Here is a 57,671-nt window from a genome sequence, read left to right on the forward strand (position 1 = left end):
GTATTTTCGGTCATGCGCGCAACGGGGTAGAAGGGAATTTCCGCGCAAGTCTATCAGTTTGGGGCGCTGATTGGAGGAACTAGCTTTCGCCCTGCTGGCGCAACCAGTCCTCAAGAAAGATCCGCGCGGCAATGGAATCCACCGGCTGGTTGGCGTAGTCGCCGCGGTGGCCCCGCTCGCGCGCCTCGTCTTTTGCCGCGCGGGTGCTCAGGCGCTCATCGGCGTAGGCCACCGGCAGCCCAAGGCGGCCGTGCAGGCGCTGGCCGAACTTGCGCGCACGGGCGCCGAACTCACTCTCGCTGCCGTCCATATTCAGCGGCAGCCCTACCAGCAACACCTGCGGGCGCCATTCGTTGACGACCTTTTGCACTCGATCCCAGTCGGGCTTGCCGTCTTTGGCGGGCAGCGGGTCCAGTTCGCGGGCGCTGCCGGTGAGGCTCTGGCCGTAGGCGAGGCCGATGGAGCGGGTGCCGAAATCGAAGGCGAGGGCGGTTACAGGTTTGCTCATGCTTTTTGCTCAGGCGTGACCGGACTGGGTGCCTATCCCACTCAGGTCGATACCGTGGCGAGAGGCGGCGGTGTGCCAGCGTTTGTCCCACGGTGTGGCGAACAGGATTTCCGGCTCCGCCGGCAGGGTCAGCCAGGCGTTCTCGGCGATTTCCTGCTCCAGTTGCCCGGGCCCCCAGCCGGCATAACCCAGCGCAAGCAGCACGTCGTCCGGGCCGCGTCCGCAGGCGAGGGATTCGATAATGTCTTTGGAGGCGGTCAGGCTGATATCGTCAGAGACCTCCACGGTGGAGGCGAATTGCATGCCGCGCCCGTGCAGCACAAAACCCTGCTCCTGGGCCACCGGACCACCGACCAGCACCGGCTCGTCGCCGCGCAGGCTGGTGTCATCCAGGGATAACTGTGAAAACACCTCTTTCCAGGTCACCTTGCTGGGCGAATTGATCACGATCCCCATGGTGCCCTCCTTGCCGTGTTCACACACGAAGGCCACCGCCTGGTGAAAGCGCGGGTCTTCCATGCCGGGCATGGCAATCAGGAACTGGCCCCGCAGGCTGTTGTGGGTGAGGTCGCTATCGATACTGGATGGCTGCATGGGACACGTGAGGTTGGCGCATGAACGTTAAGTTTAGTGCGGTTGAGGGCGATGCGCGCTCAACCGCGGCTCGGGGCTTTACTGGCGGCGGTGGAAAACCCGGTCATTTCAAATCGCCAGGTGCGAATGATTTCCAGGCGATCGGCCTCTTTGCGGATCTCTGGCGGGAAGGGGGCGAAGGGGGCCGCCAGACGCACGATCTGCTGGGCGGCGTCATCGAGCACGCGCTCGCCGGAGGACTCCAGGATGACCACTTCTTCCACGGCGCCGCTCGGCAGCAACCGCACCATCATGCGCAGGTCGCCGGTGATCTGGCGGGCCAGGGCTTCTTCGGGGAAATTATCGTTGCCAATGGCTTCCACTTTCTGGCGCCAGTCGTGCAGATAGGCTGCGTCAGACGCGGCCTTGGTGGCTACCGACGTGAGGCGACGTACTCGCGGGCGCTGCGCGATGGTCTGGCGAATCTTGTCCAGGCGTGCCTGCAGGCTGGCAATTTCCGGGTTGCTGGGAGGCAGGTCTGTGGGTGCATCGCCGCGTTTTTCTTCCGAGCGCTTGTCTTCTGCGGGTAGCTCCGGCGCTTGTTGCGGGCTGTCACCAATGGTGGTGACCAGCTGGCGCAACTGATCGGCAGGGCGCGCTGCCTGTTGCTGGGGCAGCGGGTTGACCTGGCGGATGCTGGTATCGGCGATTTCCGCGCGGCGATCGGTGGAGAGTTCTTTGGGGGTTTCCGCGGTGCCGCTGGCCTGCTGGTTGTGTTGCGCCAGGTAGTCGGCGTCGTCCGGTGCGTCGACGGAGCGATGCTGGGCGAGGGTCACTTCCAGGGTGGGCGGTGCTTCCTTGGCTTCGGGAGTGGTAAATGCGACGCCGAAGATCAGCAGCGCGTGCAGCGCACAGGCCAGGAACAGGGCAAACGTAAATCGGTCCCCCTGGGACGGCGGTGTCGCCTGGGGTTGATCCAATGTGGCGCGCGTGGCGCTGGGTTGGCTGGCTGCTGCGGTCATTTTGGTTATTGCTTTTACTACTGCCGTGAAACCGCCGGCGCCCGGCAGAGCGACTTGATTCGCTCAATTCGGGCCCCGGCAGGAGTCGGACAGTTTACCCTTTTTGCGCCATTCGGTCTGTGATCGCGCGCATCAATAATCCGCCGATGTCGGTGCCGTAGGCGTTGTCGATTTCTCGTACACAGGTGGGGCTGGTGACATTGACTTCGGTGAGGTAGTCGCCGATCACGTCCAGGCCGACAAACAGCAGGCCTTTTTCCTTGAGGGTTGGGCCCACCTTGCGCGCAATCCACAGGTCGCGTTCCGAAAGCGGGCGCGCTTCGCCGCGGCCGCCGGCGGCGAGGTTGCCACGGGTTTCCCCGGCCTGGGGGATGCGCGCGAGACAGTAGGGCACCGGCTCGCCATCCACCATCAGGATGCGTTTATCGCCGTCTTTGATTTCCGGAATATAGCGCTGTCCCATGATCTGACGTTTGCCGTTATCGGTGAGGGTTTCCAGGATTGCGCCCATGTTGCTGCCGTCGGGTTTGACGTGAAAGATCCCGGTGCCGCCCATACCGTCCAGGGGCTTGAAGATCACATCCTTGTGTTCGGCGTGGAAGGCGCGCAACTGGGCGATATCGCGGCTGACAATCAGCGGCGGGCAGCAGCCGTCAAAATGGGTGGCGAAGATTTTTTCATTGCAGTCGCGCAGGGACTGGGGCTTGTTGGCCACCAGGGTGCCGGCGCGCTCGGCGGCTTCGAGTATGTAGGTGGAATAGATGTACTCGTTGTCGAAAGGCGGATCCACACGCATCAGCAGGACGTCGAGATCCCCCAGGTGCACAGGCTTGCGCTCGCCGAGCTTGAACCAGTTTTTCGGATCCTCGAAAACCTCCAGTGGGGAGCCGTTACCCATGGGTTTGCCGCCATCCAGGTAAAGGTCCGACTGCAGGAAGTACTGCAGCTTGAATCCTGCGCGCTGGGCGGCGAGCAAAAGGGCGAGGGTTGTGTCTTTCTTGTAAGCGATGTTGGCGATGGGGTCCATGACCACGCCGAGCGTGTGGCTCATACCGGTATCCGTCTTTCTGAAGGTGATCTGGGCGGGGTGCCGGCCGCGACAGCCGTTGTGCACGTATCGGCACGGGCTGGGGTCGCGATCCGCAATCCGGGTAAGGTAAGAGTAGTGGGCGCGCCGTGCAAGCCGCACACTCCTGTGAGCGGTGCACAGAAATGCGGCATTGCTCACAAACTGACCATGACTCGCTCGCGGGCTTCGCCGTCGCTAGATTCACTCTGGTATCTGTGATAAAAGTTTCATCCTGATCTGCGCCCGCTGGCCGGTGGCCAATGACTGCGACGATCGGACCCCGTAATGAGGTTGCACGAAGGGCGTCGCATCGGTTTCCACAACCGGCGCCTGAAAAATAAGTAAAGGGGATTCAGGAACACTATGGAACTCAACTGGGAAAGTCTCACCGTGATGGTGATTGACGACAGTAAAACCATTCGTCGCACCGCGGAAACGCTGCTGCAAAAAGCGGGTTGTGCGGTTGTGACTGCTACCGATGGTTTCGATGCGCTGGCGAAAATCGCCGATTCGCGCCCGGATATCATCTTTGTGGATATCATGATGCCCCGCCTGGATGGATATCAGACCTGTGCGCTGATCAAGAACAACAGCGAATTCCGCAGTACGCCGGTGGTGATGCTGTCCAGTAAGGACGGACTGTTCGACAAGGCCAAGGGGCGCGTGGTGGGCTGCGATCAGTACCTCACCAAGCCGTTCAGCAAGAGCGAACTGTTGGGCGCAATTTCCGCACATGCCAAGCCGCATCACGCCGCCTGAGAACGGCTTCACTCTCAGAGCGTGAAATATTCGGCATAAATGGCGTAGACTATGGCGACTTGCTGCTGTTGAGTCGCTCAATGCGTCAGAAAATGCATGAGATTCACGAAAGTCAGCAATAAATAACGAAGCGTGTGGCGGTCCAGCCTTTTTTGGGCGGCCGGTACCAACAACGATCCGCCCGATAAAAGAGTAATGATCGGCGCGGAAACACTATCTCGGGGGAAAAATGGCCAAGGTGCTTATCGTCGATGATTCGCCGACCGAAACTCACAAGCTGACCACCATTCTGGAAAAGAACGGTCACGCAGTGCTCACCGCTACCAATGGTGAAAACGGCGTCGACGTTGCTCGCGAACAGCGTCCCGACGTGATCCTGATGGATATCGTCATGCCGGGCCTGAACGGTTTCCAGGCGACCCGCCAGCTCAGCAAGGGCGACCAGACCAGCGGTATTCCTATTGTCATCGTGACTACCAAGGATCAGGACACCGATCGCGTGTGGGGCATGCGCCAGGGCGCTCGCGCCTACCTGACCAAGCCGGTAGACGAAGGCAAGCTGCTGGGCACGATCGAGGAGGTGTTGGCCTGAGGCCAGCGTTGAGTCTCCGTGCAACCAACTCTTACCCCTTATCTCGCGCTGGTTGATATCGCCAATCGCGCAAAGGCGCAGGCGCAGGGGCTGCCTGCCCGCCAGGAAATAAAACCCTACTGGACGGGCATCGGATTTTCTCTGCTGGGACAGCGGTTTGTGTCCGCCATGGAAGACGTGGTGGAACTGCTGGAAGTGCCCCAGTACACCTTCGTGCCCGGGGTGCAGCCCTGGGTGCGCGGCGTGGCTAATGTGCGTGGCCGCCTGCTGCCACTGTTCGACCTGGCCGCCTTCTTTGGTGGCCACCTGACCAGTTCTCGCCAGCGCCGTCGGGTGCTGGTGCTGGAGCATGAGAAAATCTACGTGGGACTGATCGTCGATGAACTGCACGGGATGCAGCATTTGGCGCTCGAGTACGGCAAGCTGCCACCCTCTGATTTGGCGGAACCCTTCGCGCCAATGGTGAGCGGCCAGTTCCAGCTACAACAGGGGCGCTGGTTGGTATTCGACCTGCAGGCCCTGCTTAATGATTTTCAGTTTGCAGACGCCGCGGCCCATTGAGCCGCGGTTTTCTGTTTTGTGCGTCCGCTCGTTCGGGCGCGCCACCTGTACTCGGGGTGGCTGAGGTTTAACCGGCTACGTGCGTTAAACCTTATTGAGGGAGCGGGTTTTACCCGTTGCCGCAGAATCCGTAACTGGCGTATGTCGGTTTGGGGGTGCTCACTTAGGTGGGTAGCGAAAAGGGGATGTGGAGCCACCCGGCTTCAAAAGTGGTGATAACAAGAATTGGCCTGGATCACAGGTCCGCCAGGAGTAAATTATGAAAACAGGCTCCCAGAGTTCATTTTCCGCGTTGCGCAGTAACCCTGCGGCGCTGTTTATGGGTTTGCTGGTACTCGCCACACTGGCGGGGCTGATCGTCAGCATCTACTTGGTGCAGACCCGTGCCGACCAGGACCAGGAATACCTGGAAGACGTGGCCGAACTGCGCGCCCTGTCTTACCAGCTGGTGTCCTACGCACCGGCGGCGACCGCGGGTGACGAACAGGCGTTCGCGGACCTGGAACAGACCGTCAATCAGATGGCTGCCACCTGGAACGAACTGCAGGGCATGGACGCCGCCAGCAAGCAGGCGCTGGACCAGGAACTGGCCTCCTACGGTCAGGTATGGCGCCAGCTGCGCGAGCAGGCCGACACCATTATCGGCAACAAGGATTCGATCATCTTCCTGAACGACGTGGCGAGCACCCTGAACGACTCGCTGCCGGAACTGCAGGCAGAGCACAACAACATCGTGGAAATCCTGCTGGCCAACAACGCCCCGGCCAACCAGGTAGAGCAGGCCCAGTTGCAGGTATGGCGCGCCGAGCGTATCGGCCGGAACATCGACAAGATGCTGCAGGGTGGTGACGACGCCGAATCTGCCGCCGACCAGTTCAATACCGACGCGAGCCTGTTCGGTAAAGTGGTTGAAGGCATGAAGAGCGGCGACGTGGTGATGGGTATTTCCCGCGTAACCGACACTGAGGCCCGTGAGTCCCTGGAAGAAATTACCGAGCTGTTCGAGTTCGTAAGTTCTTCCGTGCGGGAAATCTTTGAAGCGACTCCGGCACTGTTCGCCACCCGCCAGGCGGCGGATGGTATTGCGGCCTCCTCTCCGCAACTGCTGGAAGCACTGTCTACCCTGAACGACCGTATCGTGAGCCTGTCTGGCGAGCGTCAGCCGAACAACCAGACCATCGCGATCATCGCCGGTGTATTCGTACTGTTGATCTTCGGCATGATGATCACCGCATTCTCCGGTACCCGCCGTACCCTGAAAGAAGAGACCGAAACCAACGAGCGTAACCAGCAGGCGATTATGCAGCTGCTGGACGAGCTGGCCGACCTTGCAGACGGTGACTTGACCACCTCCGCCACGGTAACCGAGGCCTTCACCGGTGCGATTGCGGACTCCATCAACTACACCATCGACCAGCTGCGTGTACTAGTATCGCGAATCAACGGCGCGGCGCAGGAAGTATCTTCCCTGTCCCAGGAAACCCAGCAGACTGCACTGCACCTGGCCGAGGCCTCTGAGCACCAGGCCCAGGAAATTGCCGGGGCATCCGCGGCGGTGAACGAAATGGCCGTTACCATTGACCAGGTATCTGCGAACGCCGCGGAATCTGCCCAGGTAGCGGAACGCTCGGTACAGATCGCAAGTAACGGTGCCAAGGTGGTACAGAACACCATCAAGGGCATGGACACGATCCGCGAGCAGATTCAGGACACCTCCAAGCGAATCAAGCGACTGGGTGAATCTTCCCAGGAGATTGGTGACATCGTAAGCCTGATTAACGACATTGCCGATCAGACCAACATTCTTGCACTTAACGCTGCGATCCAGGCCTCTATGGCCGGTGATGCAGGTCGAGGCTTCGCGGTGGTTGCGGACGAGGTACAGCGCCTCGCAGAACGTTCCGCAGCGGCAACCAAGCAGATTGAAGGCCTGGTAAAAGCGATTCAGTCCGACACCAACGAAGCGGTTGTGTCGATGGAATCCACCACCACCGAGGTGGTGCGCGGTGCCCGTCTGGCACAGGACGCGGGTGTTGCCCTGGAAGAGATCGAAACGGTATCTACCAACCTCGCATCCTTGATTCAGAACATCTCCAACGCGGCACGCCAGCAGGCCTCGTCCGCGGGTCACATCTCCAACACGATGAACGTGATTCAGGAAATTACCTCGCAGACTTCTGCCGGTACCCAGGCTACCGCACAGTCCATTGGTAACCTGGCCCAGACCGCATCCGCACTGCGCGACTCCGTTGCCGGCTTCAAGCTGCCCAACGAAGACGAAGTGGACGGCGAAAGCGATCTGTACGATGGCGATCTGGCCGAACTCTCCGAAGAGTTCCCGATGCTTGAAGAAGATACCGCCGAAGGCGTGGCCGCTGAAGAAGACGGCCTCGCGGGTCTCTCTTCTGAGCGTTCCGATACAGAGCGGGCCATGGCCTGAACCACCGCATATACCGATAACGACAATGCGGACACTGCCGGGGCTCGCGGCCCCGGGGGTGTAAAGCAGCAGACAGGTGGCGCCAGCGGTTAACCGCCGCCTGTCAGCGAGCAACTTGAATTACCGAGGACTTGGCGTGAATCGCGACAATCCCAATTTTGTGGCCTTGGATTGGCTGATAGGCGAAATCAACGAGACGCTGGCCCAGGCGCGCCAGCAACTGGAAACATTTGCCTCCGATTCCTCCTCTTCCAGCCCCTCCGCAGACAGCGACTCCAGCGACGCCTCCGGACTGTTGAAAAACTGCCTCGACCTGATTCACCAGGTACACGGCAGCCTGCACATGGCGGAGCTCACCGGCGCCGCCATGCTCGCCGAAGAGATGGAGCAGCTGGTACACGCCCTGGCCAGCGGTGAAGTCGAAAACAGCGACGAGACCCGCGAATTCCTCATGCGCGCGCTGCTTGAGCTGCCGCTCTACCTGGAAAAAATTGCCTTCCAGCGCCGCGATAATGCGGTGCTTCTGTTGCCGTTATTGAACGACCTGCGCGCGGTGCGTCGCGAGCGTCTGATCACCGAGGGTGCACTGTTCGCACCGGACCTGAGCCCGCTGGACGAAGCCCACGGAAATCGCCAGCCGCTGCTCGCCAATCCCGACAAGTTGCAGGAACTGGTCGCCAAGCTGCGCAAGATGTACCACGTGGCTGCGGCTTCCCTGATTCGCGATGTGAACAGCGGCGAGAGCCTCGCCTACCTGAACAAGGTCAGCGAAAAAATGGCGCTGCTGTACAGCGGCAGCCAGCGTCAGCACCTGTGGGTAGTCCTGCAGGGATTGCTGGAAGGCATCGCCGATCATCGTGTCAACGTACTGCCGGCATTGCGCCAGCTGCTGCGCCGTATCGATGTGGAATTCCGTCTGCTCTCCGGGCACGGGGCGAAGGTGCTGGACCTGCGTCCGGACCGCGACCTGACCCGCAACCTGCTGTTCTACGTTTACCTGTGTGGTCCCAACGGGCCGCGCACCGAGGCGCTGTACAAGAAGTTTGCTCTCGACAAAGCGGTTCCCGGCACACCGCGCCCGGACACCGAAGACGCGCTCGCCATGGGCCCTGAAGCCATGGGTACGGCGGTGGCGGCGCTGCGCGAGGAGCTGGCTGGAGTGCGCGAGGCCCTCGACCCGAGTGTCGCCAACAGCGAGCGCCCGCCACTTGCGGACACTGCCATGGTGGCCAAGCGTATTGCCGACACCCTCGGCGTACTGGGGCTGGAAAACCAGCGCACCCGCGCGCGTAGCATTTACGAATACCTGCGGGATGCGTCCCGCGTAGCGTCACCGGACGACCTGCTGATGCAGGCCGCCTCGGAACTGGTGCAGCTGGATTCCGGGCTTGCCGCCGCGGCCGAGCGCGACAGGAAAATTGATAGCGACTCCCCGCTGATGGGGGAGGCTACGGATCAGGTGCTGCGCGAGGCGCGTATCGGTCTGGAGACCGTCAAAGAGGCGGTTGTCGAATACATTGCCAGCCACTGGGATGCGGGCCATTTGTCCCACGTGCCTCGCCGTTTGCAGGAAGTCTGCGGTGGCCTGGATATGGTGGGCTACCGGCGCGCCGCCGAAATCGTCGGTGCCTGTAAAAGTTATATTGAAGAGCGCCTGATCAGCGCCGGCGACCAGCCCGACTGGAAGCTGCTGGATACTCTTGCGGATGCGGTTACCAGCGTCGAGTACTACCTTGAGCGCCGCGCCGACGGTATCGAAGATGCCGACATGCTGCTGGCCCTGGCGGAAGACAGCGTCGCCACTCTCGGCTACTCGGTGGTCGATGACGGCCGTGAAGCCACTGAAGTAGAGCATGTCACCAACTCGGACATGCCCGTTGCGGAAGACGCTGCAGAGCAGTCTGCCGCTGATAGTGATATTGCCGAAGTTGAAGGCTTCGAAGTCGAGGCTCAGGCCGAGCAGCCCGCACAAGCCGAGCAGAGCGCGCTGGATAGTTTCGAATTCAACCCAGTAGCGGAATCTGCGGATAACGCCGCTGTGCAGGACGAGCCCTCGGAGAGCGACGACCCGCTGGCGGGTCTGTCTATGGGTGTGATCGATGAGCCTGCAGAAGTTGCCGAGGAGCGGCCCGCGCCCGAAATTTCAGCGGACGAGCCCTCACTGATCGAAGAGAGCTGGTTTGCCGGCGATGCTGCTGACAGCGAAGAGTCGGCGGTTGAAGGTGAACCTCAGTTCGTCGAGACCACCCGTGAACCGCAGGCCGGTACTGCGGCGCAGGCGCCGACCCTGGAGGAGGATGACGATACCAGCATCATCGACGATGAAATCGTGGAAATTTTCCTCGAGGAAGCCGGTGAGGTGCTGGACACCATTGGGCAATATTTCCCGCTGTGGGCGGAAAACTTCGGCAACCGCGATGCACTGGTGGAGTTCCGCCGTGGCTTCCATACCCTGAAAGGCTCCGGCCGTATGGTCGAAGCCCACGAGGTGGGTGAGCTGGCCTGGGCCGTGGAAAACATGCTGAACCGCGTGCTCGACGAAACTATTTCTCCTGCGCGGGCGCATGTGTTGCTGATCGAGCAGGTAGTGGCCAAGCTGCCGTCCATGGTGGATGCATTCCGCACCCGTACCGGTGATCCGGATCCCGCGCGCACTGCGGAACTGGAGGGCTGGGCGAAACAGCTGTCCCACGGCGAGGTGCCCGAAGCACTGCTGCAAAGCAGCGCCAATGACGCGGTGGCGGCAAGCCCCGTCGGTGAGATCGATAGTGACGTCGACTACGACACCGACGAGCAGACGCAGCTGTGGGAAATTTTTGCCCAGGAAGCGGAAACCCATCTCGTTACGGTGACGGAATTCCTCAACGAAATGGAACGCGCCGCACCGGTATACGGCGTGCCCTCCGATCCCCTGCATCGTGCGCTGCATACACTGAAGGGCTCCGCGCATATGGCGGACGTCACCCAGGTGGCGGAGTTGATGGCGCCGCTCGAGCGCTTCGCCAAGGAGCTGCGTACTTACCAGGTCGCGATCGACAGCGATATTTTCGAGCTGCTCAGTGACGCCCGCAGCTATGTACAGGGCGTACTCAACCAGATTTATCGCGGTGAACCTCTGTATGTGGAGCGCAGCGACCAATTTATTGCCCGTGTGGCTGAGCTGCAGGAGCGCGCGGTAGGGCATCTGATCCGCGAGCGTGAGGCCAATGAGCCGAAAGCAGTGGACCCGCAACTGCTGGCGGTGATCATGGCCGACGGCATGAAGGTGCTGCTGGACGCAGACCAGATGCTGAATCACTGGCGCGAACACCCGGGCGAAAATTCGATCCTGTTGCCAGTAGCGGAAGAGCTGGACGTACTCCAGCAGGCTGCCGGGCAGGCACAGTTGCCTGCTCTTCAGGAGTTGTCACTGTTGCTGCTGGCGGTTTACCGCCAGGTTATCGACGGGCATCTTGAAGAAGAGCCCGCTCTGTGGGCGACCCTTGAGCAGGGTCACAATGAGCTGCTGGATCTGGTGGATGCGGTTGCCGCCTCTACGGATCTGCCGCCGGTCAGTGAAGCGGTCGGCGAAGCCCTGCGTTACCTCGCCCAGGGCGACGACGGCGTCGACGACGAAGATATCGATCTGTCCGAGTACGGCATCGACAGCAGTGAATTTGGTTTTGTCGAAGACGAGCCCGCTGCGGTCGAGGAAAGCTCTGCTGTCGAAGTGCCGAATGACAGCGACGAAGAAGCATTCAGTTTCGACGATCTGGTCGCAGAAGAAATTGCAGCGGACGTGCCGTCGGTTGAAGGCGCGCAGGACGCTGCGGATTCTGCTGATTCTGCTGATTCTGCTGATCCGACGATATCCGATGCAGAAACCATTTTCGAACAGGAGCCGGTGGACGGTCTGGTCGAAGTGATTGCGGAAAGCGATGAGCCGGAGCTGACGGTCGAATGGCTCGAATCTGAGCTGTCATCGGCCGAGGAGCAATCCGAGGAGTTCCTGGAAGCAACGCCGGTGGTTGACGCCCCTGAGTTTGTCGCAGCGTCCCCAGCGGACGAACCAGAGCTGTCGCAAGATCTCGAATTTATCGAAGAGCCGGAAACTGCGCCCGAGCCAGTCGCCCCGGCGGCGGAGTTTGTCGAAGTTGCACCGCAGTCGGCAGCCGATGATTCCGCCGGCGGCTTGAGTGACGTCCAGCGTGCGCTGCTGGCGGATATCGATCCGGATGTAGTCGAGGTATTCCTCGAGGAAGCCAGTGACCTGGTTGACGAGCTCGAGGAGCTGATCCAGAACTGGGAGCAGGCACCGGAAGATGCCCAGTATCCGGAAGCGCTCAAGCGTGTGCTGCACACCTTCAAGGGTGGTGCGCGTATGGCCGCGCTGATGGGCCTCGGCGAAGTGGCGCACCGATTTGAAACCGTTATCGAAAACATGCAGAGCGGTAGCTCACCCTCGGCAGAGTTCTTTGCCGATGCCCACGGCATCTACGACCGCCTGGCTGCCGGTGTGGAAACCGCGCGCGCCTGGATGGCTGGAGAAGAACTTGAACCCTTCTGTGCCCTGCTTGAGACTCGCTGGGCCGACGAGCGGGTTTCCGAACACGTAAGTCCGGTCGATTACGGCATGGAGTCGGATCAGCCGCTGCCGGTTGCCGAGGAAACGCCGGAGGTGCAGGCCGAGGAGCCCGCGCCGGAAGATCGGGATGAGGTTTCGGCGAGCGATCCGCAGCCGCCTGCCGTGGAAATCATTGAAAAGAGTGCACCTGGGCAACCGACGGCCCCCGCCAGCAATGTACTGCCATTTGTGCGCAAGTCGCAGACAGTCGGCGAGCGCGACGGCGGTCAGCCGCGCAACCAGCCCCAGGAAATGGTGCGGGTCGCATCCGAGCTGCTGGAGGAACTGGTTAACCTCGCCGGTGAAACCTCCATCTCGCGGGGACGTCTTGAAGAGCAGGTGGGCGAATTCGGTCTCGCGCTGGACGAGATGGACTCGACCCTGTCCCGTCTCAACGAGCAGTTGCGTCGACTGGATAAGGAAACCGAAGCGCAGATCCAGTTCCGACAGGAACAGCTGGCCGAGCAGGACGTAGATTTTGACCCGCTGGAAATGGACCGCTACTCGTCCATTCAGCAGCTTTCCCGCTCCCTGCTGGAATCCACCTCGGACTTGCTGGATCTGAAGCAGACCCTGGGACACAAGGCGCGGGACACTGAAACCCTGTTGTTGCAGCAATCGCGGGTAAATACCGAACTGCAGGAAGGCCTGATGCGCAGTCGCATGGTGCCCTTCTCGCGGCTGGTGCCGCGCCTGCGCCGGATCGTGCGTCAGGTCAGTGCGGAGCTGGGCAAGCAGGTGGATCTGGTGTTCTCCAACGTCGAGGGTGAGCTGGACCGCTCCATGCTCGAGCGAATGGTGGCACCGCTGGAACATATGCTGCGCAACGCGGTGGACCACGGTATCGAATCCCCGGAAAAACGCCGCGAGGCGGGCAAGGCCGAGCGCGGACGCATTTCCGTAGCGCTGGCCCGGGAAGGTAGTGAAGTGGTGCTGACCATCAGTGATGATGGTGCCGGTATCAACCTGATGCGCGTGCGCGAAAAGGCCATTGAAAGCGGGCTGATGCGTCCCGATGCCGAGCTGTCGAACAACGAGATCATGCAGTTCATCCTGCACGCCGGTTTCAGTACTGCCGACAAGGTGACCCAGATTTCCGGGCGCGGTGTGGGTATGGACGTGGTGTCCGCCGAGATCAAGCAGATTGGCGGCGCTGTGAGTATCGCGTCCCAGGCGGGCAACGGCACTGAATTTGTGGTGCGACTGCCATTTACGGTGTCGGTCAACCGCGCGCTGATGGTGAAGGTTGGCGAGGACTTGTTTGCCCTGCCGCTGAACACGATTGAAGGTATCGTGCGCCTGAGCCCGTTCGAGCTCGAGCACTATTACCGCACCCCGGAAGCGCGATTCGAATACGCCGGTGAGCCCTATCAGGTGAATTATTTTGGCAGCCTGCTGCAGTCCAGCGCTCAACCGCGCCTGGCAGTGGAAGATATGCAGATGCCGGTACTGCTGGTACGTACGGAAAACTCGGCTATGGCGCTGCAGGTAGATGCCATCATGGGCAGCCGCGAAATCGTGGTGAAAAGCCTCGGTCCCCAGTTTGCATCCGTGCAGGGGGTTTCCGGTGCAACCGTGACCGGTGACGGTACCGTGGTGGTGATTCTCGATGCACACGCGCTGTTGCGTAAGCACGCCGCATTGCTGGCGCGTCCGGAGACGCCGTTGCTACAGGACTTGTCCGAACCCGTTAGCGGGCGTGAAGCGCCGATACAGCAGAAGCTGGTGATGGTAGTGGATGACTCGGTAACCGTGCGCAAGGTAACCACCCGTTTCCTCGAGCGTGAGGGCTACCGTGTAATCACCGCCAAAGACGGCCAGGATGCGATTATCCAGCTGCAGGATGTGATCCCGGATGTGATGCTGCTGGATATCGAAATGCCCCGTATGGATGGCTTCGAAGTAGCGCGCAATATTCGCGGTAGCCACCGTCTGCGGGATATCCCGATCATCATGATTACGTCCCGTACCGGTAAGAAGCACCGCGATCACGCGCTGTCTCTGGGGGTTAACCACTATTTGGGTAAGCCCTACCAGGAAGAGGTGCTGCTGAACGCCATTCGCGATTACAGCGACGTGGAGGCAGAGGCCTGATGCACAGCGTGACCGAGATTAACGAACGAACTGAAGCCGGAGCCTGCGGCGGAGAGTGCACACCATGAGCGGAGTAGACGCCCTGCCCACCACCGAAATACCCCAGGAGTTGAGCAGCCTGTTGCTGCCGCTGTCGGATGGCCAGCTGCTGGTGCCGGTAGATACATTGTCAGAAATCATCGCCCTGCAGAGCCCGGTGTCGGCATTTGACGCACCGGACTGGTACATGGGAGAGCTGCACTGGCGCGAGTTGCGCCTGCCGCTGGTATCCTTTGAGGTAATGCGCGGTAATCCGATGCCGACCCTGCGTAGTAACTGCCGTATTGCGGTGCTCAGCAGTGGGAATAGTGAGGGCGATCTGCCGTTCTTTGCTGTGGTGCTGCAGGGCACGCCGCGACTGGTGCGGGTCACGCCCGATGAGCTGGCCGGCCGTGAAGGAGAGTGTGCGCTCGGTGAGCTGATGCATGTGGCGCTCTCGGGAGAGGCAGCGGTCATTCCCGATCTGACCGCTCTGGAAGAGGCTTGCCTGGCGTACCGCAAGCGCCGTTGATTTTGCGCATTAATCGCCACCAATAAAAAAGCCGCTCAATTGAGCGGCTTTTTTATTGGTGGTGTCCCGAGCCCGGATCAGAACAGCTCTTCCGGCAGCTGTTCCTGAGTCTGTTCGCTGCCACTTTCCTGAGAGCCCGGTCCGTCGGAATAGATCGACGGGTAGTTGCCGTAAGTCTCGCGTCCCGGCACCCGGTCGGCGCGGAAAATCTCGAAGATGCCACCGCGGGAAGTGCGCAGCCCGGTGCGCGGATTGATTCGCATGGTGACGATATCGTCCGGTTGCGGCAGGTGTCGCTCGGGCAGACCGTCCAGTGCCGCGGACATGAAATCGATCCAGATGGGCAGGGCGGCGGAGCCACCGTATTCGTTGCGACCGATGGGTGTATTGTCGTCAAAACCCACCCAGGTGCTGGTTGCGAGATAGGGGCTGTAACCGGAGAACCAGGCATCGCGCGGACCGTTCGTGGTACCGGTCTTGCCGGCGATATCGCCGCGCTTCATGACCAGGGCCTTGCGGCCGGTACCGCGCTTGATCACGTCCTTGAGGATCGAGTCCATGATATAGGCGGTTTCCGCGGACATCGCACGGGGGGCACGCGGACGCGCTTGCTCATCGGCATACAGTGGCGCCACCGGCAGGGTGCGCAGTTCCAGCGGTTCATCTTCTTCCGCGGTCAGTGCTGCTTCCTGCTGGGCCGCCTGCAGGTCGATGGGTTCCGCCGTCGGATCGCGCTCCTCGCCGATCTCAGGGCAGTCGCGGCAAACAGTCAGTGGCAGGGCCTGATAAACCGCATCGCCGTGCACGTCCAGTACCTGGTCTACCAGGTAGGGCTCTACCCGGAATCCACCATTGGCGAAGGCCGCGTAGCCGCGCACCATTTCCAGCGGGGTCAGCGCCGAGCTACCGAGGGCGATGGACAGGTTGCGCGCGAGCTTGTTGCGCTCGAAGCCAAAGCCCTCCGCAAAGGTGAGCGCGCGCTCCAGTCCCAGAGCCTGCAGCAGGCGGATGGAGACCATGTTGCGCGAAAGATACAGCGCCTTGCGCAGGCGTGTCGGGCCGAGGAAGGTGCCGCCGTCGTTCTCGGGGCGCCACACATCTTCCAGATTGGTCTGTTCAAAGATGATCGGTGCATCGTTGATGATGCTGGCAGCGGTGTAACCGTTCTCCAGTGCCGCTGAATAGATAAACGGCTTGAAGCTGGAGCCGGGCTGTCGTGCCGCCTGGACTACTCGGTTGAAGTGGCTCTGACGGAAGTCATAACCGCCCACGAGAGCGCGGATGGCGCCATCCTCGGGCTCAAGAGATACGAGTGCGCCTTGGGCTTCCGGGATCTGGGTCAGATGCCATTCCTCTCGGGCCTGGGGCAGCTCATCCTCGGATTGCTGTTCCAGCCCCTCGGGGGCCGCGAACGGATCGTCGGTGATGTCGGTATCTGCCAGCGCTTCGGCGGCAGATTCCTTGGCTTGGTCCTCGGCCTTGCGCTGCTCCTGGGCGACTTCCTCTGCGGAGATGACTACGCGACGCAGCCGGATCACGTCGCCAGCGGCGAACATTTCCTCGGCAGAACTGAGGCGGGCGCCGCGGGCGTTCTCGGAAATGTACGGGCGGATATTACTTAGGCCATGCTCCCACGGGATCTCGATCACGCGGCGGTCGCGCAGCTGTACGCGCAGGCTCTGCGGCGCAACCTCGGTGACCACGGCGGGCTCGAGGCCGCCCAGCACCGGGATTTCCTTCAGCAGGTCCACCAGCTGGTCGTTATCCGCCAACAATTCCGGATCCAGGCGCTGTTCCGGGCCGCGGTATCCGTGGCGGCCGTCATAGGTTTCCAGTCCGTGCTGCAGGGCGTTGCGTGCGGCGTCCTGCAGGCGACTGTCGACGGTGGTAATCACCTGATAGCCATCGGTATAGGCGGCGTCACCGAACAGATCCACGGCTTCCTTGCGCGCCATTTCCGCCACATAGGGGGCGCTCAGGTCCAGATCGCGGCCGTGATAGCGGGCGGTGACCGGCGCGGTGATGGAATTCTTGTACTGGTCCTGGTCGATATAACCGAGGTCCAGCATGCGCTTGAGGATCCAGTTGCGGCGCACCAGCGCGCGGGAAGGGTTGGCGATCGGGTTGTAGGTCGAAGGCGCTTTCGGCAGGCCGGCCATCATTGCCCACTGGGCCAGGTTCAGCTCGTTGATATCCTGGCCGTAATACACGTGTGCCGCGGCCTGGAAGCCGTATGCACGGTTCCCCAGAAAGATCTTGTTGATGTAGAGGGCGAGAATTTCGTCCTTACTGAGTTCCTGCTCGATCTGTAGGGACAGCAGGATCTCATTGAACTTGCGGATAAAGCGCTGTTCCCGGCTGAGGAAGAAATTTCGCGCCACCTGCATGGTCAGGGTGCTACCCCCAGACTGGATGGAGCCACTGGCCACCAGCTGGCGCACCGCGCGCATCAGGCCCTTGATGGAGACGCCACTGTGGGAGTAAAAGGCGTCATCCTCCGCGGCGAGTATGGCCTTGATGAACATCTCCGGGGTCTGGTCGATGGTGATGGGGCTGCGGCGCTTTTCGCCGAACTCCCCGATCAGTTTCATATCCTGCGAATAGATCCGCAGGGGGGTCTGGAGGCGGATATCCCGCAGGCTCTCCACCGAGGGCAGGCCCGGCTTCAGATAGAGGTAAATGCTGGAAAACGCCATGGCGCCAGCGGCGGCGCCGGCCAGAACCAGCCACAGCAGGGATAGCAGGCGGTTGCGGGCTTTATCGGTCATGAATAATGCTTCTGTATACGTCTTAATCAATTATATCGGCACTGTTCGACAATTATACGAATAATGTGCACTGTTACCTATGCAAAAGGCGGTTGCGGCGGTAATTTAAAGTGCTATACCATCAAACCTCCATAACCCACGGAAAAGATAAGAAAAATGGGGATGCTCCCTTTTCTCAATAAGGGCCCGAAAGCAATGCTTGGGCTCGATATTAGCTCCACCTCGGTAAAGTTGCTCGAACTGAGTCGCAGTGGCGACAAATACCGCGTGGAAAGCTATGCAACCGAGCCCCTGCCTCCGAATGCGGTGGTGGATAAAAATATCAATGATGTGGGAGCCATCGCCGAGGCGATTCGCAAGGTAGTGCGCCGCTCCAAGACCCGGCTGCGGCAGGCGGCTGTGGCGGTTTCTGGCTCTGCGGTCATTACCAAGACCCTGGATATGCCCGCCGACCTCTCCGACGATGCGCTGGAAGCCCAGATCGCACTGGAAGCCGACCAGTACATTCCCTACCCCCTGGACGAGGTGAACCTCGACTTTGAAGTACAGGGGCCGTCTGAGAAAGGCGAGGGCCAGGTTGAGGTGCTGCTGGCAGCGTGCCGCAGCGAGAACGTAGAGCAGCGGATTTCCGCGCTCGGCGAAGCTGATCTCCAGCCAGGGGTTGTGGATGTGGAGGCCTACGCCATCGAGCGCGCTTATACCCTGCTGGATAACCAGTTCCCTCCCCAGGAGCAACTGGTTGTGGCGGTCATCGATATCGGCGCCACCATGAGTGCGCTGTCGGTGATGGTGGACGGCCGTACCGTCTATACCCGCGAGCAGTTGTTTGGCGGTCGCCAGCTCACCGATGAAATCCAGCGTCGCTATGGCCTGTCGGCGGAAGAGGCTACTCTCGCCAAGCGCCAGGGCGGCAGCGGTCTGCCGGATGACTACTACCCGGAGGTGCTGGAGCCCTTCCGCGATGCGGTAGTCCAGCAGGTGACACGTTCCCTGCAGTTCTTCTATTCCTCGACGTCCTACAGTGACGTGGATTACATCCTCCTCGGCGGCGGTGTCGCTGCCATGGACGGACTCGCCGAGTTGGTGGGTGAGAAGCTGAACAAGCCCACCATGGTGGCCAATCCTTTCCGGGATATGAGCGTTGCATCCCGTGTCAATCGTCAGGCGCTGGCCAGTGAGGCGCCCTCGCTGATGATTGCCGCCGGCCTCGCCATGCGCGAACGGGAGTTTTAACACATGGCAAAGATCAACCTATTACCCTGGCGCCAGGAATACCGTGCGCAGAAACAGAAAGAGTTCCAGCAGGTCGCTGTGCTGGTGGTACTCGCCACTGTCGCCTCGGTGTTTATGTGGATGAAGACCGTGGATGCGCAGATTGCGAATCAGAACGAGCGCAACCAGCTGCTGAACACGGAAATCGCCGCACTCAACAAGCAGGTGCGGGAGATCAAGGATCTTAAAAAGCGCCGTCAAGAGCTGATCGACCGCATGCGGGTTATTCAGGAATTACAAGGTAACCGCCCGTTGGCAGTGCGCTATTTCGATGAAATGGTACGCGCGGCACCGGAGGGTCTGTGGCTCACTCATCTAAAGCGCACTGGCAAGACTCTTAAAGTTTCCGGCGTGGCGGAGTCCAACAACCGGGTTTCCTCGTTTATGCGCAGCCTGGATCAGTCGGAGTGGTTCCAGTCGCCGAATCTGACCGGCGTTACCGCGAAGCCGGAATTTGGTGAGCAGGCAAGTGCATTCGAAATGACAGTCAATGTCAGCCGCCGCAAAAACGAAGATCAGAGCGCAGACGGCGCCAACAATGGAGCGTAACCGTGGCGCTTGAAGATACTCTCAAACAGCTCAATGAGCTCGATATCAGCGATATCGATTTTTCCCGTGTCGGTGTCTGGCCTTTGGCGGGGCGCGTGGCCCTGTTGATCGTGATTATCGCGGCATTGGTGGGTGGCGGTTATTTTGTCTTCGTCAAGGACCGTTACCAGCAGCTGGAATTCGCGGCCAACAAAGAGCGTGAACTGTTTGGTCAGTTTGAGCGCAAGTCTTTCGAAGCCGCAAACTTGGAAGCTTACCGTGAGCAGCTGGCGGAAATGGAACAAACTTTCGGCGCCCTGCTCAAGCAGTTGCCAAAAGACACCGAGGTGCCTGGCCTTCTGGAAGATATCGATGAATTTGGTCGCGGTAGTGGCCTGACGATCCAGAAGGTTGCACTGGAAGGTGAGCAGGTTGGTGAGTTCTACGTGGAGCTGCCGATTCGTATCGAGGTGCAGGGTGGTTATCACGAGTTCGGCGCCTTTATCAGTGGTATCGCCGGTATGCCGCGGATCGTCACCCTGCATGATTTCGATATCAAAGCCAGTAAAGATGGCGCAGCCCTGCTGAACATGGTGGTGAACGCAAAGACCTATCGCTATAAGGATCAGGGAGAGGAAGGATGAAACAATACTTCGCTCTGGCCGCGGCCCTACTGGCGCTTTCTGGTTGTAGCCTGGACGGCTCACACAGTGACCTGCGCGCAAAAATGGCGGCGGTAAAGCACAAGCCCAAAGGGCAGATCGAGCCTATCCCGACGTTTACCCCGTACAGCCCGTATGTATACAGTGCGGCTGCTCTGCGCAGCCCGTTTATTCGCCCGGTACTGGAAGCCGATCAGCGGTTGGTCGGGCGTAAGCTGGATGTGGCGCCGGATATTAATCGACAGAAAGAACTGCTGGAACGTTACTCCTTCGATGCGCTTTCCATGGTGGGGACTCTCTCCCGTGGAGGCCAGTTGTGGGCTCTGGTAAACGATGGTGACGGGGGGATTCATCGCATCACCATCGGCAATTACATGGGTAAAAATCACGGGCGTGTAGTCAACGCCTCATCGTCACAGATCGATGTACTGGAAATTGTGCCGGATGGCACCGGCGGCTGGATTGAACGGCCGCGGGCACTGACTTTGGAAGACAAGGACAACTAAAAATGATCACCAAGCATCTCGCCAGCGTATTGGCGCGGGTAGCCAATGCATTGCCGTGCCTGAAAGCGCAGCTGCTGGGCCTGCTTCTACTGCCGCTGGCAGCGCCAACACTGGCCAGCCAGTTGAACGATATCCAGTTTTCTGAACTGCCCGGAAGCCGTCTGCAGCTGCGTCTGACATTCAGCGATGTACCTCCGGAACCTACGGGTTACACCATTGAGCAACCAGCACGTATCGTGATGGATTTTGCCGGTGTGGAAAGTGTGCTTCCGGAAAAGAAATACGCACTCGACATCGGTACCGCGCGCAGCGCAGTGATCGTGTCCAGTGAAGACCGCACTCGTCTGATCCTGAATCTCGACGAGCTGCCGGTTTACACCAGCGAGCGCGTGGGTAATCAGGTGGTGCTCGAAGTGGGGGCCAATACCGCGACTACCGCAGCCGTTGCTGCGGCGCCGGTGAACAGCGGCATCAATGTCGGCGGCAATCCCCAGTTCAAGGCCGCGGGCAATGTCGCAATCAACAATGTGGATTTCCGTCGCGGTGAGGGCGGTGAAGGCAAGGTGATCGTCAGCCTGACCGATCCTGCGGTGAATATCGACGTGGAACGCACCCGTGGCAAGATCGTGCTGACCTTCCTCGGTGCCGAGCTGCCACCAGCACTGCGCCAGCGCCTCGACGTGACCGACTTCGCCACCCCGGTGAACAGTATTAGCGTCGACTACGACGGTCGCAACACGGTGATCTCTGTTGATCCCCACGATGGCGAATACGACTACCTTGCCTACCAGGCGGACACCGAGTACGTGCTCAGTGTAAAACCGCTGTCGGTTGCTCAGGTGCGCGAGAAGAAGAAAGAGTTCCAGTTCACTGGTGAGAAGCTGTCCCTGAACTTTCAGGACATCGAAGTGCGTTCCGTACTGCAGCTAATTGCAGATTTCACCGATCTCAATCTGGTGGCCAGTGATACCGTGCAGGGCCGTATTACCCTGCGTCTAGACGGTGTGCCCTGGGATCAGGCGCTGGAGTTGATCCTCAAGGCAAAAGGTCTGGACAAGCGCCAGGAAGGTAACGTCATCATGGTGGCGCCGGCGGCAGAGATTGCAGAGCGCGAGCGCCGCGAGCTCGAGACCCGCAAGCAGTTGGAAGAGCTTGCGCCGCTGCGTACCGAGTATATTCAGGTTCGCTACGCCGATGCGGGTGAACTGTTCACCCTCTTCGCGGGGCAGAAAGGCGGTGGTGGCGGTGGCCAAGGGAATTTTGCCGGTGGTCGTGAAGATCAGGAGAATCGCAGTATCCTTTCTTCCCGTGGTAGTGCCATCGTGGATGAGCGCACCAACACCATCATCCTGACTGATACCGAAGAAAAGATTGCCCAGTTCCGCGACCTGATCAGCGCAATTGATATCCCTATCCGCCAAGTCATGATTGAGGCGCGCATCGTGACCGCAAACACTGGTTTCCTGCGTGACATCGGTGTGCGCTGGAGCTATATGGAAGATCACAACGTCAGCGACGATGCGATCGGAATTGGCTCCGGTTCGCAGTTGCCTGGAATTTCCACCGGCGATGGTAATGGGCCGGACGTGTCTGCTCCCACAACCTTGCATGATCCGATGCTGGTTGACCTGGGTGTTGCCAACTCGGTGGGCAGCGTTGCCTACGCCATTCTTAAGAATGACTTCCTGCTCGGTCTTGAGTTGTCTGCTCTGGAAGATGTGGGCAAGGCGGAAATCGTTTCCCAGCCCAAGGTTGTAACCGGCGATAAGCAGGAAGCGAGTATCCGTTCCGGTGTGGAAATTCCGTACCTGGAAGCCACTTCCTCCGGTGCCGCTTCGGTAACCTTCAAGGAAGCGGTGCTGTTGCTGAATGTAACCCCGCAGATCACCCCGGATGACAATATCATCATGAACTTGAACATCGACCAGAACAGTGTCGGTGAGCTGTTCACAAACGTGATCACGGGCGCGCAGATTCCGGCGATCAATGTGAACTCGCTGCAGACCAAGGTGTTGGTAGCGAATGGTGAAACCATTGTGCTGGGTGGTATCTTTGAAGCACAGACTCTGGAAGGGGAAACCAAGGTGCCGTTCCTGGGGGATATTCCCTTCCTTGGCCACCTGTTCAAGCGCACCAGTCGAGAAGAAGACAAGCGCGAGCTGCTGATCTTCATCACGCCGCGTATCATGCAAGACGAGTTTCTCTCCTTCAGCAAGTGATCACGCAGCCTATCTTTCTGGTCGGCCCCATGGGGGCCGGCAAGTCCACCATCGGCAAATTACTGGCAGCCCAACTCGGGCTGCCTTTTGCCGATTCGGATAAAGTCCTCGAAGACCGCACCGGTGCCGATATTCCCTGGATATTTGATGTCGAGGGCGAGGCCGGGTTTCGTCGTCGCGAAAGCGAGGTGCTCGCTGATCTCTGCAATGGCCAGCCCCAGGTGGTGGCTACCGGCGGAGGAATTGTACTGTTGCCGGAAAACCGCGCGCTGCTAAAGGCGCAAGGCTTTGTTGTATATCTGCGCGCGAGCCTCGACCAGCTGGTGGAGCGTACCTCCAAGAATAGCAACCGACCGCTGCTGCAGGTCTCCGATCCAAGGAGCAAGTTGCGGGAGATTCTCCAGCAGCGGGAAGCCTTCTACAGCGAAGTCGCCGATCTTGTCTGCGACACCGACGACTGTACGCCACGGCAGGCCTCGAATCTGGTCTCAGAACGACTGCTGGCGAGTGCCGATCGCTGAGTCGGTATCGCCGCCAGTAAAACTTTGCTACCTCATCGCTCGCCACCTCCCGATACTCTGTGCAGTTGATTGTGCTGTCGCGCTATCCTATGTGTCCTAGCTGCTTGTGCTAGAGTGCCCACCTTTCCAATCTCAGAACTGTTCTATGTGCGCTAAAGGGAGTAGCCATGCACAGCCTTCATGTCGACCTGGGTGACCGCAGTTACCCCATCCTGATCGGTAGCGGCCTGCTTAAACAGTCCACTTATTTGCAAAAATCCATACGCGGCAGGCAGGTACTGGTTGTCACCAACGAGACCATTGCGCCGCTGTATCTGGAGACCTTGCTTGAGAGCCTGAGTGGCTTTGACAAGGTGGACACCGTGCAGTTGCCAGACGGGGAAGCCTTCAAAACACTGGATACCGTCAACCGTATTTTCGATACCCTGCTGACGGCGCGTCACGATCGCAGCACCACAATTGTTGCGCTCGGCGGCGGTGTGATTGGGGATATGAGCGGGTTCGCTGCTGCCTGTTACCAGCGCGGCGTGGACTTTGTACAGGTGCCTACCACGCTGTTGTCCCAGGTGGATTCTTCCGTTGGCGGCAAGACCGGGGTTAATCACCCGCTTGGCAAAAACATGATTGGGGCCTTTTATCAGCCGCAGCTGGTGCTGATCGATATCGATACGCTGACCACGCTACCGGATCGCGAGCTCTCCGCCGGCATCGCCGAAGTCATCAAGTACGGGATGATCTGTGACGCCGACTTTTTCCAGTGGCTGGAGCAGAACATGGATGCGCTACTGGCGCGGGATCCGCAGGCGCTGGCGTACGCGGTGGAGCGCAGCTGTGCGGACAAGGCCGCAGTTGTGGCCGAGGATGAGCGCGAATCCGGGCGCCGCGCCATCCTCAATTTCGGGCACACCTTTGGTCACGCGATCGAGGCTGTACAGGGCTATGGCAACTGGTTGCACGGTGAGGCGGTTGCTGCGGGTATGGTCATGGCGGCAGAGTTGTCGCGACTGCGAGGCTGGATCGGGCAGCAGGAAGTGGATCGGTTGCGCGCGCTGCTAAGCAAGGCCAGCCTGCCGCAACAATCCCCCGAAGATATGACCGTGGACGAATACTTGCAGGCAATGTCGGTGGATAAAAAGGTGCAGGATGGCAAATTGCGCCTGGTACTGCTCGCGGCCCTCGGCGACGCACAGATTGTCGCTGATACCCCCCGGGATCTGCTGATAGAAGCTTTGTGCGCCTGTGGTGCGAAGTGATGGAATGACTGGAATAGATGTTGCGTGAGGATTCTTTAGCGAACAAGCCGATCAAAAGAAGATAAATCGGTTAAACCTGCTGTCAACAGCGAAAAAAACTGACGAATCTTGCAATTGCAGGGGGGCACGAGTAATATTGCGCGCCCCCTCGGTGAAAGCCGGGGAAATGAGCTAATAACAACAAACGCAGGCTCGCATACAGCGAGACACACCCAAGCCCCTAACGCGGGCTTTTTTTGTCATTGGGGTACTGAAATCTCAGTGGAATCTGCGGCACCTTTGGCTCGAAAGTAGATAAATATACCCCCGTAGCAGCCTGCAGGCTGTGAACTGATTGTCACCGCAATAGATCCGCGGTGGGCCGTCGGAACCGGAGGGGTAGCGATAAAACTTTGAGGAATTCTATGGGTAGCGGTCTGTATCGATTGGATGAGTTCAAAGATAACTGTGGATTTGGTTTGATTGCCCACCTGAAGGGGCAGACTAGCCACAAGTTATTGCAAACGGCGATTGAGTCGCTGACTTGCATGACTCACCGCGGCGGTATTGCCGCCGATGGCAAAACCGGTGACGGCTGTGGCTTGCTGCTGCAGAAGCCGGACCGCTTTCTGCGCACCGTGGCAAAAGAGGCTTTTGGTAGCGAGCTGAGCGACCTGTATGCCGTGGGCTCCATCATGTTGCCGCTGGACGACGCCGAGGCGGCAGGTGAGCGCGCAATTCTCGAGAGCGCGCTGCAGGAGCAAGGCCTGCAGGTGGCCGGCTGGCGCGTGGTGCCAACCAATGAAGAGTGCCTGGGGCCGATTGCCCGCGAATCTCTGCCGCGCTTCGAACACCTGCTGATCAACAATGCCGATGAAGCCTACGAGCAGGCGCAATTCAACGCGCGTCTGTATGTGGCTCGTCGCAAGGCCGAGCAGCAACTGGGAGCGGGCACCTATATTGCCAGCCTTTCCACCGCCGTGGTGTCCTACAAGGGCCTGATGATGCCCGCGGACCTGCCGAAGTTTTTCCCGGATCTGGCTGATCCGAGCCTGGAAACCGCGATCTGTGTTTTCCACCAGCGCTTCTCCACCAACACCATGCCGCGCTGGCCGCTGGCGCAGCCGTTCCGCATGTTGGCGCACAACGGCGAAATCAACACCATCACCGGTAACCGCAACTGGTCTGTGGCGCGCACCAACAAGTTCGTCACTGAACTGGTGCCGGAATTGACCGACCTGCAGCCGCTGGTAAACCGTGTCGGCTCCGACTCCTCGAGCCTCGACAATATGCTCGAGCTGCTCACCGTGGGCGGTATCAATATGCACCGTGCGATTCGCATGCTGGTGCCGCCGGCGTGGCAGAACGTCGACACCATGGATTCCGACCTGCGTGCGTTTTACGAATACAACTCCATGCATATGGAGCCCTGGGACGGCCCCGCTGGCCTGGTTCTGACCGACGGCCGCTACGCGGTGTGTACCCTCGACCGCAACGGCCTGCGTCCGTCCCGCTGGGTGATCACCAAGGACGACTTCATTACCGTGGCGTCGGAAGTGGGTACTTACCACTACGATCCGGCCGATGTGGTTGCCAAGGGGCGCCTGGGTCCGGGCCAGATCTTGTCTGTGGATACCCTGAAAGGCGAGCTGCGCCATACCGCGGATGTGGACAACGAGCTCAAGCAGACCCAGCCCTACAAGAAGTGGATGAAGGAAAAGGCCCGCCGTATCCGCTCCACCCTGGTAACCGCGCCGGTGGACAACAATTTCTCCATGGACCAGTTCAAGGTCTACCAGAAGCTGTTCAGTTCCTCTCTGGAAGAGCGCGACCAGGTGATCCGCCCGCTGGCCGAAGCCGGTCAGGAAGCGGTGGGCTCCATGGGCGACGATACACCCATGGCGGTGTTGTCCGAGGGCAACCGCTGTCTGTACGACTATTTCCGCCAGCAGTTTGCGCAGGTGACCAACCCGCCCATCGACCCGCTGCGGGAAACCATCGTAATGTCCCTGGAAACCTGCCTGGGACGCGAGAAGTCTGTATTTGAAGAAACCGTCGAGCACGCCGACCGGGTGATCCTGTCCTCGCCGGTACTCTCACACATGAAGTACACCGCGCTGCTGGATCTGGGGCGCGATGAGTTCACCGCCAAGGTGTTCGACCTCAATTACGACCCGGCGCAGCTGGACCTGAAGAGCGCGATCGAAAAACTGTGCAGCGACGTTGCCGAGTCCGTGCGCAAGGACGGCACCGTGATCGTGGTGCTCTCCGATCGCGATATCGAAGAAGGCAAGCTGCCCATCGACGCATTGATGGCCACCGGTGCCGTGCATCACCACCTGGTGCACAACGGCCTGCGCTGTGATTCCAATATTGTGGTGGACACCGCCACGGCGCGTGATTCCCACCAGCTGGCGTGTCTGATCGGCGTGGGCGCTACGGCGGTGCACCCGTATTTCTCCTACAGCATCATCAACCACCTGATCGAAACCGGTGAGCTGCTGCTGGACGCCGCCACTGCACAGAAGAACTACCGCAACGGCATCATCAAGGGCCTGCTGAAGATCCTGTCGAAGATGGGTATCTCCACCATCGCCTCTTATCGCGGCGCACTGCTGTATGAACTGGTGGGCCTGTCCCAGGACGTGATCGACCTGTGCTTCCCGGAAGCGCCCGCCCGTGTAGTGGGTGCCGGCTTTGCCGAACTGGAAGACGACATGCGTGCGCGTGCACAGCTGGCGTGGAAACCGCGCAAAAAAGTTTCCCCCGGCGGCCTGCACAAGTTTGTCTACGGCGAGGAGTACCACGCGTTTAACCCGGATGTGGTCAAGGCGCTGCAGGAAGCGGTGCGCACCGGTGACTACGGCGCTTGGCGCGACTATGCCACCCTGATCAACCAGCGCCCGGTCGCCACCCTGCGCGACCTGCTGGGGCTGAAAAAAGACGTGCAGCCGATTCCGCTGGACGAAGTGGAGCCCGCGGAAAATATCCTGCGCCGCTTCGACTCCGCTGCGATGTCCCTCGGTGCACTGTCGCCGGAAGCCCACGAGGCACTGGCTCAGGCCATGAACCGCCTGGGTGGTCGCTCCAACAGTGGTGAGGGCGGTGAAGACCCGGTGCGTTTCGGCACCGACAAGGTCTCCAAGATCAAGCAGATCGCTTCCGGTCGCTTCGGTGTTACCCCGCACTATCTGGTCAATGCGGAAGTGCTGCAGATCAAAGTTGCCCAGGGCGCCAAGCCCGGTGAGGGTGGCCAGCTGCCTGGCGGCAAGGTGAACGAGCTGATCGCGCGCCTGCGCTACTCCGTGCCCGGCGTGACCCTGATCTCACCGCCGCCGCACCACGATATTTACTCGATTGAAGACCTGGCGCAGCTGATTTACGACCTCAAGCAGGTCAACCCGGATGCGCTGGTTTCGGTGAAGCTGGTATCTCGCCCTGGCGTCGGCACCATTGCCGCGGGTGTGGCAAAAGCCTATGCGGACCTGATTACCATCTCCGGTTACGACGGCGGTACCGCGGCGAGCCCGATTACCTCCATCCGCTACGCCGGCTCCCCTTGGGAGCTGGGCCTGGCGGAAACCCACCAGACCCTGCGCGCCAACGACCTGCGCGGCAATGTGCGCGTGCAGACCGACGGCGGTCTAAAAAGTGGTCTCGACGTGGTCAAGGCGGCCATGCTGGGGGCGGAGAGCTTCGGCTTCGGCACCGCGCCGATGGTGGCGCTGGGCTGTAAGTACCTGCGTATCTGTCACCTGAACAATTGCGCTACCGGTGTCGCTACCCAGAACAAGGATCTGCGTGACGATCACTACATCGGCACCGTGGAAATGGCGATGAACTTCTTCAAGTTCGTGGCCGAGGAAACCCGCGAGTGGATGGCGAGCCTGGGCGTGCGCACCATGGACGAGCTGGTGGGTCGTGTGGACCTGCTGGAAACTCTGGAAGGGCGCACTGCCAAGCAGAAAACCCTGGACCTGTCGCCGCTGCTGCACACTGATGCACTGCTCGACACCAAGCCGCAGACCTGTCAGCAGGCGAGGAACGAGCCGTGGGACAAGGGTCTGCTGGCCGAGCGCATGGTGGAAGAAACCCTTCCCTCTATCGAAAACCTGGCCGGTGGCGAGTTCAGCTTCAAGCTCACCAACTGCGACCGCTCCATCGGTGCGCGCCTGTCCGGTGAGATTGCCAAGCGCCACGGCAATCAGGGTATGGTCGATGCGCCGATCAAGCTGCGCCTCACCGGTGTTGCCGGTCAGTCCTTCGGTGTTTGGAATGCCGGCGGCCTGGAGATGTACCTGGAGGGCGACGCCAATGACTATGTGGGCAAGGGCATGGCCGGCGGCAAGCTGGTGATCCGTCCGCCCCAGGGCAGCAGCTTCAAGTCGGAAGAGACCAGCATTGTCGGCAACACCTGCCTGTACGGCGCCACCGGCGGCAAGCTATTCGCATCCGGGTGTGCCGGTGAGCGCTTCGGCGTACGCAACTCCGGTGCCTTCGCAGTAGTGGAAGGTGCGGGCGATCACTGCTGTGAATACATGACCGGCGGCATGATCGCGGTGCTGGGTAAAACCGGGGTCAACTTCGGTGCCGGCATGACCGGTGGTTTCGCCTACGTGCTGGATATGGATCGCGATTTCTTCGACAAGTGCAACCACGAGTTGATCGAGCTGCGCCGTATCAGCAGCGAGAGTCTGGAGGAATACCAGAGCCACCTGCGCGAAGTGATCGAAGAGTTCGTCGCCGAGACTGGCAGTGCCTGGGGTGAGGAGTTGCTCGACAACTTCGACGATTACCTCAACAAATTCTGGTTGGTCAAGCCGAAGGCGGCCAGCCTCGCCGGACTGCTGTCCGATGTACGCAAGCGCGGCGAATAAGGGGGATATTTACTTATGTCACAGCGTCTCAACAACGATTTCCAGTTTGTCGACGTGGGCCGAGTGGACCCCGCCAAGAAAGACATCATCACGCGCACCAATCAGTTCGTGGAGATCTACCAGCCTTACTCCGAGAAGCAGGTAGCCAGCCAGGCACACCGTTGCCTGGATTGCGGCAACCCCTACTGTGAGTGGAAGTGTCCGGTACACAACTACATCCCGAACTGGCTGCGTCTGATCAGCGAAGGCAACATCATGGAAGCGGCGGAGCTGAGTCACCAGACCAACTCCCTACCGGAAGTGTGTGGCCGCGTTTGTCCGCAGGACCGCCTGTGTGAAGGGGCCTGTACCCTGAATGACGGTTTCGGTGCGGTCACCATCGGCAACGCGGAGAAGTACATTACCGACACTGCATTCGCGCTGGGCTGGCGCCCGGACCTGAGTGCAGTGAAAAAGACCGACAAGCGCGTCGCGGTAGTCGGCGCGGGCCCCGCGGGCCTCGCCTGTGCGGATGTGCTGGTGCGCAACGGCGTGCAGCCGGTGGTTTTTGACAAGTACCCGGAAATTGGCGGCCTGCTGACCTTCGGTATCCCAGAATTCAAGCTGGAAAAATCCGTGATGCAGCAGCGTCGTGCGATTTTCACCGAGATGGGCGTGGAGTTCTGCCTGGAAACCGAGATCGGCAAGGACATCACCTTCGACCAGCTGATGGCCGATTACGATGCGGTGTTCCTGGCGATGGGTACCTACAACTACATGAAGGGCGGCTTCCCTGGCGAAGATCTGCCGGGCGTGTACGATGCACTGCCGTTCCTTGTGGCGAATGTGAATCGCAATCTGGGCTTTGAGAAGAAACCGGAAGATTTCATTTCCGTGCAGGATAAGCGGGTTGTGGTACTTGGCGGTGGTGACACCGCGATGGACTGTAACCGCACTTCCATCCGCCAGGGCGCCAAGCGCGTGACCTGTGCTTACCGTCGCGACGAGGAAAACATGCCCGGTTCCCGCCGTGAGGTGGCGAATGCGAAGGAGGAGGGCGTGCGCTTCCTGTTCAACCGCCAGCCGGTTGAGATTGTCGGGGACGGCAAGGTGGAAGGCGTTAAGGTGGTGACTACCAAGCTGGGTGAGCCGGACGAAAACGGCCGTCGTCGCCCGGAAGTGGTTCCCGGCTCCGAGGAAATTATTCCTGCGGATATCGTGCTGGTAGCCTTTGGTTTCCGCCCGAGCCCCGCCGAGTGGTTCGGTGACCATAATATTAAAGTTGCCGACTGGGGTGGTGTTGTTGCGCCGGAGAAGCAGGAATACAAGTTCCAGACTAGCAACGAAAAAGTCTTTGCCGGTGGTGACATGGTTCGCGGCTCCGACCTAGTTGTTACTGCTATCTGGGAAGGGCGTCAGGCTGCTGAGGGGATTCTCGACTTCCTCGAGGTTTGATTTTGGTTCTGTGGTCCCGATAGTTGGGTTCTGTGGCGGTGCTGCTACCGATAAAGGTTTGCCAGCAGCACCTTCGATTCGGAGATCTGTGTTTTATCGGTACCTCGAGGAATTTACCTTGTGGTTCCAGAATTAACCGAACTCTGAGGCACAGGCTTTGATACCGGGGATAGCTTTGTGGGACCGTCTGCGGCCAGGACGGCCGCAGTCGAGCCCCCATGGATGGGTTTACGGCGGGTCCCACAAAGCTCTCCCCGGTACCAAAGCCGCCACTTGGCTCAACTAACTGCGTACCCCAATACCCTCCAACAATAGCGAGCCTTAATCAGGCGGATAAATCCACTATTGACCCCACATCTGTCCTAAAAGTCCCCTCACGAGTACAATGGCCGCCCATTTACCCAACCGTTGCGCCCATGTCCGATACCAAGTTCGCCCCGCTTAAAAACGACCGATTCCTCCGTGCCCTGCTGCGCCAGCCCGTTGACCGCACACCCATGTGGATGATGCGTCAGGCCGGTCGCTACCTGCCGGAGTACCGCGCTACTCGCGCCAAGGCCGGTACCTTTATGGACCTGTGCCGCAACACCGAACTGGCTTGCGAAGTCACCCTACAGCCGCTGGAGCGCTATCCCCTGGATGCCGCCATCCTGTTCTCCGACATCCTCACCATCCCCGATGCCATGGGTCTCGGCCTGTATTTTGAAGAGGGCGAAGGCCCCAAATTCAAAAAGCCCGTACGCACCAGTGCCGATATCGCGGCGCTCGAAGTGGTGAATACCGCGAAAGACCTCAGCTACGTGACCGATGCGGTGACCACTATCCGCCGCGAGCTCAATGGCCGCGTGCCCCTGATCGGCTTCTCCGGCAGTCCCTGGACCCTGGCTACCTACATGATCGAAGGCGGTTCCAGCCGCGACTTTGCCCGCGCCAAGGAAATGCTCTACAACCGTCCAGAAGACATGCACCAGTTGCTGACCGTGCTGGCGGATTCCGTGATCGATTACCTAAACGCCCAGATCCGCGCTGGTGCGCAGACGGTGCAGATTTTTGACACCTGGGGTGGGGCCTTGAGCCACACGGCCTATCGCGAGTTTTCCCTGCAGTATATGGCGCGTATCGTTGACGGGCTGATCAAGGAGCAGGATGGCCGCCAGGTGCCGGTGATTCTGTTTACCAAGGGCGGTGGCCAGTGGCTCGAAGCCATGGCCGATAGCGGTGCTACCGCGCTGGGACTGGACTGGACCACCGATATTGCTCAGGCCCGTGCGCGGGTGGGCGACCGGGTTGCCCTGCAAGGCAATCTGGATCCCTCAATCCTGTTGGCGAACCCGCAGCGAATCCGCGAGGAAGTCGCTGCCGTGCTGGCGGGCTTCGGTAAGGGCAGCGGCCATATCTTCAATCTCGGTCACGGTATCACCCCGAAAGTCGACCCAGCCCATGCCGGCGCGATGTTTGATGCGGTAGTGGAGCTGTCGCCGCAGTATCACCAGTGACCCGAAATGCGGTCTGTGAACGCTTACTGACCGATTTAGTGTGACATGCATCACAAAAGCGGTGTCTACTAGAGAGTAGAATCGTGTGACAATCCGCCCCGCTTTGGCTTCTAGCGGGGTTTTAGTGTGTCGGCTGTGCCGTTATCTGGCTGACACCAGCATTACCCAAAACAAAAAAATACGCGGCAACTATCAAGTGGCAATCCAGCAGGCGAAAGTATTCGTTGAAGACTTGCAGCGAGGCATGTTTGTGTCTCGCCTGGATCGCCCGTGGACGCGTACTCCCTTCGCCCTGCAGGGCTTTTATATCCGCGATCTGGAAGAAATCCGCCAACTGCAAAAATACTGCCGCTTTGTGTATGTTGACGTTGCCAAGACCGTTGGCGACGTGGGCGTCAAGTTACGCAAGCTGACCCGCGCAGCCAACGAACAGATCGCAGCCCAGAAACAAGCTCAGGTACGCGGCGCCCCGCGCCGTATACCCGTCGCCATCAACTGCAAGCCGGTACAGGTCAAGCACGACAGCTACGCCCCCCCCGAGCCTGCGCGCAAGGAAGCGGCGAAAGCCAAGCAACTCCATGAGCGAATCATTCAGGGGATGCACGAGGTCATGGTGCAGGTGAAGTCGGACCGGCCTCTGCCCACGGCACAGGTCAGCCAGACGGTCACTCAGATGGTGGACAGTGTGCTGCGCAGCCCCGACGCTTATTCCTGGCTCGCGCGGGTGCGGGAAAAAGATGAGCACACCTACAGCCACTCGGTGCGTGCCAGTGTCTGGGCTGTGGTTTTCGGGCGGCACATTGGCTTGCGTCGCCAGGAGCTGGTGCAGCTGGGCATCGCCACCCTGCTGAAGGATGTTGGCAAGCTGTATCTTTCCGATGCCGTATTGAAGGCGGAAAAGCGCGATCCGCGCGACGAGCTGGAATACCGCAAGTTCGTGGATTACAGCGTGAAGTTGTTGTCCGCCGACGGAAATATCGATCCCCAGGTTGTGACTATTGTGCATTGCCACAAAGAGCAGCACGATGGCAGCGGCTACCCGCGCGGGCTCCGCGGTGGGCAGATTCCGGTGCTGGCACGTATGTGTGGGATTGTGACCTTCTATGATGAAGCGACCAACCCGCGCGGGGCTGAGTTTCCACTGGCGCCGTCCAGGGCGGTGGCGCAGCTGTATGCGCTGCGGGATTGCGCATTCCAGGAACAGCTGGTGCTGGAGTTTATCCAGTCCATAGGCCTGTATCCCACCGGTACTCAGGTGGAACTTTCCACTGGTGAGCTTGCGGTGGTGGTGGAGCAGAGCCACAAGCGCCGATTGAAGCCGAAAGTGATGCTGGTGACCGACGCCAACAAAAAACTGCTGGAAAAGCCGCAGCTGTTCGACATGGCGGCGGATGATGACCGCAAGCAGTCGCTGGTGGAAAAGGGCAAGAAATCCCTGCGCGATGCCGGTTTCATTACCATCCTGCATGATCTGGATCCGGTTCGCTACCCGCAGGTGGATGTAGCGAAAGTGCGCGACCAGTATCTCTTCGAGCAGCGTCTGCCCGCATTTATCGCGCGTTTTATTCCGAACCGCTGATTTCCCGACTCAGTGTCGAATTCCTTCTATTTTATTTTTCTCGATTGAAGCGCGTTTTCAATTGGCAGCTTGCTGTGGCTCCTGCTTTGCGGTCCAGGGTGCGAATACCGCAAGCAGGCAGCCGCCGAGAATGATTGCTGCCAGCAATAAGCTCACGCCGCGTACATCCATTCCCCGGTCCAGCAGAAAACCCAGTAACAGTGGCGACGCAGCCGTTGAGAAAACCATGCACGCCTGGGAAACGGAGCGGATCGCACCGAGATGGGTGCTGCCATAACGCTCGGGCCACAAAGCACTGCCGGCGGTGCCGGTACCGGCCTGGGCCACGCCAATCAGCGCGAGATAAACGTAGGGCACCCAGGAATCCTGGCGCAGGGCTAATAGCAGCAACGCGACAATCATCGGCAGCAGCGCCAGTGGCAGGCTGCGCTGTGCACCGAAGCGGTCCACCAGCCCCCCGGCAAAAAACAGGGCCAGCAGATGCCCGGCGGCATAGCCCCCGAAAGCGCCGGCGAGAACGCTCATCGACCAGCCCCGCTCGTCGGCAATGGCGGCCTGGTGAAACAGTACGGCAGTGACCACGAACGGGGTCATTAACACGGCTGGCAGCAGGCAATAAAAACCGCGATCCCGCAGTACCTGGGTGCGGGTGTAGTCGTTTTCGCCGCTGATAGCTGCGCTCTCAATTTGACTATTGTCTTCCCCGGTATTGCCGGCGAGCCATAACAGGGTGGGTAACACCGCCAGCATCAGCACACCGGCGGCCAGCCACCAAACGCTGCGCCAGCCGCTATTTTCGATCATCAGCGATCCACCTGTGGGCAACAGGGCTTCGGCGATGGGGAATCCGAGCGCGGCCAGGGCGATCACCTTGCCGCGATTGGCTGTGAAATGGCGTCCCGCGGTGGTCATCCCCATATGGGTCATAAATCCCTGGCCGGCAAACCGCAACAGGAAAAATCCCGGCAATAGCATCCAGGCACTTTGTGCAGCGGCCAGGGTCAGGCAGCCGGCGCTCAGTAAAAGTATGCCCAGGGTGGCGACCCGTTTCAGTGGCCAGCGATCTACCAGAGTGCCCGCGCCCAGCAAAACAAATGCGGACAGTAGGGTGGCAACACTGTAACTGGCACCGTACCAGCTGTTGCTCAGCTCAAACTCCTGCCGCAGGGCGCCGCCGAAAATTGCGATAAAGAAGGTCTGGCCAAACCCGGAGGCAGCGACGGCTAATAGGGCAAAAAAAGCGAGCTTGGGATTACTGCGGATAAAATCTGGTACTGGTGGGGGCATGGCTTCTGCTGAAGTGGAACGCGAGTACGGGGTTTTGTGGCGCCCCAGCTACCGGATACTTGTTTGCGAGACACGCCGTAAACCCATCCATGGGGGCTTGTCGAAAAGGTCCCTCTTTTCGACAGTCTCGCAAACAAGTATCCGGTAGCTGGGTCTTCGCTTCGACGTTGTTATTACGAAACGACTATGAGGTTGTTGCGGAGAAATTAAATCAGGTCTCCGAAATGCTCACCCATTTTCACCGGAGTTTCCGCGGCGAGTTCTTCTGCCCATTTCACTTTGTCAGCACCGAACAGCAGTACCACGGTTGAGCCGAGCTTGAAGCGTCCCATTTCTTCGCCTTTTTTCAGCGCGATGGGTTTTTGTTCGTCGTAGCGGGTGGTGCGGATCTGACGCTTGATCGGTGCTACCTGGCCGGCCCAGACGGTTTCGATCGCGGCGACAATCATGGCGCCAACGAGAATCATGGCCATGGGGCCGGCGGCGGTGTCGAAGATACACACAAGGCGTTCGTTGCGGGCGAACAGGCGGGGTACGTTTTCTGCGGTGGTGTTATTGACGGAGAAGAGTTCGCCGGGCACGTAGATCATGCGCTGCAGTACGCCGTCGAGGGGCATGTGTACACGATGGTAATCCTTTGGCGACAGGTACACCGTGGCGAAATTGCCGCCGGTAAATTGTGCGGCGACTTCGGGATCGCCACCGACCAGTTCGAGCAGGCTATAGTCCTGGCCTTTGGCCTGGAAAATACGACCGTTGTGAATTTCGCCCAGCTGGCTGATGGCGCCGTCAGCACAGCCGGCGATGGTGCTTTCACCTTCGACGATGGGGCGGGCGCCGTCTTTGAGGGCGCGGGTGAAGAAGTCGTTGAAGCAGGTGTAAGCGGTGTAGTCCTCTTCGAGGGCTTCGCTCATGTCGACTTTGTATTTTTCTACAAACCACTTGGTGAAGGGGTTTTTGATTCCGCCGATACGGGTTTCTGCCAACCATCCAGCAGCGCGGGAGAGCAGGTGCTGGGGAGTGATGTATTGCAGGAAGATAAACAGTTTCGGGTGCATGTAAGTATTGTGGTCCCGTTAATTGAGGTTTGATGCCAGATTCTCGCAGTGGTCTGGCGGATTTTTGTAGCGGCCTGGCACCGGGGATTTATTTTCGAAACCGCTGTGAATACATCCCTGTACGCTGCGTCGGCGACGTCCATGTCGCCGACGCTTTCGAAAATAAATCCCCGCCGCCAGTCCTTCGCGTCAAAGTGTTTTGCTTTGTTCGCGTGCTGAATATCTCAGAATCAATTTTCAACCGGTGTGTCTGGCAAGTTTCCCCACTCACTCCAAGAGCCAGGATAGGCCTTGATCGGAAATCCGAGAGACTTGCCAACCAGCCAGGTAAATGCCGAGCGGTGGTGGCTCTGGCAGTGGGTGGCAATTTCTTTGCTGCCGTCGATGCCAAGCGCGGCGAGAAATTCCCTGGCATCGGTGCGAATACGCAGGTCCCGCTGTGGGTCCATCAGTTGTGTCCAATCGCAATTGATCGCGCCGGGAATATGGCCGCCTTTCATTGCCAGCAAGCGTTCGCCGCTGTACTCCGAGGGGGAGCGGGCGTCCCAGATTTGCAGGTTGCCCTGATTCAGGCGTTGCTGGATCTGATCGGCGTCGAGTATCGGCGCGTCGTCGGCGATCTGGATTTCTATATCACTGGGGGTGACGGTGACATTTTCTGTGGACAGCGGCAGGCCGGCATTTTTCCAGGCGTGCATGCCACCATTCAGGTAGCTGTATTTTTTGTGGCCGATGACTTCCAGGGTCCACAGCAGGCGTCCGGCCCAGCCGCCGCCTTCGTCGTCACAGGCGACGATATGGGTTTCCGGGGTGAGGCCCAGGGCGCGGAAGACTTCGGTGAGGCGTTCTACCGAGGGCAGTTTGCCGGCGGCGGGTGGGGTGCCGGCCATCAGGGCCTGGAAGGGCAGTCCGAGGGCGCCGGGGATATGGCCTGCGAGGTAGTTCTGCGGGCTGCTCAGGTCGACGACCCGTATTTCCTCGTGTTCGAGCAGTGGCGCCAGTTGTTCGGGTTCCAGGATCAGGGGTACATCACTCACGTGAGATTCCTTGTCGATGTGTTCTATTCGTTTTCCAGGCTGTTGCGCAGATGCAGGAAGCTGTCCATGCGTCTCTGGCTGATGTCACCGCGCTCCAGTGCTTCCTGAATTGCGCAGCCGGGCTCGCTCTGGTGACGGCAATCGCGAAAGCGGCAATAGCCGATAAACGGACGAAATTCCACGTAGCCTTCCAGCAGTTCCTGCTCGCTCATATGCCAGATGCCGAACTCGCGGATGCCGGGTGAGTCTATCAGATCGCCACCGCTGGGCAGATGAAACAGTTCCGCGGCGGTGGTGGTGTGGGTGCCTTTGCCGGTGGCTTCGGAAAGAGCGCCGGTGCGGGCGTCGGTCCCCGGTAAAAGGCCGTTGATCAGGGAGGATTTGCCCACGCCGGACTGGCCGACGAAGACGCTGGTTCCCTGGGCCAGTGTTTCCAGCAGCTCGCCGAGACCCTCGCCGGTTTTGGTGGACAATTGCAGCACCCGGTAACCGAGATCGGGGTAGGGGCGCAGCAGGTCTTCGAGCTGTTCGCGATTGCTGTCGTCGATCAGGTCGATCTTGTTCAGTAATAGCAGCGGTTGGATACCGGTGGTTTCGGCGGCGACCAGATAGCGGTCGATGGCGTTGGCGAAAGGCTCCGGGTAGGGGGCGATGACGATAAGGATCCGGTCGATATTGGCGGCGACGGTCTTCATGTCACCGTAGCGATCCGGCCGCTGCAGTTCTGAGTGGCGCGGCAGTCGCGCTCCGACGACGCCGAGGCCGCCGGTAGATTCACCGGTGGAGGGACGCCAGGCGACTTTATCGCCGGTGACCAATGTGTCGATATTGGCGCGAATATGGCAGCGTTGTCGCAATTCTGCCGCTTCAGACCCCTCGGTTTCGCTTTCTACCAGTACCTGGCTGCCGTAGTTGGCGATGACCAGGCCGGTCTGCTCCTGGCCGAGGTCGCCTTCTTCCTCCGCATGTTCAAAACTCTCGTCCCGCTTGCGCGCACGAGCCTCCCGTTCCTGCTGGATTTTGGCGATGCGCCACTGCTGGCGGCGATTGAGTTTGCGTTTGCTCATGGGAGTTCGCACTGTGGAAAGCGGCGGATTATAACTTGCATCGGTGGGGGATTGCGGTAACTTCCCCGCTATCCTCACGTTTATCCAATACTTGTGTAACTGCCACCGCCGCCAGCGGCTGTTAAGGAGGCTAATGTGGATCAGAATAATCTGATCTGGATCGATCTGGAAATGACCGGCCTGAATCCGGAGAAGGAGCGCATCATCGAGATTGCGACGGTGGTGACGGATTCGCGTCTGAATGTGCTGGCAGAGGGCCCGGTAATGGCGATCCATCAGAGCGATGCGCTGCTGGCTGCGATGGATGACTGGAATACGGAACAGCATGGCGGGTCGGGTCTGGTGACCCGGGTGAAGGAGTCGCAGATCAGTGAGCACCAGGCGGAACGGGAGACGATCGAGTTCCTGCAGCAATGGGTGCCCGAGGGAGCCTCGCCCATGTGCGGTAACTCCATCGGTCAGGATCGCCGGTTCCTGGTGAAGTACATGCCACTACTGGAGCGTTACTTCCACTACCGCAATCTGGATGTGAGCTCGGTGAAGGAACTCGCCCGCCGCTGGCGCCCGGATGTTCTGGAGGGGGTTAAGAAGACTTCATCGCATCTGGCTTTGGATGATATTCACGATTCGATTAATGAGTTGAAACACTATCGTGAGCACTTTTTTCGTATGAGCTGATGGTTTAGTGGTGCTGGGAACTCTGTTCGTATTTCTGTGGCGGTCGGGCAGCGGGTGCGGATTTTCAGGACCGCTGTGAACCCATCCCTGGGCGCTGCGGCGCAAACTTCCTGTTTGCGACGCTCCTGAAAATCCGCACCCGCTACCCGGCCTTCGCATTGAAATATGGGACTTCGTAAGCGGATAGGCCTCAGAGTTGTGTGCGGGCTTACGAAGTACAGAACGTGAAATTGAAGGTGGGGTGACGGGGATCTGTTTCCAAAAGCGTCGGCGACAGGGACGTCGCCGACGCAGCGTACAGGGATGTATTCACAGCGGTTTTGGAAACAGATCCGCGGCGCTCCGCCGCCAGTGTGCTAAAAACAGCGCACCCAATACCACCGAGGTAGAAAGCCACTACGAGGTCCGCTTAAGCTTCCGCTTTCGACGCCGCCCGCTACGCAATCGCTCCAAGGCCCACTCAATATGCTCCGCAACCAGCGGCGTTGCTGAAGCCAGCGAGTTCTCCAAAACCTCAAAAATCTCCGGTGCAGGATCGGCATTCCCCAAAGCAACCGCCAAATTCCGCTGCCACCGCTCAAACCCAATCCGTCGAATCGCCGAGCCCTCGGTTTTCTTCAGAAACTCCTCTTCCGACCAGCGGAATAGATCCACGAGAGCTCCGCTGTCCAGCCCGTGGCGGGGGTGGAAATCTTTTTCGCCGGTGGGGGCGGCGAACTTGTTCCAGGGGCAGATAATCTGGCAGTCGTCGCAGCCAAATACCCGGTTGCCCATGGGCTCGCGAAATTCTTCCGGAATCGGGCCCTTGTTCTCGATGGTGAGATAGGAAATACAGCGGCGCGCATCCAGCGTGTAGGGGCCGACAAAAGCATCCGTGGGGCAGACTTTCAGACAGGCTGAGCACTCGCCGCACTGATTCGGCTCCTCGCTCACATCCACCGGCAATGGCAGATTGGTGTAAATCTCGCCGAGAAAAAACCAGCTGCCCGCCGCGCTGTTGATCACCATGCAATTCTTGCCGATCCAGCCCAGTCCCGCCTTTTCCGCCAGTGCCCGCTCCATGACCGGCGCGCTGTCGGTAAACGCGCGGCCGCTGGCGCCAATGCCGCGTTCCTCGCAGTAGTGGTCGATCTGTTGCGCCAGCTGCGCCAGCCGCTTGCGGATCAATTTGTGGTAATCGCGGCCGTTGGCATAGCGGGACACGTAGGCTTTGCTGGAGTCCTTTAGCACCTGTACCGGTTGCGTGTCCGGTGGCAGGTAATCGAGGCGTACGCTGATAACCCTGAGGGTGCCTTCCTCCAGCAGCTCCGGGCGCCAGCGCTTTTCGCCGTGGGCACCCATCCACTCCATATCGCCGTTGTAGCCGGCGTCCAGCCACTGCTGCAGGCGCTCACCGTGCTGTTGCAACTGGCAATCGGTGATGCCCACCTGCTGGAAGCCCAGCTCCCGCCCCCACACTCGGATCTGTGCGGCCAGGTCTTGCAGGACGGAGGAATCGGGGAGGGAACTCATGGAAGATGGCGTGACCCTGTGTGCGGCGGTTCGTGGGTTGAAGCGGTATAATCATCGGTATTTTGCCACAGTTTAAAAATTGACCACAGCTGGAACGCAGTACACACCATGGATAGTCAGAATTCCTCACCACTTTCGGCCCCGCAAAACCTCTATACCGCCGAGGCCGTGCGTCGCCTGGACCAGCTGGTGATCAGCCAGCAGCAGATACCCGGGCTTGCATTGATGAAGCGTGCCGGGCGTGCGGCCTATGACTGCCTGCGTCAGCGCTGGCCGGATGTGAGTGGTATTCAGGTGTTCTGTGGTGGCGGCAATAACGGCGGCGATGGTTACGTGATTGCAGGCCTTGCCGCCCAGCGCCAGATCCCGGCGACGGTGTTTGTGGCGGTGCCAGAGGACAAGCTCAAGGGGGGGGCGCTGGAAGCCTACCGCTTCGCCGAACGTGAGGGCGCCACGCTGGTATCCAGCCTGGCGGACCTGCCCGCGCCGGAAAAGCACACCGTGGCGGTGGATGCACTGCTCGGTACCGGCTTCAGTGGTGAACTGCGCGCGCCCATGGACGCAGCGATCGCCCATCTCAATGCGTCGTCCTGTCCGGTCCTGGCGGTGGATCTGCCATCCGGTCTCAACGCGGACAGCGGCGTGGCAACAGAGGGTGCCGCGGTTGAGGCGGATGCGACGGTGACCTTTATCGGGCGCAAGGCCGGCCTGTATCTGGGGCGCGGTCCGGCGCTTACCGGCGAAGTGATTTTTGAGGATCTGGGGGCGGCCCCGGAGATTTATCCACAGGTGGCTGCGGCGCTGGTCCGCTATACCGGCAGCTCTCTAGAGAGATTGCCGGCGCGCCCCGCAGACAGTTACAAAAACCAGTTTGGCCACGTGATGGTGGTCGGTGGCGACCACGGCTTCGGTGGCGCCGCGCTGATGGCGTCGGAAGCGGCTGCTCGCGCCGGTGCCGGCCTGATTTCCCTCGCCTCCCGTCCGGAGCATGTCGCGGCAGCGCTGACCCGCTGTCCGGAAGTCATGGCACAGCCGGTGGTTTCCGGGCAGGAGCTGGAGCCGCTGCTGGAGGCACCGGATGTGATTGCGGTGGGTCCCGGCCTGGGTCGGAGTCCCTGGAGTGAACAGTTGCTGGCCCGCGCCGGTCGCGCAGCGGCAAAACTGGTGCTGGACGCGGATGCACTGAATATCCTCGCCGGTGGCCGGGTGCTTGCCGGTGTGCAGCGGGACGACTGGGTACTTACCCCGCACGTGGGTGAGGCGGCGCGACTTCTGGGTATTTCAAATGAGGAAGTCATTGCCGATCGTGTCGCAGCGGCGAGGGCGATTCAGCAAAAATTCAGCGGCGTAGTGATACTTAAGGGCGCTGGCACCCTGATTACACACAGTGACGGGGTCGACCTGATCAACAGTGGCAATCCGGGCATGGCCTCCGGCGGCATGGGTGACCTGCTCACCGGTATCGTTGCCGCCTTGCTCGGACAGGGGTTGCAGCCCGCGGCCGCTGCGCGCCTTGCGGTGTGGTTACACGGTGCTGCCGGTGATCGCGCGGCAGAAGCCGGTCAGCGCGGCCTGCTGGCGACGGACCTGTTGCCGCATGTGCGCGCCCTGGTGGATTGAGGAATCAACGTGAGCGAACAGTCTGTGGATAAAACCCTGTACCTCGCCGACGAGGCCGCCACCGTCGCCGCCGGTGAGGCGCTGGGGCTGGCGTGTATCGACAGCGGCATGGCGTCCGGCCTGGTGTTTTTTCTCGGCGGACAGCTCGGCGCCGGCAAGACCACGTTCAGCCGCGGGGTGCTGCGTGCGTTTGGTCACCGCGGTGCGGTTAAGAGCCCCACTTACACACTGGTGGAGCCTTACGAGTTCGATGTCGGCAGCGAGCAGGAGCGGCGGGTCTACCACTTCGATCTGTACCGGCTGGGCGATGCGGAAGAGCTGGAATACATGGGGGTGCGGGATTACTTCGGCCCCGGCAGCCTGAGTCTGGTGGAGTGGTCGGAGCGCGGCAGTGGTGTTTTGCCGCCGCCAGATATCGAGCTGAGCCTGCGGTTACAGGGTGACGGTCGCGCGCTGACGCTCACCGCGCTGAGCGACGCCGGTCGCGAAGTCCTGGCAAAAGCGGCGTTCGCTGGCTAAGAGTATTTAACAAGCTAAAGAAATGCGGTCGGGGACGGGAACTGCAAGGGAATCGACAGGGCAAAAAATAATGATTGGAGCAGGTTTGTCGGTGCGACTGAAAACAAAATTTATCGCCGCAGTGCTGGCAGCGATGTCGATGCTGCCGGCCTATCAGGCGAGCAGTGCGGAGGTTGAAGGTGTGCGCCTGTGGCGGGCCCCGGATCACACCCGTCTGGTATTCGACCTGGATGGTCCGGCCGAGCACAAGCTGTTTATGCTGACCAACCCCGATCGGGTGGTGATCGATGTAAGCGGTGCGAAGCTGGTCACCGGGATCGACGAACTGCCGCTCATAGATACGCCGATCGCCGGCGTCCGCCACGCGGTGAAAGACAAGCGCGACCTGCGCGTGGTGCTGGATCTGAAGCAGCCGGTTAATCCCCGCAGTTTCGCCCTGCGCCGCCATGAGCAGCTCCCGGATCGTCTGGTGATCGACCTGCACGACCGCGACAAGGTGGAAGAAAAAACCATCGAACAGGTGCAGGTGAGCGGCAAGCGCGACATCGTGGTCGCCATCGATGCCGGTCACGGTGGCGAGGACCCCGGTGCGCTCGGTCCCGGCGGCCTGCGGGAAAAGGATGTGGTGCTCGCGATCTCCCGCTACCTGCAAAAATCCATCGACCGCCATTCCGGCTTCTCCGCCAAGATGGTGCGTACCGGTGATTACTACATTCCCCTGCGCGAGCGGGTGAAGAAGGGACGCCAGCTGCGCGCGGACCTGTTTGTTTCTATTCACGCGGATGCGTTTACCCGCAAGGATGCGCGCGGAGCCGGGATCTATGCGGTGTCTTCCCGCGGCGCTACCAGTGAAACCGCGCGTTTTCTGGCACAGCGGGAGAACGAGTCGGACCTGATCGGCGGTGCCGGTAGCCTGAGTCTCAGCGACAAGGACGATACCCTGGCCGGAGTTTTGCTGGATCTGGCGATGACGGCGACCATGAACGCGAGCCTGGATATTGGCGGCAGCGTGCTGCGCTCTCTGGGTAGCTTTACCCATTTGCATAAAAAGAAAGTGGAGCAGGCCAATTTCTCGGTGCTGCGCAACCCGGATGTGCCGTCGATTCTGGTGGAGACCGGCTTTATCACCAATCCCCAGGAGGCCCGTCGCTTGCGTGACCCATCATTCCAGAAGCGCATGGCGGAAAAACTCAGCGAGGGTATAGTGGCCCACTTTACCTCCCGCCCACCGGCGGGCAGCTGGCTCGCCGCCAACGGCAATCGTATCGACCGCAAGCACACCATCTCTCGGGGTGATACCCTGTCTGGCATCGCTGCGCGCTACGACATTTCCGTGGCGGACCTGAAGAAGGCCAACGGGATGCAGACATCCATGATCCGGGTGGGCCAGACGCTGACCATACCGTCTGGTTGAGATCTGTGGACCCGTGCTGCAGAAACTGGGCTTTAGATTTTGCCCGGAGGCGCCAAAACACTGGGTATGGGTTTTCAAAACCGCTGTGAATACATCCATGTACGCTGCGTCGGCGACGTCCCTGTCGCCGACGCTTTTGAAAACCCATACCCAGCATTTTGGCTTCGCATTGAGTCCGCAGTTGGGCTTCATGTGCCGCTAACGAAGTAGTGTGATTCGAATTTAAACCGGTGCGCCGGCGCCACTGACTCTAAAAGAACCCCGAAGTATGTGGCAGCGGGGTAACGCCAAACACCAAGATCCCAATGCCTGAATATATCCAGTTACTATCCCCACGACTCGCCAACCAGATCGCCGCCGGTGAAGTGGTCGAGCGGCCCGCATCCGTAATCAAAGAGTTGCTTGAAAACAGTCTCGACGCGGGTGCAACACGGCTGGAAGTGGACCTGGATGCGGGGGGCACCAAGCGCATCATGGTGCGTGACAACGGCAAGGGCATCGAAAAAGAAGACCTGCACCTGGCGCTTGCCCGGCACGCCACCTCAAAAATCCACGCCCTCGAAGACCTCGAAGCCGTCGCCACCCTCGGCTTCCGCGGTGAGGCCCTGGCGAGTATCTCCTCGGTCGCCCGACTCACGCTGACCAGCAGCCGCGACGATACCGGCAAGGGCTGGGTCGTATCCGCCGAGGGGCGCGAAATGGAAACCCAGCTTGCGCCTGCAGCGCACCCCCGCGGCACAACGGTGGAAGTGCGTGACCTGTTCTTCAACACCCCCGCGCGGCGAAAATTTTTGCGCACGGAAAAAACTGAATTCAACCGTGTCGATGACACCATCAAGCGGCTCGCCCTGTCGCGTTTCGATGTCTCCATCAGCCTGCGTCACAACGGCAAGGGCGTGCACAACCTGCGCGGGGGCACCAGCCGGGCGGAAAAGGAGCGGCGTGTCGCCCAGCTGTGCGGGCCGGCATTTATGCAGAATGCCCTGCACATCGAAATGGAGCGCAGCGGCCTGCGCCTGTGGGGGTGGGTGGCCGAGCCCGCCTTCTCCCGATCCCAGGCAGACCTGCAGTTTTTCTACGTCAACGGCCGCGCCATCCGCGACCGCGTGGTAAGTCACGCAGTGCGTCGCGCCTTTGCCGACGTGCTGTATCACGGACGGCACCCCGCGTTCGTACTTTACCTGGAGCTGGACCCGGCCTCGGTGGACGTGAACGTGCACCCGACCAAACACGAAGTGCGCTTCCGTGACAGCCGCCTGGTGCATGATTTCCTGTTCGGTTCTCTGCACCGCGCACTGGCGGATGTGCGTCCGGGACAGAAAGACGAGCACGAGGAAGTGGCCCCGCAGGTCTCCGGCGTCAGCGCCGGCGAATTTGCCGGCCAGGAGCGGATGCCGTTATCCCAGGCAGCGCCCCAGGCCCCGACACCACCATCCGGCAGTGGATTTTCATCGCCCATGTACGGCGAACGCAGCTCTCCCGAGCGTCTTCAGCAGCAGATGCAGGGATATGGTGAGCTGCACAAACCCTATGGCGGTGGCGTGCAGGAAGCGCCCGCAGTAGCGGCGGGTCAGGGCGCCTGGGGGCAGTCGATCCCCGCGGCATCCGATGAGGAAACGCCACCGCTGGGATTTGCTGTCGCCCAGCTGCACGGGATTTATATCCTGTCGCAGAACCAGCACGGTATGGTGGTGGTGGACATGCACGCAGCCCATGAGCGGATTGTGTACGAACAGATGAAGGCCGCCCACGCCGCGGGCGGTATCCAGGCGCAGCCATTGCTGGTGCCGGTGAGTCTCGCAGTGAGCGAGCGGGAAGCGGATTGCTTTGAGGAGCGTGAGGAGGTGTTCACTGCCCTCGGCTTTGTACTGCAGCGCGCGGGGCCGGAAACCCTGATGGTGCGACAGGTGCCGAGCATGTTGCACAGCGCTCCGGTAGAGCAGCTGGTGCGGGATGTTCTGTCCGATCTGTTGGCAGAGGGCAGCAGTGACCGTATCGGTAACAAGATCAACGAGATTCTCTCCACCATGGCGTGCCACGGGTCCGTGCGCGCCAACCGCAAGCTGACCATTCCGGAAATGAACGCGCTGCTGCGTGACATGGAGCGCACCGAACGCAGCGGCCAGTGTAATCACGGCCGACCCACCTGGACGCAGGTTAAACTGGCAGATATGGATAAGTGGTTTATGCGTGGTCAGTAGAATGAGCAGTTCCGGTTCACCCGAGGTAAAACGGCCGCGGGCGATTTTCCTGATGGGCCCTACCGCCTCCGGCAAAACGGATTTGGCCATGGCGATCAGCGACCACTTGCCGGTGGAGCTGATCAGCGTCGACTCCGCACTGGTCTACCGGGGACTGGATATCGGCTCTGCCAAGCCGTCGCCGGAAGAGCTTGCTCGCTACCCCCATCGGCTGATCGATATCTGCGATCCGTCCGAGAGTTATTCCGCCGGCCGCTTTCGCGAGGACGCGTTGAGTGCCATGCAGGAAATCACTGAGCGCGGCAAAATTCCGTTGCTGGTTGGCGGAACCATGCTCTATTTCAAGGCTCTATTGCAGGGCATGGCAGAGATGCCCGAGGCCGATCCCGAATGGCGTGCACAGATTGAAGCGCGCGCCGCCGAGGAGGGCTGGCCCGCTCTGCACGCGGAGCTGGCAAAAGTGGATCCCGAGCTCGCCGCTGAACTGCATCCGAATCATTCGGTACGTATCGAGCGGGCGCTGGAGGTTTATCACCTCACCGGCAAGACCATGACCCAGCTGCGCGCGGAGCAGCAGAGTGAGTCGCTGCACGCAGACTACGATATCTGCCAGCTGGCCATAGTGCCCCGCGATCGGGCCATATTGCACGAGCGTATCGCACAGCGTTTCCAGCGAATGCTGGATAATGGCTTTATCGAAGAAGTGAAGGCCCTGCGTGCGCGCGGCGACCTGCACCGGGATCTGCCGGCGATCCGCGCGGTGGGCTATCGCCAGGTATGGGACTACCTCGAGGGGGAGTCCGATTACGACCAGATGGTGGCCGCGGGAATCGCTGCCACCCGCCAGCTGGCCAAGCGCCAGCTCACCTGGTTGCGACGCTGGCCGGACCTGGCGCCTATCCACGCACAGGAACCTGGCGGCAAAGTCCGCAAAATCGATGAAATGTTGGTTGAGGCCTTGAAATTTCTCGGTTCAGCAGCCATAACGTGAGTGGGCCGGTGTATCCGTCCCAGTTCAGTCAGTTATTCACAAGAGCCTTGGTTACATTTGGCTCATTTTATACGCCGCATCACCATGGCCGTTTCTTAGTCCGCGGGTTTCGCGGGCGCGATCGTGCGTCATCTGGCGACTTATCTTTTGGCAAGGAGAAAAAAGATGTCAAAAGGGCACAGCTTACAAGACCCTTACCTCAATGTTCTGCGTAAAGAACGTATCCCGGTTTCCATCTATCTGGTGAACGGCATCAAACTGCAGGGCCAGATCGAATCCTTCGACCAGTTCGTAGTGTTGCTGAAGAACACCGTGAGCCAGATGGTCTACAAACACGCAATTTCCACCGTTGTTCCGTCCCGTGCCGTACGTGTGCCGCTGATGAATCCAGCTGCACAGGGTGGTGAAGGCGGCGCCCCTGAGGGCGGTGAACGAGATACTTTCGGCTGAGTTTGATTCTGCCGTCGTGCTTCCACGGGTCCTGTACGCGCTTTCAATCTGCGCACTTGGGACTTTTATGGGGCGGGCGGTAAGCCGTTGTACAAAAAGTAGTTACTTACAGCGCCCCGGCCCGTCCGGGGCGTCTGTTGTTCGGCGCCAGTACACTGGCGCATTGATAGAGCCCAAGAGAATAATCCTTGTTTTTTGATCGCCCGGAAACCGGTGAACTGGCCGTACTGGTCCACCTGGAACTTTCCGCCATCGACAGCCCCGACGACCCACGGGAATTCGAAGAGCTGGCACTGTCCGCAGGTGCTGACCCGGTGGCATTTATCTTCGGCCAGCGTGCCACCCCAGATCCCAAGACGTTTGTCGGTCGCGGCAAACTGGAAGAAATCCAGGAGACTGTAAAAAAACACGGCGCAGAGCTTGTGATGTTCGATCACACCCTGTCACCCAGCCAGGAACGCAACATTGAGCGCGAGCTCAAGTGCCGGGTACTGGATCGCACCGGGCTGATTCTGGATATTTTCGCCCAGCGTGCGCGGACCCATGAGGGCAAACTGCAGGTCGAGCTGGCGCAGTTGCGTCACATGTCCACGCGCCTGGTGCGTGGCTGGACCCACCTGGAGCGCCAGAAAGGTGGTATCGGCCTGCGCGGCCCGGGTGAAACCCAGCTTGAGACCGACCGCCGTTTACTGCGGGCTCGTATCGATTCCATTGAGAAGCGTCTCGACAAGGTGCGCCGTCAGCGGGAGCAGGGGCGCCGCGCCCGCTCGCGGGCGGAAGTGGCGACAGTGTCACTGGTGGGGTATACCAACGCCGGCAAGTCGACCCTGTTCAATCGCATTTCCAGTGCCGAGGTGTATGTACGCGATCAGCTGTTCGCGACCCTGGACCCGACCATGCGCCGGGTAGAGCTACCCAACGTGGGCGCGATGATTCTGGCGGATACCGTGGGATTCGTATCCCACCTGCCGCACCGCCTGGTGGAGGCGTTCCGCGCCACCCTGGAAGAGGCGGCCAATGCGACTCTGTTATTGCATGTAGTGGACGCCGCGGCGGAAAACCGCCTGCACCTGATTGAAGAGGTACAGGCAGTACTCGAGGAAATTGGCGCGGCGGATTTGCCCCAGCTGCTGGTGTACAACAAACTGGATCTACTGGCCGACGCGGAGCCGCGTATTGACCGGGACGACCAGGGCGTGCCGCGCGCCGTATGGCTGTCGGCGGCCACCGGTGCCGGCTGCGACCTGCTGGTGGAGGCCATCGCTGAGCGTCTCGGTCAGCAAATGGTGAGTGGCTCACTGGTGATACCGCCGCAACATGCACGCCTGCGTGCGCAGCTGTTTGAAGGCAACGCCGTGCAGGGAGAAGATTATCGCGACAACGGCGACATTGAGCTCAAGGTGCTGTTGCCGCGTGCCGAGCTACAGCGCCTGATGGCGCAGTTCCGGGAAGTAGGCAACCCGCCACAATGGTTGCCGGAAGATCCCGACGCAGAGCCGAAACCTGAAGATTGGGAAGTCGACTGAGCAATCGCGGTCGATAGGCATACTGCCGGGTCAGTGAAATGCTAGAATTTCGCGACAGCTAACGATTAATAAGTTGAATGAGTTGGAGTAAATAAATGGCCTGGAACGAACCGGGTGGTAACAACAAAGATCCCTGGGGTGGCGGCAATCGCAACAATGATGGCCCGCCCGATCTCGACGAGCTGCTGCGCAAGATGCAGCAAAAACTGAACGGACTGTTCGGCGGCAAGCCGTCCGGCACTGGGGACGGACGTCCCGGTGGTGGCAGCTTCCCCTGGTCCCTGGTAATGATCGTGCTGGCGGTGGTTTACGGCCTGTGGGGTTTCTATCAGGTGGATGCGAACGAATCCGCCGTGGTACTGCGGCTGGGTAAATACCACAGCACCGAGACCTCTGGTCTGCACTGGAATCCGCCGCTGGTGGATCACGTCACCAAGGTGAACATGACCGAGGTGCGTACCGAGCGCACTACCGGCCAGATGCTGACCGAAGACGCGAGTATTGTGGATGTGGTGCTGCAGGTGCAGTGGCATATCGATGACGCCGAGTCCTTCGTGCTGCGCGTGCGCGACCCGCTGAAGAGCCTGCAGGAGGCCACCGACAGTGCGCTGCGCCACGTGGTGGGTTCGCAGACCCTGAACGGCGTGATTTCCCAGAATCGTACCCAGGTATCCGCGGATACCCAGGTGCGCTTGCAGGAATATCTCGATCTGTACCAGACCGGTATTCGCGTCGACGTGGTCAACCTCACCGATGCCAAGGCGCCGCGTGAAGTGCAGGACGCATTCGATGACGTAGTGCGCGCCCGTGAAGACGAGGTGCGTCTGCAGAACGAAGCCCAGGCCTACTCCAACCAGGTAATTCCGGTTGCCCGCGGTCAGGCCCAGCGGATGATTGAAGAGGCGGAAGCCTACAAATCCCGCGTTGTGGAAAGTGCCCGCGGTGAAGCGGCGCGATTCACTGCGCTGCTGACCGAGTTCCAGCGCGCGCCTGAAGTAACCCGCGAGCGTATGTACCTGGATGCAGTGCAGGAAGTGATGAGCAACACCTCCAAGGTGATGGTCGACGTGGAAGGTGGCAACAACATGATGTACCTGCCGCTGGACAAGCTGGCCGAGGGTAGTGCCACCAGTGCCGCTCAGCGCCCGCAGATTTCACCGCAGGTCATCGACGAGATTTCCCAGCGGGTGATCAACCAGTTGCGCACGGAAGTTAACAACAATCGTCGCAACCGCGAAGTGCGTTAAGGGGGTTGCTATGAACAACAACAAATCACTTTTCATCATCGCACTGATACTGATTGGCGTGCTGGTACTGTCCGGCAGTGCGTTTGTGGTTAAGGAAACCGAGAAGGCGGTACTCGTCCGTTTCGGTGAGGTAGTGCGCACGGATTACGGTCCGGGGCTCTATTTCAAGATTCCGCTGGTACACGAACTGCGCAAGTTTGACGCGCGTATCCAGACCGTCGACTCCCAGCCAGTGCGGATGCTGAACAGCGAAAACAAGTTCATGATGGTGGACTCGTACGCGAAGTACCGCATCTTTGATGTGGGCCGCTTTTACGTGGCTACCCGCGGTGACGAGCGCAACGCCGTACGCCTGCTGGCGGAGCAGATCAACAACCGCCTGCGTAACCAGTTTGGTGTGCGCGACCTGCACGAAGTGGTGAGTGGCCAGCGCGACGAGCTGATGGCCGAGATCACCACTAACCTGAATGAGACCGCGCGCAAGGACCTGGGTGTGGAAATCGTGGATGTGCGGGTGAAACGCATCGACCTGCCGCCGGAGGTTTCCGAGTCGGTATTCCAGCGTATGCGCGCCGGTCGTGAACTGGAAGCGCGGGACCACCGGGCAAAAGGTCAGGAAGCCAGTGAGCGTATCCGTGCCAACGCAGATCGCGAGAAAGTAGTGATTGAGTCCGAGGCCTACCGCAAGGCGGAAGAGGTGCGCGGTGCTGGCGATGCCGAGGCGGCCAAAATCTACGCCGAAGCCTACAGCAAGGACCCTGAGTTCTATCGCTTCTCCCGCAGCCTGACGGCCTACAAGGAGTCCTTCAAGAGCAAGAGCGATATGCTGTTGATTGACCCGGACAGCGAGTTCTTTCGCTATTTGAATGATCCGTCTGGCAAGTGATGCCAGGCTCCGCGCCGCCTCTGGAGGCGGCGCAGCTGGCGGGAAAGAGCTGTGATCCCTGATAGTGGCCACACTCCCGTCATTTAGTGGTAAAATCCCCAAAACCGGGCCGGCGCCCGGTTTTTTTGTGCCGGCCTGATTTGTTGAATCCCTGTTATTGAACCCAAAAGCGGAATCGCTGACTGGAGCTGCCAAGGTGTGGGAAGAGCTGGCCCGGGCCATCGGCCTGGTACTGATCATTGAAGGTATTTTGCCTTTTCTATACCCCCGCCGCTGGCGCGCACTGGTGCAGCAGCTGGCATCTGTGGATAATCGCAGCCTGCGCACGGCGGGGCTGGTATCCATGCTCGTCGGCACAGCCCTGCTAATGCTGATCGGCGGCACGCCGTCAGCGTGATCACAGAGGTTCAAATCGGCCCAGTGCCGCACTGTTAACTGTCGAACGCCCACACCATGACCCAAGCCGAACGCTGGATGCTACCGGATGGCATCGCTGAGATTTTGCCCGCAGACGCCAAGCGGGTGGAAACCCTGCGCAGAGACCTGCTGGACCTCTACCATCGCTGGGGGTATGAGCTGATCATTCCACCGATGGTGGAATTTACCGATTCCCTGTTGATTGGCATGGGGCGCGACGTGGACCTGAGCACATTTCGTGTGACCGATCAGTTGTCCGGTCGCAGCCTGGCTATCCGCGCGGATATCACACCGCAGGCGGCGCGTATCGACTCTCACAGCTTTCCCCGCAGCGGCGCCAACCGCCTCTGCTACGCCGGTCAGGTGCTCTACACCCGACCCCGCGCGCCCATGGGGCCGCGCGCACCGATTCAGATCGGTGCTGAACTGTACGGCGTAGAGAGCCTGCAGGGGGATATCGAGGTCATCAGCCTGATGATCGAGACCCTGCGCACCGCCGGTATCCGCGAAATCCACCTGGATCTCGGTCATGTGGCCATCTTTCGCAGCCTGGCACAGGCAGCCGGTCTCGACGAAGTGCAGAAGAGCGACCTGATCGCGCTGCTACAGAGCAAGGCAGTGGCGGATATCGAACGCTGGGTGGATGAAAATATTGCCTCGGTAGAGGCGGCCAACTGGCTGCGCGCCCTGCCGCGGCTGGCCGGTGGCACCGAGTGCCTGGCACGCGCACGGGACGTGTTCGCCGATGGCCCCGAAGCATTGAAGGCTGCACTGGAAGAGTTGCAGCGGGTGGCCGACGCGGTAGCGCGCCGTTACCCGCAGGTGGCGCTATTCTTCGATCTCGGTGAAATGCGCGGTTACGACTACGAAACCGGGCTGGTGTTCGCCGCCTACTCCCCGGGCCACGGTCAGGCACTGGCCAACGGTGGCCGCTACAACGGGATCGGCGCCGTATTCGGGCGCGACCGCGCGGCCACTGGATTCAGTACCGACCTGGCGGCAATCAATGCCCTGGGTGGCAATGGCCACAGCGAAGCCGGCGCGATCCTCGCACCGGCCAGCGACTGCGAACAGCTGTGGCAGACCGTTGAGTCCCTGCGCGCCGGGGGCGAGGTGGTGATTACGCTGATGACCGACGCCGGCAGCGATGACAGCGAAACCCTGGCCCGCTGTGACCGCGAGCTGGTGCAGGAAGGTACAACCTGGGTGGTGAAGCCACGCGCTTGAACCCTAAGCTTGGCAATTGGCCCTGGGCCAGTTGATCCGAATTTCAGGCCGCACGACGGGCGCGGCCGACACTTCTTTCCGCCCGTCTACTGAACTGACGACACGAGATTTACGCACATGGGCAAGAATGTAGTGGTGCTGGGCACCCAGTGGGGCGATGAAGGCAAAGGCAAGATCGTCGATCTGCTGACCGAAAAAGTCGCGCTGGTAGTCCGCTTTCAGGGCGGTCACAACGCCGGCCACACGCTGGTGATTAACGGCGAGAAAACCGTCCTGCACCTGATTCCCTCCGGCGTACTGCGCCCCGATGTGACCTGCCTGATCGGCAACGGCGTGGTGCTGTCCCCGGAAGCCCTGCAGAAAGAGATGGGCGAGCTCGAAACCGCCGGCGTGCCGGTGCGCAAGCGCCTGCGCCTGTCCCCGGCCTGTCCGCTGATCCTGCCGGTGCACGTGGCGCTGGACCAGGCGCGCGAGAAAGCGCGCGGTGAAAAAGCGATCGGCACCACCGGCCGCGGTATCGGCCCGGCATACGAAGACAAGGTGGCCCGTCGCGGCCTGCGCCTCGGGGACCTGTGCAACTGGGACAACTTCTGTGCGCAGCTAAAAGAGCTGATGGAGTACCATAACTTCGCCCTGACCGAGTACTACAAGGTCGACCCGGTGAACTATGAGGAGACCCTCAAGCTGGCGGAAACCTGGCGCGACGAGCTGGTACCGATGATCGCGGATGTCGCAGACATACTGCACAAGGCCCGCGAGAACGGCGAGCACATCCTGTTTGAAGGTGCCCAGGGCTCCCTGCTGGACATCGACCACGGTACCTATCCGTTCGTGACATCTTCCAATACCACCGCCGGTGGTACTGCCACCGGTTCCGGTTTCGGCCCGCTGTACCTGGACTATGTACTGGGTATCACCAAGGCCTATACCACCCGCGTGGGCAGTGGACCTTTCCCCACCGAACTGGGCTGCGACGTCGGTCGTCACCTGGGTGAAAAGGGCCACGAGTTCGGTGCCACCACCGGGCGCCAGCGCCGCACCGGCTGGTTCGATGCCGTGGCCGTGCGTCACGCCATCCGTATCAACAGTATTTCCGGCCTGTGTCTGACCAAGCTGGACGTACTGGATGGCCTGGAAGAAGTGAAAATCTGTGTCGGCTACCGCAACAGCGCGGGCGAGGAAGTGCCGGTGCCGTTCGATGCCGCCGGTTGGGAAGGTGTGCAGCCGGTTTACGAATCCATGCCGGGCTGGAGCGATACCACCTTCGGTGTGCGCCGCGAAGCGGAACTGCCGCAAGCCGCGCGCGATTACATTGCCCGTATCGAAGAGCTGGTGGGCGCGCCCATCGACATCATTTCCACCGGCCCGGATCGTGTGCAGACCATCGTGCGCGAAACTTCCGCCCTGTGTGAGATGGGTATCCACAACGCCAGCGTCTGATCTCCCTTCCCGCTGAGCACGGTCCGGGATTTCGGTAGTATTCCAGTACTCACCGGTCCCGGACAGTGCTTGCCTAGCGGCACCTAAACCTCGATCATGAGACTGCTTTTCAATTTGCGGTCACAAACATCTGCCATACTGGCACTCGTGTGAAGATCGGGGAATCAACATGTCCAGTAGCCTGTCCGTCGGTGTCGGCAACCGATATAGCCTGGCGGAAGAACTCGCCAACAGTATCACGCACGGTGTGGGCGCATTGCTCGCCATCGCCGGTCTCGGTGTGCTGTGTGGTTTTGCCGCGCTGCGTGGTGATGCCTGGCATATCGTCAGCAGCAGTATTTACGCGGCTACCCTGATCCTGTGCTTCGCTTCTTCCACGCTGTATCACAGCGTCACCCACGCTTCCGCCAAGCAGGTGCTGCGCACCCTGGACCACTCGGCTATTTTCCTGCTGATCGCGGGCACCTATACCCCGTTTACCCTGGTTACCCTGCGCGGTCCCTGGGGCTGGTCCCTGTTCGGGGTGATCTGGGGGCTCGCGTTGATGGGTTTGATCATCCAGTTCACGCCGCTGAAAAAAATACGCGCCTTGTCGATCACCCTGAGCGCCCTGATGGGCTGGGTGGTGATCGCCGCGATCAAGCCATTGATGGATAACCTCGCGCCGGGTGGTCTCTGGCTGCTGGTGCTGGGTGGCCTGTGTTACACCGGCGGTATTGGCTTTTATCTGTGGCGCAGCCTGCGCTTCCACCACGCCATCTGGCACCTGTTTGTGCTGGCGGGTGGCGCGCTGCACTTCTTCGCCATCCTGTTTTACGTGATTCCCCCGGCGAACTGAGTTTCGTTGGAGCGGCCCCGGCCCGGACTCGGTTGAAAAGAGTGTCGGGCCGGTCACAGTCAGAGTGACTGGCGGCAATCCTCCCTTTCCGTTACCTGCCATCCGTTCTACCCTTGAGCGAGCTGTTACTGCCAAGGAGTCGTTATGGGCCAGGTTGCCTTTCTGCCGGCGCGTCGCACCGGTTTTCTTTCCGTTTTGCTCTCTTTTTTATGTGCCCTGCCGCTACTGGCAATGCCCGCATTCGCCAGCGCCGCTGCGGATCCCGGTTTTGAAAAGTGGAAAAAGGAATTCCGCAAGACTGCAATGAAGGAGGGGATCACCGCGGAGACCTTCGATCGCGCGTTCAAGGGGATCGACTCGCCGGATCAGTGGGTACTGGACAAGGCTAGTTTCCAGCCGGAGTTCAAGGCGCCGGCGTGGCAGTATTTCGACAATCGCATCACCAAGTACGCAGTAAAGCGCGGTCGCGCGAAGAAGCAGGAATTGAAGCCATGGCTGGACAAGATCCAGAAGCAGTCGGGGGTAAATCCAAACATCCTGTTGGCCATCTGGTCGATGGAATCGAGCTTCGGTGCAATCCTGGATAACCAGACGGTAATGCGCAGCGTAGTGCGCTCCCTGGCCACCCTGGCTTATGCGGATCCCAAGCGCAAAAAATTTGGTCGCAGCCAGCTGCTGGCAGCACTGAAAATCCTGCAAAGTGGCGACATTGACGAGAGCCACCTGACCGGGTCCTGGGCGGGTGCCATGGGGCATACCCAGTTTATCCCGACCAGTTACCAGGCCTATGCCGTGGATATGGATGGAGATGGCAAACGGGATATCTGGAATTCGGTACCCGATGCGCTGGCGACGGCGGCAAACCTGCTGGATAAAAATGGCTGGGTCTCCGGGCAGACCTGGGGCTACGAGGTGACTATTCCGGATCGCAAGCTGCCGGCGGGCAAGCTGAAGATTTCCGAGTGGGAAAAGCTCGGGGTAAAACGCGTGCGCGGTCAGAAGTTCCCGCGTCCAGATGACATTGCCGAGTTGAAAGTCCCGGCGGGCCGCAAGGGGCCGGCATTCCTGATGCTGAAAAACTTCTTTGTGATCAAGCGCTACAACAATTCGGACCGCTATGCCGCAGCAGTGGGTATTCTCGCCGACCAGATCGGCGGCGCTGAACCGCTCACCAAAGACTGGAAGCGTCCGTTTACCAAGCTGGATCAGGACGAGGTCATCGAGCTGCAGACCAAGCTGAAAGAGAAGGGCTATTACGACGGCGAGATCGACGGCAAGGCCGGCGGTGGTACTCGCAAGGCCATCCTCAAGTTCGAGGAAGAGGCCGGGGTTGAGCTGCAGGGTTTCCCAAGTAAGGAAGTTCTTGAGCTCCTTCGCAAGCAGTAAAGCTTTTTATTGCCTCCGGTGGCGGACGGCCACCGGAGGCAGTTCCACTGCGCTCCGAATGTGTTCAATTAGAAATTCTCTTCTGGTAGCAACGTATCCTGCAATAACTCCAGATTCTCCAGCACCTCGTTTGGCTCCTGGAAATACGCCACGTGGTACATTGCTTCCCCCTCCTGTACCAGCGGAATGTTCTGTTTGCCGATAATAATACCGTCGGCATCCGCCAGTACCGTGTCCAGCTCATTGCCGTACAGATCGGCTATTGTGGCGAGGATTTCGCCCTTCTTTACATGATCCCCAAGTTGTTTCTTGTGGTTGACGATGCCGCTGTCGCCGGCGCGCAGCCAGCCGCTGCGTCGTGCCACGAAAGGTTCGATGCCCCGTCGGCCTTTTTTTGGCGGTAGCATTTCCAGTTTGCGCAGGACATTCAATACGCCGCGCACCCCCGCACGGATACACAGCTCATCAAACCGCAGGGCCTCACCGGCTTCGTAAAGCAGGATACGTACCCCCAGATCTGCAGCGGCCTGGCGCAGGGAACCGTCGCGCAGGGTGGCGTTGAGCAGTACCGGCACACCGAAGGCGCTGGCCATCTCCCGGGTTTCACTATCGTCCAGATTGGCGCGAATCTGGGGCAGGTTGCTGCGGTGGAGGGCACCGGTATGCAGGTCGATGCCGTAGTCGCATTTGGAAACGACTTCTTCGAGAAATACGTGGGCCGTGCGCGCCGCCAGGGAGCCGCGCGCGGAACCGGGGAAGGAGCGGTTGAGGTCGCGGCGATCGGGCAGGTAGCGGGACTGCTGCAGTACGCCATAGACATTCACTACCGGTACGGCAATCAATGTGCCGCGCAGGGATTTCAGGGATTTGCTGTTGATCAGGCGGCTGATGATCTCCACCCCGTTCAATTCATCCCCGTGAATCGCGGCGCACACAAACATGGTGGGGCCAGATTTTTTGCCGCGGTGGACATAAACCGGGATAGCCATTTCGGTATCGGTATAC

The 57,671-nt window shown here is 60.1% G+C and carries 44 protein-coding genes (2 of these 44 cut by a window edge); 32 read left to right on the forward strand and 12 right to left on the reverse strand.

Annotated features, from left to right (window positions below; translation table 11 throughout):
- The 5 genes from hemC to gshB all read right to left on the reverse strand — a co-directional run.
- Positions 1-14: the 5' end (the start) of a hydroxymethylbilane synthase gene (gene hemC / locus ACONT6_RS18305; RefSeq protein ID WP_428819805.1), read on the reverse strand. 922 nt of this gene lie to the left of the window's left edge; 14 of the gene's 936 nt are visible here — the first part of the coding sequence; the start codon lies at positions 12-14; its stop codon lies beyond the left edge, outside the window.
- A gap of 65 nt (positions 15-79) precedes the next feature.
- Positions 80-508: a Holliday junction resolvase RuvX gene (gene ruvX / locus ACONT6_RS18310; RefSeq protein WP_428819806.1), complete on the reverse strand. Its 429-nt coding sequence runs from the start codon at positions 506-508 to the stop codon at positions 80-82.
- A 9-nt stretch (positions 509-517) separates the two neighbouring features.
- Positions 518-1,102, reverse strand: coding sequence for a YqgE/AlgH family protein (locus ACONT6_RS18315; protein ID WP_181254621.1), 585 nt, complete (start codon positions 1,100-1,102; stop codon positions 518-520).
- 59 nt (positions 1,103-1,161) lie between these two features.
- A complete protein-coding gene (locus tag ACONT6_RS18320; RefSeq protein WP_428819807.1) occupies positions 1,162-2,103 on the reverse strand; it encodes an energy transducer TonB in 942 nt (313 codons plus the stop codon).
- Positions 2,104-2,197: 94 nt separating this feature from the next.
- Positions 2,198-3,154, reverse strand: a complete 957-nt coding sequence (gene gshB / locus ACONT6_RS18325; RefSeq protein ID WP_428819808.1) for a glutathione synthase — start codon at positions 3,152-3,154, stop codon at positions 2,198-2,200.
- 381 nt (positions 3,155-3,535) lie between these two features.
- On the opposite strand from gshB, the gene pilG reads away from it, so the two are divergent.
- The 6 genes from pilG (at position 3,536) to ACONT6_RS18355 (ending at position 14,771) form a co-directional block, all read left to right on the forward strand.
- Positions 3,536-3,931 carry a twitching motility response regulator PilG gene (gene pilG, locus ACONT6_RS18330; RefSeq protein ID WP_010132439.1) on the forward strand — a complete coding sequence of 132 codons (396 nt, stop codon included), beginning with the start codon at positions 3,536-3,538 and terminating at the stop codon, positions 3,929-3,931.
- Positions 3,932-4,160: 229 nt separating this feature from the next.
- Positions 4,161-4,523: a twitching motility response regulator PilH gene (pilH, locus tag ACONT6_RS18335; RefSeq protein WP_181254618.1), complete on the forward strand. Its 363-nt coding sequence runs from the start codon at positions 4,161-4,163 to the stop codon at positions 4,521-4,523.
- A gap of 18 nt (positions 4,524-4,541) precedes the next feature.
- Positions 4,542-5,084, forward strand: a complete 543-nt coding sequence (locus ACONT6_RS18340; protein WP_428819809.1) for a chemotaxis protein CheW — start codon at positions 4,542-4,544, stop codon at positions 5,082-5,084.
- Between the two features lie 259 nt (positions 5,085-5,343).
- On the forward strand, positions 5,344-7,524 hold the full coding sequence (locus ACONT6_RS18345) for a methyl-accepting chemotaxis protein (protein WP_428819810.1): 2,181 nt from the start codon (positions 5,344-5,346) through the stop codon (positions 7,522-7,524).
- A gap of 136 nt (positions 7,525-7,660) precedes the next feature.
- On the forward strand, positions 7,661-14,221 hold the full coding sequence (locus tag ACONT6_RS18350) for an Hpt domain-containing protein (RefSeq protein ID WP_428819811.1): 6,561 nt from the start codon (positions 7,661-7,663) through the stop codon (positions 14,219-14,221).
- Between the two features lie 64 nt (positions 14,222-14,285).
- On the forward strand, positions 14,286-14,771 hold the full coding sequence (locus ACONT6_RS18355) for a chemotaxis protein CheW (protein ID WP_428819812.1): 486 nt from the start codon (positions 14,286-14,288) through the stop codon (positions 14,769-14,771).
- Positions 14,772-14,848: 77 nt separating this feature from the next.
- On the opposite strand, the gene ACONT6_RS18360 is transcribed toward ACONT6_RS18355, so the two are convergent.
- Positions 14,849-17,539 (reverse strand): penicillin-binding protein 1A, encoded by a 2,691-nt coding sequence (locus ACONT6_RS18360; RefSeq protein WP_428819813.1) that lies wholly within the window; start codon positions 17,537-17,539, stop codon positions 14,849-14,851.
- A gap of 156 nt (positions 17,540-17,695) precedes the next feature.
- On the opposite strand from ACONT6_RS18360, the gene ACONT6_RS18365 reads away from it, so the two are divergent.
- The 11 genes from ACONT6_RS18365 to ACONT6_RS18415 all read left to right on the forward strand — a co-directional run bounded on the left by ACONT6_RS18365 (position 17,696) and on the right by ACONT6_RS18415 (position 33,865).
- On the forward strand, positions 17,696-18,772 hold the full coding sequence (locus ACONT6_RS18365; protein WP_181254612.1) for a pilus assembly protein PilM: 1,077 nt from the start codon (positions 17,696-17,698) through the stop codon (positions 18,770-18,772).
- A gap of 3 nt (positions 18,773-18,775) precedes the next feature.
- On the forward strand, positions 18,776-19,360 hold the full coding sequence (locus tag ACONT6_RS18370) for a PilN domain-containing protein (protein WP_428819814.1): 585 nt from the start codon (positions 18,776-18,778) through the stop codon (positions 19,358-19,360).
- 2 nt (positions 19,361-19,362) lie between these two features.
- Positions 19,363-19,983 (forward strand): type 4a pilus biogenesis protein PilO, encoded by a 621-nt coding sequence (locus tag ACONT6_RS18375; protein WP_428819815.1) that lies wholly within the window; start codon positions 19,363-19,365, stop codon positions 19,981-19,983.
- Positions 19,980-20,507: a pilus assembly protein PilP gene (locus tag ACONT6_RS18380; RefSeq protein ID WP_428819816.1), complete on the forward strand. Its 528-nt coding sequence runs from the start codon at positions 19,980-19,982 to the stop codon at positions 20,505-20,507. The genes ACONT6_RS18375 and ACONT6_RS18380 overlap by 4 nt, the downstream gene beginning before the upstream one ends.
- A gap of 2 nt (positions 20,508-20,509) precedes the next feature.
- Positions 20,510-22,726, forward strand: a complete 2,217-nt coding sequence (gene pilQ, locus ACONT6_RS18385) for a type IV pilus secretin PilQ (RefSeq protein ID WP_428819817.1) — start codon at positions 20,510-20,512, stop codon at positions 22,724-22,726.
- Positions 22,726-23,247 carry a shikimate kinase AroK gene (gene aroK, locus ACONT6_RS18390; RefSeq protein ID WP_428821530.1) on the forward strand — a complete coding sequence of 174 codons (522 nt, stop codon included), beginning with the start codon at positions 22,726-22,728 and terminating at the stop codon, positions 23,245-23,247. Before pilQ ends, aroK begins: the two co-directional genes overlap by 1 nt.
- A 167-nt stretch (positions 23,248-23,414) precedes the next feature.
- A complete protein-coding gene (gene aroB, locus ACONT6_RS18395) occupies positions 23,415-24,500 on the forward strand; it encodes a 3-dehydroquinate synthase (RefSeq protein WP_428819818.1) in 1,086 nt (361 codons plus the stop codon).
- 404 nt (positions 24,501-24,904) lie between these two features.
- Positions 24,905-29,356, forward strand: coding sequence for a glutamate synthase large subunit (gene gltB, locus ACONT6_RS18400; protein ID WP_428819819.1), 4,452 nt, complete (start codon positions 24,905-24,907; stop codon positions 29,354-29,356).
- Positions 29,357-29,371: 15 nt separating this feature from the next.
- Positions 29,372-30,790, forward strand: coding sequence for an FAD-dependent oxidoreductase (locus ACONT6_RS18405; protein ID WP_428819820.1), 1,419 nt, complete (start codon positions 29,372-29,374; stop codon positions 30,788-30,790).
- 416 nt (positions 30,791-31,206) lie between these two features.
- Positions 31,207-32,286 (forward strand): uroporphyrinogen decarboxylase, encoded by a 1,080-nt coding sequence (hemE, locus tag ACONT6_RS18410; RefSeq protein WP_428819821.1) that lies wholly within the window; start codon positions 31,207-31,209, stop codon positions 32,284-32,286.
- 196 nt (positions 32,287-32,482) lie between these two features.
- Positions 32,483-33,865: an HD-GYP domain-containing protein gene (locus ACONT6_RS18415; RefSeq protein WP_428819822.1), complete on the forward strand. Its 1,383-nt coding sequence runs from the start codon at positions 32,483-32,485 to the stop codon at positions 33,863-33,865.
- Positions 33,866-33,922: 57 nt separating this feature from the next.
- On the opposite strand, the gene ACONT6_RS18420 is transcribed toward ACONT6_RS18415, so the two are convergent.
- From ACONT6_RS18420 to rsgA, 4 genes are all read right to left on the reverse strand, one after another.
- Complete coding sequence (locus tag ACONT6_RS18420; RefSeq protein ID WP_428819823.1) at positions 33,923-35,152, reverse strand: MFS transporter; 1,230 nt, start codon at positions 35,150-35,152, stop codon at positions 33,923-33,925.
- A 206-nt stretch (positions 35,153-35,358) separates the two neighbouring features.
- The gene (gene asd / locus ACONT6_RS18425; RefSeq protein WP_428819824.1) at positions 35,359-36,210 is read right to left on the reverse strand and encodes an archaetidylserine decarboxylase; all 852 of its coding nucleotides are present in this window, start codon (positions 36,208-36,210) and stop codon (positions 35,359-35,361) included.
- Between the two features lie 230 nt (positions 36,211-36,440).
- Positions 36,441-37,247 (reverse strand): sulfurtransferase, encoded by an 807-nt coding sequence (locus tag ACONT6_RS18430; RefSeq protein WP_428819825.1) that lies wholly within the window; start codon positions 37,245-37,247, stop codon positions 36,441-36,443.
- 23 nt (positions 37,248-37,270) lie between these two features.
- Positions 37,271-38,314, reverse strand: coding sequence for a small ribosomal subunit biogenesis GTPase RsgA (gene rsgA, locus ACONT6_RS18435; RefSeq protein WP_428819826.1), 1,044 nt, complete (start codon positions 38,312-38,314; stop codon positions 37,271-37,273).
- Between the two features lie 135 nt (positions 38,315-38,449).
- Here rsgA and orn point away from each other — a divergent pair, with 135 nt between their 5' ends.
- Entirely contained in the window at positions 38,450-38,992 is a 543-nt protein-coding gene (gene orn / locus ACONT6_RS18440) for an oligoribonuclease (RefSeq protein ID WP_428819827.1), read from the forward strand.
- Positions 38,993-39,388: 396 nt separating this feature from the next.
- Here the strand turns inward: orn and queG are convergent, their stop codons facing one another.
- Positions 39,389-40,504, reverse strand: a complete 1,116-nt coding sequence (queG, locus tag ACONT6_RS18445; protein ID WP_428819828.1) for a tRNA epoxyqueuosine(34) reductase QueG — start codon at positions 40,502-40,504, stop codon at positions 39,389-39,391.
- A gap of 108 nt (positions 40,505-40,612) precedes the next feature.
- On the opposite strand from queG, the gene ACONT6_RS18450 reads away from it, so the two are divergent.
- The 14 genes from ACONT6_RS18450 to ACONT6_RS18515 all read left to right on the forward strand — a co-directional run bounded on the left by ACONT6_RS18450 (position 40,613) and on the right by ACONT6_RS18515 (position 56,666).
- The gene (locus ACONT6_RS18450) at positions 40,613-42,124 is read left to right on the forward strand and encodes an NAD(P)H-hydrate dehydratase (protein WP_428819829.1); all 1,512 of its coding nucleotides are present in this window, start codon (positions 40,613-40,615) and stop codon (positions 42,122-42,124) included.
- Between the two features lie 9 nt (positions 42,125-42,133).
- Complete coding sequence (gene tsaE / locus ACONT6_RS18455) at positions 42,134-42,643, forward strand: tRNA (adenosine(37)-N6)-threonylcarbamoyltransferase complex ATPase subunit type 1 TsaE (RefSeq protein ID WP_428819830.1); 510 nt, start codon at positions 42,134-42,136, stop codon at positions 42,641-42,643.
- A 70-nt stretch (positions 42,644-42,713) separates the two neighbouring features.
- Positions 42,714-44,057 carry an N-acetylmuramoyl-L-alanine amidase gene (locus ACONT6_RS18460; RefSeq protein ID WP_428819831.1) on the forward strand — a complete coding sequence of 448 codons (1,344 nt, stop codon included), beginning with the start codon at positions 42,714-42,716 and terminating at the stop codon, positions 44,055-44,057.
- A 305-nt stretch (positions 44,058-44,362) separates the two neighbouring features.
- On the forward strand, positions 44,363-46,258 hold the full coding sequence (gene mutL, locus ACONT6_RS18465) for a DNA mismatch repair endonuclease MutL (protein WP_428819832.1): 1,896 nt from the start codon (positions 44,363-44,365) through the stop codon (positions 46,256-46,258).
- Between the two features lies 1 nt (position 46,259).
- Entirely contained in the window at positions 46,260-47,249 is a 990-nt protein-coding gene (gene miaA, locus ACONT6_RS18470; protein ID WP_428819833.1) for a tRNA (adenosine(37)-N6)-dimethylallyltransferase MiaA, read from the forward strand.
- A 165-nt stretch (positions 47,250-47,414) separates the two neighbouring features.
- Entirely contained in the window at positions 47,415-47,699 is a 285-nt protein-coding gene (hfq, locus tag ACONT6_RS18475; RefSeq protein ID WP_181254590.1) for an RNA chaperone Hfq, read from the forward strand.
- A 188-nt stretch (positions 47,700-47,887) separates the two neighbouring features.
- Entirely contained in the window at positions 47,888-49,225 is a 1,338-nt protein-coding gene (hflX, locus tag ACONT6_RS18480; RefSeq protein ID WP_428819834.1) for a ribosome rescue GTPase HflX, read from the forward strand.
- A 95-nt stretch (positions 49,226-49,320) separates the two neighbouring features.
- Positions 49,321-50,472, forward strand: coding sequence for an FtsH protease activity modulator HflK (hflK, locus tag ACONT6_RS18485; protein WP_428819835.1), 1,152 nt, complete (start codon positions 49,321-49,323; stop codon positions 50,470-50,472).
- A gap of 10 nt (positions 50,473-50,482) precedes the next feature.
- Positions 50,483-51,358 carry a protease modulator HflC gene (gene hflC / locus ACONT6_RS18490; RefSeq protein ID WP_428819836.1) on the forward strand — a complete coding sequence of 292 codons (876 nt, stop codon included), beginning with the start codon at positions 50,483-50,485 and terminating at the stop codon, positions 51,356-51,358.
- A gap of 196 nt (positions 51,359-51,554) precedes the next feature.
- Entirely contained in the window at positions 51,555-51,755 is a 201-nt protein-coding gene (locus tag ACONT6_RS18495; RefSeq protein WP_181255561.1) for a DUF2065 domain-containing protein, read from the forward strand.
- 56 nt (positions 51,756-51,811) lie between these two features.
- Positions 51,812-53,002 (forward strand): ATP phosphoribosyltransferase regulatory subunit, encoded by a 1,191-nt coding sequence (locus ACONT6_RS18500; RefSeq protein ID WP_428819837.1) that lies wholly within the window; start codon positions 51,812-51,814, stop codon positions 53,000-53,002.
- Positions 53,003-53,119: 117 nt separating this feature from the next.
- Positions 53,120-54,442, forward strand: coding sequence for an adenylosuccinate synthase (locus ACONT6_RS18505; RefSeq protein WP_428819838.1), 1,323 nt, complete (start codon positions 53,120-53,122; stop codon positions 54,440-54,442).
- A gap of 169 nt (positions 54,443-54,611) precedes the next feature.
- Complete coding sequence (gene trhA, locus ACONT6_RS18510) at positions 54,612-55,280, forward strand: PAQR family membrane homeostasis protein TrhA (protein ID WP_181254581.1); 669 nt, start codon at positions 54,612-54,614, stop codon at positions 55,278-55,280.
- A 144-nt stretch (positions 55,281-55,424) separates the two neighbouring features.
- The gene (locus ACONT6_RS18515; protein WP_428819839.1) at positions 55,425-56,666 is read left to right on the forward strand and encodes a lytic murein transglycosylase; all 1,242 of its coding nucleotides are present in this window, start codon (positions 55,425-55,427) and stop codon (positions 56,664-56,666) included.
- A gap of 68 nt (positions 56,667-56,734) precedes the next feature.
- Here ACONT6_RS18515 and ACONT6_RS18520 read toward each other — a convergent pair whose 3' ends face one another.
- A protein-coding gene (locus tag ACONT6_RS18520) for a succinylglutamate desuccinylase/aspartoacylase family protein (protein WP_428819840.1) crosses the window boundary here: on the reverse strand, positions 56,735-57,671 show its 3' portion. The gene runs 80 nt beyond the window's last position; 937 of the gene's 1,017 nt are visible here — the last part of the coding sequence; the start codon falls outside the window, past its right edge; it ends in the stop codon at positions 56,735-56,737.

Origin of the sequence: Microbulbifer sp. MCCC 1A16149, assembly GCF_050368945.1 — a bacterium.
GTDB lineage: Bacteria > Pseudomonadota > Gammaproteobacteria > Pseudomonadales > Cellvibrionaceae > Microbulbifer.

Bases quoted from the DNA above. Each gene is read 5' to 3' on its own strand.
- mutL (WP_428819832.1), top strand. From the start codon at position 44,363: ATGCCTGAATATATCCAGTTACTATCCCCACGACTCGCCAACCAGATC.
- ACONT6_RS18500 (WP_428819837.1), top strand. From the start codon at position 51,812: ATGACCCAAGCCGAACGCTGGATGCTACCGGATGGCATCGCTGAGATT.
- ACONT6_RS18505 (WP_428819838.1), top strand. From the start codon at position 53,120: ATGGGCAAGAATGTAGTGGTGCTGGGCACCCAGTGGGGCGATGAAGGC.
- ruvX (WP_428819806.1), bottom strand. From the start codon at position 508: ATGAGCAAACCTGTAACCGCCCTCGCCTTCGATTTCGGCACCCGCTCC.
- ACONT6_RS18460 (WP_428819831.1), top strand. From the start codon at position 42,714: ATGATTGGAGCAGGTTTGTCGGTGCGACTGAAAACAAAATTTATCGCC.
- rsgA (WP_428819826.1), bottom strand. From the start codon at position 38,314: ATGAGCAAACGCAAACTCAATCGCCGCCAGCAGTGGCGCATCGCCAAA.
- ACONT6_RS18360 (WP_428819813.1), bottom strand. From the start codon at position 17,539: ATGACCGATAAAGCCCGCAACCGCCTGCTATCCCTGCTGTGGCTGGTT.
- asd (WP_428819824.1), bottom strand. From the start codon at position 36,210: ATGCACCCGAAACTGTTTATCTTCCTGCAATACATCACTCCCCAGCAC.
- ACONT6_RS18405 (WP_428819820.1), top strand. From the start codon at position 29,372: ATGTCACAGCGTCTCAACAACGATTTCCAGTTTGTCGACGTGGGCCGA.
- gshB (WP_428819808.1), bottom strand. From the start codon at position 3,154: ATGAGCCACACGCTCGGCGTGGTCATGGACCCCATCGCCAACATCGCT.
- ACONT6_RS18515 (WP_428819839.1), top strand. From the start codon at position 55,425: ATGGGCCAGGTTGCCTTTCTGCCGGCGCGTCGCACCGGTTTTCTTTCC.
- ACONT6_RS18315 (WP_181254621.1), bottom strand. From the start codon at position 1,102: ATGCAGCCATCCAGTATCGATAGCGACCTCACCCACAACAGCCTGCGG.
- hflK (WP_428819835.1), top strand. From the start codon at position 49,321: ATGGCCTGGAACGAACCGGGTGGTAACAACAAAGATCCCTGGGGTGGC.
- hflC (WP_428819836.1), top strand. From the start codon at position 50,483: ATGAACAACAACAAATCACTTTTCATCATCGCACTGATACTGATTGGC.
- ACONT6_RS18365 (WP_181254612.1), top strand. From the start codon at position 17,696: ATGGGGATGCTCCCTTTTCTCAATAAGGGCCCGAAAGCAATGCTTGGG.
- ACONT6_RS18345 (WP_428819810.1), top strand. From the start codon at position 5,344: ATGAAAACAGGCTCCCAGAGTTCATTTTCCGCGTTGCGCAGTAACCCT.
- ACONT6_RS18320 (WP_428819807.1), bottom strand. From the start codon at position 2,103: ATGACCGCAGCAGCCAGCCAACCCAGCGCCACGCGCGCCACATTGGAT.
- gltB (WP_428819819.1), top strand. From the start codon at position 24,905: ATGGGTAGCGGTCTGTATCGATTGGATGAGTTCAAAGATAACTGTGGA.
- pilH (WP_181254618.1), top strand. From the start codon at position 4,161: ATGGCCAAGGTGCTTATCGTCGATGATTCGCCGACCGAAACTCACAAG.
- ACONT6_RS18420 (WP_428819823.1), bottom strand. From the start codon at position 35,152: ATGCCCCCACCAGTACCAGATTTTATCCGCAGTAATCCCAAGCTCGCT.
- hfq (WP_181254590.1), top strand. From the start codon at position 47,415: ATGTCAAAAGGGCACAGCTTACAAGACCCTTACCTCAATGTTCTGCGT.
- queG (WP_428819828.1), bottom strand. From the start codon at position 40,504: ATGAGTTCCCTCCCCGATTCCTCCGTCCTGCAAGACCTGGCCGCACAG.
- trhA (WP_181254581.1), top strand. From the start codon at position 54,612: ATGTCCAGTAGCCTGTCCGTCGGTGTCGGCAACCGATATAGCCTGGCG.
- miaA (WP_428819833.1), top strand. From the start codon at position 46,260: ATGAGCAGTTCCGGTTCACCCGAGGTAAAACGGCCGCGGGCGATTTTC.
- pilQ (WP_428819817.1), top strand. From the start codon at position 20,510: ATGATCACCAAGCATCTCGCCAGCGTATTGGCGCGGGTAGCCAATGCA.
- ACONT6_RS18370 (WP_428819814.1), top strand. From the start codon at position 18,776: ATGGCAAAGATCAACCTATTACCCTGGCGCCAGGAATACCGTGCGCAG.
- aroB (WP_428819818.1), top strand. From the start codon at position 23,415: ATGCACAGCCTTCATGTCGACCTGGGTGACCGCAGTTACCCCATCCTG.
- pilG (WP_010132439.1), top strand. From the start codon at position 3,536: ATGGAACTCAACTGGGAAAGTCTCACCGTGATGGTGATTGACGACAGT.
- hemE (WP_428819821.1), top strand. From the start codon at position 31,207: ATGTCCGATACCAAGTTCGCCCCGCTTAAAAACGACCGATTCCTCCGT.
- ACONT6_RS18450 (WP_428819829.1), top strand. From the start codon at position 40,613: ATGGATAGTCAGAATTCCTCACCACTTTCGGCCCCGCAAAACCTCTAT.
- ACONT6_RS18355 (WP_428819812.1), top strand. From the start codon at position 14,286: ATGAGCGGAGTAGACGCCCTGCCCACCACCGAAATACCCCAGGAGTTG.
- ACONT6_RS18380 (WP_428819816.1), top strand. From the start codon at position 19,980: ATGAAACAATACTTCGCTCTGGCCGCGGCCCTACTGGCGCTTTCTGGT.